Below are 56,428 nucleotides of genomic sequence, written 5' to 3'. Positions count from 1 at the left end.
TGTCTCGACAGCCCGGTCCACGGTACCGGCGCTTGCGACCGGAACCGCGCCCAGCGGCCTCTGGTCGGAAGGACGGGTCAACTCCAGCGCGGCATCATCCGCAACATATTCGCCACCGATGAAATGGGCGCGGCGCAGGTCGAGTGTATCCGGGTCGAAGGACAGGCTCATGGATATTTCCCTGATGTCTTTGGCACGACTCTAGCGGTCCGTGCGCCGCAGATGTCTTCGGCGCGCAGGGGGGCACAGCGGATCTTGCCGTAGCATCCGGGTATCGCGGCATTCTGTGCCGCAGGCTGTCAGGGCGGTCCCAAAGCATCACGCGCGGCAGGAAATTTTGCCCCGGTGGCGCCATACAGCACCACCCGGCATCCGATTTGCCGCAGGATCGCGGCACGCCAACAAGCCGAGTTTCCGATGACGCCCGAAGAAATCCTTGCCGACCTCATCTCATGCGACGATCTGCCGGGACAACCGAACCGTGCCATCGCAGGCTGTGTCGAGGGTCACCTGCGCCGGATGGGGATCGAACCCGTCATCCTGACCGGGCCCGAAGGGGATCGCGTCAATATCCTTGCCACCATCGGTCCGCGCGACCGTTCCGGCGTGATCCTGTCGGGCCACATGGATGTCGTCCCTGTCGCGGGCCAGGACTGGTCCTCGGACCCGTTCCGGCTGACGCGGCGGGATGACAGGCTTTACGGGCGCGGCACTTCGGACATGAAGGGCTTTCTGGCCTGCATGCTGGCGATGGTGCCCGAGTTCCAGGCAGCCACGCTGCAGCGCCCCCTGCATTTGGCCTTTTCCTATGACGAGGAAATCGGCTGCCGCGGGGTCGGACACCTGATTGCCGCCCTGCCGGATCTGGTCGCGGCGCCGATGGCCTGCATCGTCGGCGAGCCCTCGGCCATGCGCCCGGTCCTGTCGCACAAGGGCAAGCGATCGACCTTGCTGCGGATCGCAGGACGGGCGGCGCATTCCTCGCAACCCGATGCCGGGCTGAACGCGATCTATGCGGGGGCGGAGATCCTGCTGGCCATCCGTGCGCTGAACGAACGGCTGGCAGTGCAAGGCCCCTTCGATCACCGCTTCTCGCCACCCCATTCCACGGTCGTTGCCGGGGTGGTCCGCGGCGGCAGTGCCGTCAACATCATCCCCGATCGCTGCGAGATCGAGATGGAGGTGCGATCCGTCCCCGGTGCGGATCCCGCCGAAATCACCGCCGAAATCGTCGCGCTGGCGCAGGCGCTGGTCCCCGAAAAGGCGCTGTCGGTCGAGGCATGCGAGCTCAGTGCCTATCCGGCGCTGCCGCCATCGGGCGACCCGACGCTGGCCGGGCTGATGGCCCGCCTGTCGGGCGGCGCGCCCTTGCAATCGGTCAGCTACGGGACCGAGGCCGGCCTTTATCACGCCGCGGGCATTCCCTCGATCATCTGTGGACCAGGCGAAATTGCGCGCGCCCATCGTCCCGACGAATTCATCCTGCCCGAAGAGCTGGCGCACTGCTGCCAGATGCTGCGCGGATTGGCCGGACATCTCGCGGCCCCCTGAATAACCAGGCGGCGCGCCCCGGAAAGGGCGCGCCGGCAAGGCCTTGCGATCAGCCCGGCAGCACGATGAACAGCAGCCACAGCACGACCGGGGCAACCACCGTCACCAGCGCGCCATAATTCAGCAGCTTCTTGAAGAAGGCCTGCCGGTCCGTGCCACTGGCATTGGCAAGCACCAGCGCGCCATTGGTCGAGAAGGGGCTGACATCGACGATGGTCGAAGCGACGGCCATGGCCGCGATGAAGCCGATGGCGCCCACGCCCGTTCCCGATTGCAGGAACGGAACCGCCAGCGGAATCAACGATCCCAGCACCGCCGTGGACGAGGCGAAGGCCGACACCACCGCGCCGACAAAGCACAGGACCAGCGCCGCCAGCAGCGGCGAAGCAAGGCCCGCGACGCTGCTGCCTACGAAATCGATGGTGCCCATGTGTTCCAGCACGGCGACATAGGTGCTGACGCCGGTGATCAGCATGATCTCGGGCCAGGCAACCTGCGCCATCGCGCGTTTCTGCATGGTCGGGTTCCACAGCGACAGGACAAGACCGATGGTCAGCGAAACGAAACCGATATCCAGCTTGAAGGCCAACACAAGGATTGCCAGTAGCGCCAGCCCGACCAGCGTGACGATCTGGTAAAGCGTGCCGTCGGGCTGGTTGCCTTCCTCGACCTCGGCGACAAGGCGGTTCGACTCGCCACCGCCTTCCTCGCCAATGCGACGGCTCAGCGCCTCGGCCTCGCTGTCGCCAAAGATCTGCGGGCCGGTCGCGGGCTTCGTGATCTGGACATGGGGCACCTTGACCGGCGCGACGGTCGCGGTCTGCGCCTTCATCAGCGCGCGTCCACCCAGGACCATGAACAGCAGCAATGCGACTGCGGCGTTGACACCAAAGCTGGCGGCAAAGGTGGTCATCGGGCTAAGCGGCAGCCCGGCCTTTTCGACGACCCGGTTGGTGATGCCGCCATAGATGCTGATCGGGGAAAAACCGCCCGCCTGCGCGCCATGCACGACCATGAGGCCCATCAGCAGCGGCGAGATCTGGTAGCGGAAGGCAAAGCCAAGTGCGATCGGCGCGACAATGGCCACAGCGCCGGGGCTGACTGCGCCCACTGCCGTCAGCAGCGCCGAAATGACGAACATGATCCACGGAATCGCCGCGATCCGGCCCCGGACCGCGCGTACCGCCATGCGGACCAGCCAGTCGATGGTGCCGTTGTTCTGGGCCAATGCGAACAGCCAGGTGATCCCGACCAGCGTCAGGAACAGGCCACCGGGAAACCCGGCGATGATCTCGTTGGTGGTCTGCCCGGCCAGAAGCGTCCCGACCAGAAACGCGCCGACAAAGGCCAGCACGCCCATGTTGATTGGCCAGATGGTGGCGATGACGAACATCGCCGCCAAGGCATAGATTGAAATCAGATGCGGGGTCACGCGCGGCTCCTCTTCCTTGCAGAACTCCTGAGGCCGACGCGCGCCGACCCCCTCCTGGTCCGTTCGTGGACGGACCTCTCCCGCAGCCGTTATACGTTTCAAATGTGGTGTTGTATATAACAACAGACGTGATGGATAATTCTTCCCCCGGAAGGGTAATCCGTCTCTGATCTTACAAGGGGCGTTAGCCCGCGCGCAATTTCCACACCAGCCGGACCGATCGCCGCAGCGCCGTGAATGCGGCACCCAGCGCAATCAACCACAGACCAACCAGCAGAACCTGGCCATGCCCGCCCCAAAGCGGCTCGGCCAGCGACAGGACTGCCGCCGCAGTGACCAGCGCCATGCGATGCGGCTTCGCCATTGGCCCTGAAAAATCTGCGCCCGCGCCGCAACCGATGCCCAACTGCCGGATATAGGCAGTCAGGAAAGCAAAGCTGACCGCCGCCCAGCCCAGGGCAGGGGCACCCAATCCCAGCGCAATTCCCATCAGGATCAGCATGTCGGCGACGCGGTCGGGAAGTTCGTTCCAGAACCCGCCGTCGGGCGAGGCGCGACCGGCCTCGATCGCGACCATGCCGTCCAGCAGGTTGCAGAGCAGGCGCAGCTGGCAGAAGACCGCAGCCAGCAGCAGCAGGATCGCGCGCGTCCAGCCAAAGCTCTCACCCGCCAGCCAGAAGCACCCGCCCGAAAGGAACGCAGCCCCGATCCCTGCGATCGAGATCTGGTTCGGCGTGATGCTGGTCCCGGCAAGCCAACGGGTGATCTGTGCCGCCCAGCGGGTGTCGCGGCTTGCAAGGGGGCGGCGATTCTCGGTCGAGGCCATGGCTATCCCAGTTTCCAATAGAAGCGGGTGACGTGGAAAAAGATCGGGGCGGCAAACAGGACCGAATCCAGCCGGTCGATGAAGCCGCCATGCCCGGCGATGGAATGGCCCCAGTCCTTGACCCCGCGGTCACGCTTGATCGCGGACATCACCAACCCGCCCGCGAAGCCCATCATCGTGATCAGAAGGCTCATCCCTGCGGCCTGCAGCGGGGTGAAAGGCGTCATCCACCACAGCATCGTTCCGATCAGCGTGGCCGAAAGACTGCCGCCGACAAATCCCTCGACCGTTTTCGAGGGCGACAGCTTCGGCGCGATCTTGCGCCGCCCGATCAGCTTGCCCCAGACATATTGCAGAACGTCGCTAAGCTGCACCACGATGACCAGGAACGCGATCAGCAACACCCCGCGACCCGCGGGCATGTTCAGGTTCAGGATTGCCGGAACATGCGAGACGCAGAACACGCAGATCATCAGCGCCCACTGCATTTCCGCTATGCGGATCAGATAGTTGCGCGTCTCGCCCGCCAAGGCCGAGACGATCGGCAGCAGCAGGAACACATAGACCGGGATGAAGATCGAAAACAGGCCGTACCAGTTGATCCAGATCAGCCAGAACTGGACCGGCAGCACGACGAAGAATGCCGCCGCCAGCGTGTTGTGATCCGCCCGGGTGGCATTCGTCAGTGTCATGAATTCGCGGAGCGCCGCGAATGAACACAGCAGGAACAACAGCGTCACCCCCGCATGCCCGCCCAGGAAGGCCAGCGACAGGGACAGCGCCATGACCCACCAGGCGCGGATGCGGTCGTTCAGGTTCTCGATCGCGGAATTCTCGCCATGCGGGGAATAGCGCCGGGCCAGCAGCCAACCCAGGATCGAGGCAAAGATCAGTATCCCCCCGATCCCGGCAATCACGGTCAACAGGTCAGAACGGGCATCGTCCATCAGGTCGCCTCGGTCTTGGGGCGCAGCGCCAGCAGTGCCGCGCGCGCACGGATCAGGAAATCATCCTTGGCCTCGTCGGGTCCGACCTGCAGCGGCGTGCCGAAGCTGACCTTGCACATCAGCGGCACGGGGATCAGGGCCCCCTTGGGCAGGACGCGGTTCAGGTTCTCGATCCAGACCGGCACCAGCTCTGCCTGCGGCCGCAGCCGCGCGAGGTGAAAAAGACCGCTTTTCAAGGGCAGAAGATCCATGTCGGTCTGGTTGCGGGTGCCTTCGGGAAAGATGATCAGCGACGATCCCTGGTCCAGCGCCTCGGCCATCAGGTCCACGGGACTGACCGGAGCGTCGGCACCAGTGCGTTCGATCAGCAGCGCGTTGAAGACATCCGCGCCGATGAAACTGCGCACCTTGCCCTTGCGCCAATAATCCGCTCCTGCAACGGGCCGTGTCATGCGCTGCTGGCGCGGCGGCAGGACGGTCCAGATCAGGATGAAATCGCCGTGGCTGGCATGGTTCGCGAAATAGACCCGCTGACGCGGATTTCCAGGGTCGATCCCTTGCCACACCGGACGGACGGCGGTGACTGCGCGGGCAAACAGGACAATGGCCCGACCGCTCAGCCAAGCCGCAAATCCTCGCATCCCGCGTTCTGCCATGTCTCCTCCCACGCCCGCGATGCGCTTCGGCGTCTTATGAGGCGATTAAGAACCAGAGAAGACGCGAATGGCAACCCGTTCGGATCGTTGATGTTCAAGGCGGCGTGGAGGGTTCGAATTCATCATTTCACATAATTCTGGTTATAACTATTTTCAGAAACGCGCGAGCTGGTTTTGCGACGCCCAGGCACTTCGTAGAAAGGCAGGGACGAAAACACCTTTCGCGCCTGCCTTTCAAATCCAACCAACAGGCTCAGCATGGTTACAGATCGCGTTCCACTATCGCGGCCGTTTGGTGGATCAGCCATTCGGACGCTTCCGTCCCCAACAGCGGCGCGATGTGGTTGCGCACCTCGGCGTGATAGGCATCGATCCAGGCTTGTTCCCGTGTGCTCAGCGCGGCAAGGTCGAACAGGGACAGGTCGATGGGCACCAGCGTCAGTGGCTTGAAGCCCAGGAAGCCGGGCGAGACCTCGATCAGCTCTACCTGGTTCTCGATGCGGATCCCCCAACGCCCTTCCTCGTAATAGCCCGGCTCGATCGTCATGACATTGCCCGCGACCAGTCCAAAGGGATTGGCAGCCTTTCCAAGACGGTGCGGGTGTTCGTGGACCAGCAGGTTATGCCCGACGTCGTGACCCGTCCCGTGGTCGTAATCCAGCCCCAGCGCCCAAATCGGCGCCCGCGCCAGGGCGTCCAATTGATGCGGGAACGTCCCGACGGGAAACTGCGCCGACGACAGGGCGATGAACCCCTTCAGGACGGCGGTCGCGATCCGGCGCATGTCGTCCGGAACCAGGGCAAAGGCATAGGTCCGCGTGACATCCGTCGTCCCGCAATCGTATTGCCCCCCGGAATCACACAGTAGGATCCTGTCGGGCGACAGGATCGCGCTGTCCGTGGGCGCCGGGGCGTAATGGCAAAGCGCCGCGTTCCCGCCCGAGGCCGCGATCGTCGCAAAGCTGGGTTCTTGATAGCGCGGCGAGGCAGCCCGGAATCGGGCAAGCGTCTCGGACGCCTCCCATTCATCGATGGGCTGGTTGGTGGCGCTGCGCAAGGCCAGCTCGCCTTCAAGCCAATGCCCGAATTTCGCCATGGCCACGGCATCTTCAAGATGGGCGCGCCGAAAGCCCGCCAGTTCCTCGGGGGTCTTTCTGGCCTTTTCCAGTGTAATCACACCGGGGCCCGGCAGCGGGCTTGCGGCACCCTGCCCCAACGCGACCGGAACCGCGTCGGGCGCAAAGGCTGCATCGAAGGCCACGTTGCCCGTCAGCGCCGAAAGCTGAGGCAGGAAATCGGCGATTTCCTGGGTGCAGACCCCTTCTGGCGCGGGAATCGCCAGCTTGTCGGGGTCGATGAACCAGATGGTCGATTGCGGTTGGATGATCGCGAAGGACAGCGGCAACGGGTTCATCGCCACGTCGCCACCGCGACAGTTGAAAAGCCAGGCGATGTTGTCGGGGCGGGTCTCGACCCAGGCATCGGCGCCAAGACGCGCCACTTGGCCGCGCAACCAGTCCAGCTTGTCGGCGCTGGACCGGCCGGCCTCGGAGAGCGGCATCGCGCGGATCGGCGCCTTGGGCATGGGCGGACGGTCGTGCCAGATTGCCGCCAGCGGATCGACCAGCGGAACCAGTTCGGCACCTTTGGCGCGGCTGCGCAGCCCCTCGGCCTGATTGACGGTCCAGGTCATCGGGTCATAGGCGACGCGCTTGCCCCCTGCCCTGCTTGCGACCCATTGCGCCAGTGGGCTGTCATGAAGATGGCCGTGCTGCCACAGGCATCCATCGACCTGTCGCGCCGCCTGGATCGTGTAGCGCCCATCGACCAGAAAGATCGCTTCGTCGCCTGTCACCAACGCATGGGCCAGCGAGCCGGAAAAGCCTGTAAGCCAATGGATGATCCGGTCATGTTCGGGCGCTTCCTCGTTCTGGAAGGCGTCCGAAGTGGTCAGGATCACACCATCAAGGCCCTGCAGCGCCAGTTCCGCGCGCAGCGCGGCCAGACGTTCAGCGTGAATATTGGTTGAAGCCGTCAAGGCCGTCCTCCATGTCGAACAGCCGCTCAAGCACGCGGTTCGAGGCCCGCAGGCCGTTATGTTCGTATTCGTTGGTCAGCCAAAGCCGGACGTTTCCGGTGCCGCGGGCGGTCTGAAGCGACAGATCCTGATCGACATACATGTCGTCGGTATAGACCGCGGCCGTCACCGGAACCTCGTTCGCGGCCAGACGGTCAAGGTCGTAAAGCGGCACGTCCAGCGGCATGCCCGCCAGTGCGTGCGCCGCGGGTGCAAACGGGCGCAGGGCGCGGATTTCGTCGAACATCCACGGATAGATCATCTCTCCGGTGAACAGCAGCGGGCGTTTCGTGGCGGCGAATTCAGGGAATTCCCCCAGCACGCGCTCGGCCGCCCAGTCGGTCGCTTGGCCCTGGGCATAGATCGACTCGTGGATCGCAGCGAACAGCGGGTTCTGGTCGAACGAGGTCGCCTCGCGCATACGGCCAAGGAAGCCGTCGGAAAGCTGGCCGTCATCCGCGATGGCCTCGTCCAGCAGCCAGTGCAGGCTTTCGAACCCGTCGGACATGCCCAGATCCATGCCCAGATATTGCAGCCGCCGCACGCTCAGCCGGTCACCATCGGCCAGGCGGATGTCCTGATTAGCGAGGATGTCCGCGACCCGGTTCAGGACCGCCTGATCCTGAGGATAGCGGCGGAAATACTGGCGGTTCTTGTCGGCGACGCGCGGATAGGTCCTGCGGTAGATCTCGTCGGCGGTCGAGCGGATGCCGGCCATGCCGCCGGTGACATAGCAGCCCAGCAGCGCCTCGGGGGCTTGCGACAGATAGGTCAGCGTCAGGAAGCCGCCATAGCTTTGTCCCAGCGTGAACCACTTCTGGCCTGCAAAGACAGACTTTCGCAGATGCTCGGCATCGCGGACGATGCTGTCGGCGCGCAGGCAGGACAGATAGTGCGCGCCCTCCTCCGCACTCATCGCGGCGAATGCGCGACCCTGTACCGGTGTTGATCGCCCAGTGCCGCGCTGGTCCAGCATCAGGACGCGGAAACGCTTCAACGCGACAGACAACCAGCCGGGCGCACCGCCACCGGGCCGCGGCGCCTTGCCGCCCGGCCCGCCCTGCAGATAGACCAGCAGCGGCCGGTCGTTTCCGTCAGGGGCCGCGATCTCGCGCGCGAAGACCTTGATCGTGGCACCATCCGGCCGCGACCAGTCCAGGGGAACCGTGACCATGTGATCACGAATGAGGGCTCCGGGAATACGATAGTCGTTCATGTCAGTCGTCCGTAGTTCAGCGCATCCGGGGATCAAGCGCCGCGTAAAGAAGGTCCACGATGATATTGCACAGCACGATGAACAGGCCACCCAGCAGCACCACGCCAATGATGATCGGGCGGTCCTGATTGCGTACCGCCTGCACCGCCAATGATCCGACGCCCTGCAGGCCATAGACCTGCTCGATCACGATGACGCCGCCCAACATCAGCCCGATATCCGCGCCAAGCTGCGTCACCAGCGGCATCAGGGTGGAACGCATGCCGTGGCGCAGCACGACCTTGCGTTCGGACAGGCCCTTGGCGCGGGCGGTGCGGATGTAATCCTCGCCCAGTACCTGCAAAAGCTGGCCGCGGGTCAGGCGGGCATAGATCGCCGCCGTTACCAGCGCCAGCGTGGCCCAAGGCAACGCCAGATGCCATGCCCAGACCAGCGGATTGGTCAGGAAGGGCTTGTAGCCGCTGGGCGGGAACAAGGTGAAGCCGGCCTGCTTGGGCAGGAAATACAGCGTATAAAGCGCCAGCATCCCCAGAACGAAGGTCGGAAAGCTGAGCCCCAGCAGAATGAAGACCTGCCCCATCCGATCGCGCCAGCCACCGGGATGGCGTGCCGACATGACACCGATCGGGATGCCGATCGCCAGCCACAGGATCATCCCACCAAAAACAAGCGAGATGGTGACCGGAATCCGGCGCAGGATCAGTTCGCTGACCGGCTGCTGGTTCCGATAGGAAAAGCCCAGATCCCCCTGCACCGCGCGGCCGACGAAATGCAGGTATTGCTGCGTCATCGGCAGGTCGAGACCAAGGTTCTGGCGCACCAGATCCAGCTGCTCGGCACTCGCCTTGTCGCCCGCGACGATCCGCGCCGGATCACCGGGGGCCACAAAGAACAGCAGGAAGACGAACAGGCTGAGGACGAACAGAACCAGTGCCCCAAAGCCAAGCCGCTTGGCGATGAACTTGCCCATGATCAGCCCTCCGTCGCGGGTTTGGCGGACTTGCGGCGGCGCTTTACCCGCCGTCCCTTCGGATCAAGCGCATCGCGCAATCCGTCGCCCAGAATGTTGAAGGCCAGGGTCGAGCCCAGCAGCGCCAGCCCCGGGAACAGCACCAGCCACCACGCGACCAGATAGATCGAGTTCGCGCCCGCCTCGGCCAGCATGCCGCCCCAGCTTGGGGTGGGCGGCGTGATGCCAAGGCCAAGGAAGGACAAGGTCGCCTCGAACACGATCGAGTTCGGGATCATCATCGTCGTATAGATGATGATCGGCACTGACAGGTTCGGCAGGATATCCCGCAGCATGATCGACAGGTTCCCGGCCCCCAGCGCGCGGCTGGCCTGCACGAAATCGCGCCGGGCCAAAGATGCGGTCTCGGCCCGGATGACGCGACCGATGGTGGTCCAGCTGAAAAAGACGATCACGCAAACCGAAAGCCACAGCGACGGCCCGAAGACGGACACAAGCGCAAGCGCGCAAAGCAGGAAGGGCACCGACATCACCAGATCCATGAAGCGGCCCAGCACGATATCCACCCAGCCGCCGAAATAGCCGGCCGTCATGCCGATGCCGACCCCAATGAAGGATGCCGCAAGCGCAGCCGCCACCCCCACCGCCAGCGAGATGCGCGCGCCATAGGCGATGCGGACCAGCACGTCGCGGCCGAGTTGATCTGCCCCCAGCAGGAATTCGTGGTTCGGCCCGACCGGAAGGCCGACCGGCGACAGGGCGGTATCGCGATATTGCTCGATCGCGTCATGGCCGGTCCAGCCTGCGACCCAGGGCGCTCCGATGGCGAAGGCAATCAGAAGCAGGATGAAGACCACGGCCAGCAGGCTTGCCGGATCACGCATCAGGCGGCGGAAGGTCAGGTTGGCCGAGGATCGCTGGACGATCTTCGGGCCTTCGGCTTGGGCTTCGCTCATCATGCGGCTCCCTGTTCCAGTCTTAGAAGTTCACGCGGTGACGCGTGTCCGGGAACGGGCGGAACATGCGAAGCCCCCAGAAGCGTGCGGGTATATTCCTGATGCGGGTGCCGGAAGATCTGCTCGGTCTCGTCCATCTCGATGATCCGGCCCGCGTTCATCACCGCGATCCGGTCGCACATGTGGCGCACGACGCTGAGATCATGCGAGATGAACAGATAGGTCAGGCCCAGTTTCTGTTGCAGATCGCGCATCAGGTTCAGGATCTGTGCCTGGATCGAAACATCAAGCGCCGACACAGGCTCGTCGAAGATGATCAGGTCGGGGTTCAGCGCCAAAGCCCGGGCAATGCCGATCCGCTGGCGCTGCCCGCCCGAAAATTCGGAGGGAAAGCGGTTGTAGTGTTCGGGGTTCAGGCCGACCAGCTCCATCAGGCGGCGCACCTCGTCCTTGCGCGCCTCGCCCGCGGCCAGCCCGTGGATGCGGAACGGCTCTCCGATGATCGCGCCGACCCGTCGCCGCGGATTCAGCGATCCGAACGGGTCCTGAAAAACAAGCTGGACGCGACGGCGCATGTCGCGCCAGACCTTTGGAGTCAGGCTGCCGACATCGATACCGTCGAAGTCCACGCTGCCCTTCGTGGCAGGAACCAGCCCGGCGATCACGCGCGCCAGCGTCGATTTTCCGCAGCCGGATTCCCCGACAAGGCCCAGGGTTTCGCCCCGCGCCACGTCAAGTGAGATGCCTTTCAGCACGTCAAGCTGACGCTTCGCCCCGAAACCCGAAGACATCGAATAGGTCAGGGCGACATTGCGCACCGACAGCAGCCGGTCGGCAGGCGGCTTGCGATCCGGTTGCGCGGCAATGCCGGGCGCATCCTCGATCCGGGGTTCGAAATGGCACAAGGCCTCGGCCCCGTCGGCATAGACGCGGTTCGGCGGTGCCTTGGTCTGACAGACCGGCTGCGCCTGACCGCAGCGCGGCGCAAAGATGCACGCCTTGGGCCGGGCCAGCAGGCTGGGTGGCCGGCCGGGAATCGAGAACAGATCACCGCCCTGCCTTTCGGCCGCAGGGGACGACCTGAGCAGCCCCGAGGTATAGGGATGCGCGGGCGCGTCGAACAAGCCTTTCGCCGGGCCGATCTCCAGCCGCGTGCCGCCATACATGATCATGACCTTGTCCGCGACCGAGGACATCAGCCCCAGATCATGCGTGATCATGATGACTGTGATGCCCAGTTCGCGTCGCATTTCGTCAAGCAGCGCGATGATCTGGGCCTGCACCGTCACGTCCAGCGCGGTCGTCGGCTCATCCGCGATGATCAGCGACGGGCGCAGCACCAGCGCCATCGCGATCATCACGCGCTGGCGCATCCCGCCCGAGAACTGGTGGGGATAATCGTCCAGACGCGCCGCCGCATTCCTGATCCCGACCTTTTCCAGCATTTCGGCAGCGCGCGCCCGCGCCTCGGCAGTGCTGACCTTTTCATGGGCGTGGATCACCTCGGTCACCTGCTGGCCGATGGTGTAATAGGGATGCAGGCTGGACAGCGGGTCCTGGAAGACCATGCCGATCCGTACGCCGCGCAGGGCGCGCAGCTCGGCAGGCGTCATCTTCAGCAGGTCGCGACCCTCGAACAGACATTCGCCCTCGATCTCGGCGCCGGGCAGCAAGCCCATGATCGCCTGCGTCAGGACGGATTTGCCCGAGCCGGATTCACCCGCGATGCCGAACAGGCTGCCCGTCTCGACCGTGAACGAGACGTTGCGGGCAGCATGAAGGACACCGTCCTCGGTCGGGATGCGGATGGTGATGTTTCGCGCTTCAAGAAGGGGCATTCAGTTGTTCCTGCGCCAAGGAAATCGCCCGCACAGATGCGCGGGCGAGAGTGGTATGGCCATCGGTCTGACCGATGGCAGGACCGATCAGCGTTCCAGCCAGAGGTTGCTCCAGTCCCCGTTCGCGCCAAGCGCATAGGGCAGGAAATTCTTCACCGCTTCGCTGTGATAGACGACCACGTTCTGCGAGATGAACGGCACCACCGGCGCATCGACCATGACCAGTTCATCAACCCCGGCCCACAGCTTGCCAGCCTCGTCCGCGCTGACGGCGTTGATGGCCTCGGCGGCTTTCGCATTCGCCGCGTCATTGTTGTAGTCGGTATAGTTGTAGGTCTGGTGGCGTCCGTCGAAGCTGAACTGCGGCTGGAAGACCGAGCGCGCCGCCCCGCCGACCCAGTCCGGCGACCAGCTGACCGGCGCGATGTCCCAAGCGCCCGTCTTGGTGGTTTCCTGGTTCGTCATGTATTTCGAATAGTAATCCGCCGCCGAGACGGGGATCAGTTCCAGCTCGATCCCGGCCTTCTTCATGCTGGCCTGAATAGTCTGCGCGATGGCGGGTTCGTCGTTGATGTTCCGGAAGGGCATCTTCAGCTTGATGCCGTTCGGGAAGCCTGCCTCGGCCAGCAGAGCCTTGGCCTTCTCGGGATCGCCCTTGTGGTCCGCGCTGGGATAGGGATCGAAGTCGTGATAGCCGACCAGGCCCGGGCCAAAGATGCCGGCCTGCGGCGCCGCGACATAGGATCCGCCCATCTGCTGGACGATTGCGGCCTTGTCGATCGCATAGTTCAGCGCCTGGCGAACCTTCAGGTCCTTCAGCGCGCCGTTGTTGTTGTCCGCGACCGTGTTGATGAAGATGAAGCTGGTCCGCCCGACCGAGATCGCGACGAGCTTGTCATCCCCCGTGGCCTGCAGCATCGGCAGCAGCGCGGGCGGGACAAGGATGTCGTAAAGCATGTCCGCATCGCCCGCCTGGATCTGCTGGATCGCAGCATCGGGCTGCAGGCCGAAGGTCAGTTCGATCTCGTCGACATAGGCTTTGCGCAGCGGGTCGCTGTCGGCATTCCATGCCGGGTTGCGCTTCAGCTTCAGCGTGCTGTCGGGGACATAATCCGCAACCGTATAGGGTCCGGAAGCCATGAAGTTCTTCCGGAAATCCGGGCTGTCGGGGATGTAGTCCAGGATTTCGACCGGGGCCGGCGCGGCCGAGGGCAGCGACAGCATATAGATGAAGTCGCCAGCCTTTTCCTTCAGGTGAAACGTGACGGTCTTGTCATCGGGCGTTTCGATGCCGGGGATGTCCGTGCCCTCGACATAGGCCTTCATCGCCTCGGCGGTCGGCGCGATCTTGGCGAAGCCGTCGCAGAATTCGTCCATGCCGACGATCAGCGAGGTGAAATAGGTCAGGAACGAGGAGCCCAGCACCGGGTTGCACATGCGCTTGATGCCGCGCTCGAAATCGGCGGCGACGATGGGGCGCGCGGTTCCGTTGATGTCCCAGGCCGCGCCATCGCGCAGCGTGAAGGTATAGGTCAATCCGTCATCGCCGGGCTGGGGCAACTCGACCGCAAGGTCGGGCTTCGGCACCACGCCTTCGGCCGGATCGGTCGAGCTGTCATAGCCGACCAGCGTCCGCTGCGTCGCACGGATGAAGTTGTTCGAGGTGACGACGCCGACGCTCGCCGCGTCGAAATGGTCGATGTCGCCCGAGCCAAGGATCTTCAACACGCCGCCGCTTTGCCCTTCCTGGGCGACGGCGGGCATGGCCACAAGGGCAAGCAGCATGGCGGTCGTGGCAAGCATGGGCGTCCGGGCAGATCGAAGCAAGCTGGACATTCAACATGTATCCCTGTTGTATTTACTTTGTCGACATAATTCCTTCGCTCGTATGGAAGTCAAGAAAAATGCGAAGCCCGGGCTTGTAAAACCGGCTTCCGACCGCCAAGCACGATCAAGGTTATGGCGGTATATCATGGATTTTGCGGGGAATTTCTGGCGGAGCGGCGACAGGGAACTTTACGTCAATGTCCCCCGCATCGATCAGCGCGGGAACCGAGACCAGCCCCCTGAAAGCCCGTGTTAACACTAGCCCAGCCCTGCGGCTGTTCTCGGTCAAGCCGCTTCATCCGGAGGGACAGGAATCTGGTCGCTGGCCCCCGGTGGCAGAATCCGTGCAGGCGGATTCCGCGGCAAAGGTGTCGCTGAATATTGGAAGTGCTCTCGCAAGAACTGTCGAGGCTTCTTGCGCATTGTCGCTGGCAACTCAGTGACGCAGCAGGACGGTTGCGCTGATGACTTTGCTCAGGCGAGAGTGATGGATTGGATGCGTGTCCCGTACCTCCCTGCGCCCGGCGGGGTCCGCCGGGCGCAGGGCCGGTAAGGTCAGGTCAGAACCACATACTCGGTCAGCTGCCCGATCGATGTTTCGGCCTTGGGAACGTCGAAGACCTTGGTGCCATGGCTCATGATCACGAAGCGGTCGCAAACCTGATAGGCATGGTAAAGGTTGTGGGTCACCAGCACGCTGGAAACATTCTCTGATTTCAGTTTCAGGATCTGGTTCAGCAACGCTTCGGTCTCGCGCACGGAAAGCGCCGACGTCGGCTCGTCAAGCAGCAGGATCCGCCGCTTGAAATAGACCGCGCGGGCAATCGCGACCGCCTGTTTCTGGCCACCCGACAGTTCACCCACCAGCATGTCGGGCGAGTCGATACCCGAGATATGGACGGCACTTTTCAGCACCTCCATCGCGATCTCGCGCATCTGGGCAAGTTTCAGCAACCCGCCCGATGCACATTGTTCCCGGCCCATGAAGATGTTGCGCGTGATCGAGAGCGAATCCACCAATGCCGTGTTCTGATAGATCGTCTCGATTCCGGCCCCTGCGGAATCCGTGCGGCAGGTGAATTCCGTCTGCTTGCCATCGACACTGAGATGACCCGCACTGGGGCGATGGATGCCCGAGATCAGATTCACCGCCGTCGACTTCCCGGCGCCGTTGTCGCCCAGCAGACCGATCACCTCGCCCTCGCCGATGTGAAAGCTCAGGTCGCGCAGCGCTGTCAGCGCGCCGAAGCGCTTCGAGATGTTGTGCAGCTCAAGAATGGGGGTGTCCATCAGCCGCGTCCCTTCCGCTCGATCAGGCTGTTGAAGGCGGCTGCCCCGACGATCAGGACCGCAATGAACATGTCGAGATAGAAGCCAGGCGCGCGCAGCAGCAGCAGCACATTGGTGATGGTGTGGATCAGCATCGCGCCAAGGAAGATGCCAAGGACGGAACCCCGCCCCCCGGTCAGCGACAGGCCACCGATCACGCAGGCGGCAATCGCCTGAAGCTCAAGCCCGGTGCCCTGCCCCGGTTGCACGCTGCCGACGCGAACCGTCGCCAGGATCCCGGCAAATGCCGCCATCCCGCCAGCAAGGGCGAAGGCGATGATCTTGACCCGCCCGACATCGATGCCGATGGCAGTCGCCGCCGCACGGTTGCCCCCGGTCGCAAAGACATGGTTGCCGAAGCGATGCCGGTGCAGCAGGACGAAGAACGCCAGGCTCAGCGCGACGAACCACAGGAAGGCGGCGTTGATGCCAAGGAAGGTGCCGCCGAACAATCCCGAGAAGATCGGGCCGGGATCGAAGCGGACCTGGACCGCGCCATTGTAAAGCAGGACCGCGCCCCGCCAGAACAGCAACCCGCCCAAAGTCACGATGAACGAGGGCAGACCGGCCTTCAAGGTGATGTAGCCGTGCAGCATTCCGATCGCGACGCCGATCAGGATGGCCAGCAAGGCGGCGACAAAGGGGTTCATTCCGCCCGCGACCTGCACCGCCATGACCACCGCCGTCAGGGTGTAGATCGAGCCGACGGAAAGGTCGAACTCGCCCGCGATCATCAGGATGCCCACCCCCAGCGCCATGCAGCCAAGGACGGGGATAGCCTTCATCAGAATGGTCAGGTTCCGCGCACTGAGATAGCGGAAATCATCGGGTGCGATCAGCGCATAGGTGATGCAGGCCAGTTGCAGCAGCAGAAATGCGACGAGGATTGCGCCTGCCGGGGCGCTGATCAATCTCGCCAGGGCGGATTGCCGGCGCAGGCGCGGCGGCGAGGACGTCTCGGGCAGCGTTGGTGACATGGTGGACATCTGGTGTGACCCTAAAGGGCGCCCCTCGACCCACGGTGAGGGGCGCGATAGACAGCAGGCTCAGCGATAGGTGCCGATCATTGGCTTCACCGCGCTGATCCGCTCCTTGTCCAGGAATGCCCCCTGCCCGGTATCGACATCGGTCGGGGTCAGCCCGTATTTCTTCGCCATCGCGATCTGGGCAATGGGATAGTAACCCTGCAGATAGGGCTGCTGGTCCATGGTCGCGAACATGGCGCCAGAGGAAACCGCATCCGCGATCTCGACCGCCAGATCGAAACCTCCGAAGGGCACTTGCAGACCCGCATCCGCGATTGCGCCCGCGCCGACTGTCGAGGTGACCGAGCCGGTTCCGAACACTGCCTTCACGTCCTTGTTGGCAATCAGGAACTGCGCCATGATGTTGCGCGCCTCGGCAAGGTCCAACCCGGCACGCACCGTTTCGACCTTGATGCCCTTTTCAGACATGGCCTTCTCGATCCCGCCGCCGCGCGCGACCGCAAAGCTCGCCTCGGGAATTTCGCGGGGATTGAAGACGACATCGCCTTCCTTCAGGCCGAACTTGTCGATCATGCGGGTTCCCAACTCGTAACCCGATGCGAATTCGTTCATCCCGACATAGGCCTGGCGGCAGTTGCCCTTGGCCCCCTCAAGATCGTCATTGTTGAACCCGATGACGATGATCCCCTCTTTCACCGCGTCGCAGATCGACTTGTCGAACGCGTCGGAGCTGGAGATGGACACCGCGATCCCGTCAACACCGGCAGCAACAGCGGATTCGATCAGGTCATTCTGCCGAACCGGGTCGTTATTGGCATATTGAACGTCCAGATCGACGCCGAACTGCGCGGCGGCGTCTTGTGCGCCCTTGACCACCGGGTTGAAGAACTGGACGCTTGGGTCCAGGTAGATGATCATCGTGGCAGAGATGTCATCCTTGGCTTGCGCCGCTGTCGTCATGAGCAATGCGCCAAGCGCACCGATCATCGCCGTTCCGAGCCTTCCCTTTTTCATTTCCGATCCCTCCCATTGGATCTTCCCGAAAACCGGGCCGTGCGGCTCCTCTCCGACGGCCCGGACCAGTTCCCATGCCTATCCCTCGAACCAGCGTTGCGGTTTGCCCAGGGTGACGTGGATTCCCTTGATCTGCGAATATTCGTCGAAGCCATAGCGGCCCAGCTCGCGGCCCAGGCCGCTTTTCTTGTAGCCGCCCACCGGCAGTTCCGGCGTGCCGTCGATGACGCTGTTGACCCAGCAGCGCCCTGCCCGGACGCGGCGGATGGTCTGCATCGCGCTTTCCAGATTGCTGGACCAGACCGTCGCGGACAGGCCGAATTCGGAATCGTTGGCCAGCGCCACGGCCTCGTCTGCATTGCGGAAGGTCAGCGTGGACAGGACCGGGCCAAAGATCTCTTCGCGCGCGATCGACATCTCGGGGCGAACGCCGCTGAAGACGGTCGGCTGGAAATAGTGCCCCTTGTCGGATTCCGATGCGCCGCCGGTCAGCAGCTCGGCTCCATCGGCCTCACCGGCGCGGACATAGGTCTCGACCTTTTCCAGATGGGCGGGCGAGATCATCGGCCCAAAGCGGGTGCGTTCGTTCAGGGGATCGCCAAAGGGCAGCTTGCGCGAGATATCCAGAACACGCTCCAGCAGGGCGTCTCGCACGTCCTCGTGCACGATCAGGCGGCTGCCCGAAATGCAGCACTGACCGGCATTGTGGAAGACGCCATAGGCCACTCCGTCGGCCGCTGCCTCAAGATCCGCATCGCTGAAGACGATCTGCGGGCCCTTGCCGCCCAGTTCCAGTCCGACGCGCTTGACCTGCCGCGCCGCCAGTTCCGCAAGCCGCGTCCCCACGCGCAGCGAACCCGTGAAGGCGACCATGTCGGTGCGCGGATCTTCCGCCAGAGGCTGCCCGGCAGCATCGCCATACCCCGTGACGACGTTGAACACACCGTCTGGAACACCGGCATCGCGTGCGATCTCGGCCATCATGATCGACGTGCCAGAGGTCAGCTCGGACGGTTTCAGCACCACGGTGCAACCCGCGCCAATCGCCCACGGAACCCGCTCGGACGCGATGATGAAGGGGAAGTTCCAGGGAGTAATGATGCCGACCACGCCGACCGGTTCCCGCAGCACCAGCCCAAGCCGGTTGTCCCCGATATCGTTGTGGCTGTCGCCGTGCATCCCGCGCGCCTGCCCCGCAGCATAGGCCCACAGGTCGGCGCAATAGGCGATCTCTCCCCGCGCCTGCGCAATGGGCTTGCCGACTTCAAGGCTTTCAACCAGCGCAAGTTCGTCGACGCGGGCCAGGATGCCGTCGGCGACGCGGAACATGATGCGCGACCGTTCGGCGCTGGACATGCGCGGCCAGGGTCCGTGATCAAAAGCGCGCCGTGCCGCGCCGATGGCAAGGTCAAGGTCTTCGGCCCCAGCCTCGGGCCAGCTGCCCACCTGCGCGCCGGCATGGCCCGGGCTCAGGCGATGGATATGTCGGCCCGACATCGCCTCGACCGAGCGGCCGTCTATCACCATCCGATAGGAGGGCCTTTGTGCAAGGCGGCTGTCGCCAAGATCTGGGCTCAGGAAATTTGCGGCATGAGGCATGCTGTCGGACCATGAAAAGGAAAATTGCTTCTTCTGTATGGTAGCGTATGGTAGCGTATGGAACCTGTCAATCGTGCAAGAGTGGTCACTGTGAACGTCGATAGCCCCCTGCTTTCCAAGGAACCGGAACCGGCCCTTTCGGCGGCCCTTCATGTCGAACGCGAGCTGCGCGAGGCCATCATCTCGCTTGACCTGCAGCCCGGCTCCCGCCTGTCCGAGCAGGAGATCGCAGACCGTCTGAACGTCTCGCGCCAACCGGTGCGCGAGGCGCTGATCGCGCTGGGACGAGCACATCTGGTCGAGGCAAGGGCAAAGCGCGGGACAATCGTCGTGAAGATCTCGGCCCGCAAGATGACCGAGGCGCGTTTCGTGCGCGAGGCGATCGAGACCGCCGTGGTGCGCCGCGCCTGCGAAAGCTTCGACCCCTGGATGCGCAGCACCATAGACGAGAGCCTGGTCCTGCAGCGTGCGGCCTGCGCCTCGGGCGATTACACCGCCTTTCGCAAGCAGGACGAGCAGTTCCATCTGGCCATCGCCAACGGCGCGGGATGCGGGCTGGCGTGGAGCGTGATCGCCGATCTAAAGGCCCATATCGACCGGGTCTGCAACCTGCAGCTGCGGAAGGCCGATTCAATGCCCGGCTTGATCGCCCAGCATGAACGTATCGTCGCCGCGATCGATCAACGCGACCCCGAGGCCGCCGCCGCCGCGATGAGCCTGCACCTGAACGGTATCCTCATCGACCTTCCAAAGATCGCAGCCAGCCACCCCGACCTGTTCGAATAGCGCCGCTTTTTCGGCATCCCGCACGCAACGCGTGTGCTGATTGATCGGGGAATGGCGCCGCGCAATTCATCGACGGGACCTTAAGCCCCCTTACAGCAGCGTATATTTTCTGAGGATGTCTGCGATCTGCGTATCCTGCCTGGGGTCGGGCAACAATGCGGGCTGCCGGCTGGCGCCGACGGAATTGTCCATCAGGAACAACGCGCGCTTGACCAGCGCCGGCGGGTAGCCAAGGCCGTAAAGGTCCTTGCGGAAATCGCCGAAGATCTGCTGCTGGCGCGCGGCCTCGGCCGCGTCGCCCGCGTTGAAGGCGCGCACGATCTTCGCCAGCACCTCTGGCATGACGTTGCCAAGACCCGAGATGCAGCCCGCCGCACCGTTCTGCAATGACCAGTGGACCAGGTGATCGGGGCCGGAATAGACCGCAAACCCCTCGGTCCCGCGACCCACGGCAAGATAGGCCTCAAGCGTCTCCTGCGCGCCACCCGAATCCTTGATCCCGGCGATGTTGCCATGCGCGGCAAGCTGGCGGGCGGTTTCCGGCTCGATATGGTTCTGGGTCCGCGCGGGAATGTCATAAAGATAGACAGGCGTGCTGACCGCATCCGCCACGGCGGTAAAGTGGCGCACCATCCCGTCCTGGGTGCAGGCGATGAAGAAGGGTGTGATCACGGCAATACCATCGACGCCGATGCGGTCGAATTCGCGCGCAAGCTTCACGGTCTCGAACGTCGCCGGCATCCCCGCGTTGACGATCACCCGTGCCCGGCCCGCGACCTCGTCCACCACCGCCTCGGTCAGCGCTACCTTTTCGTCAAAGGTCAGGGCCGTGAAGTCGCCGTTCGTGCCCGCGCACATGATGTTGTTGCCGGCCTGAACCTGCCGGCGAACCTGCGCGCGGGTGGCGTCATAGTTGATGGTCTCGTCATCGTTGAAGCAGGTGACAAGGGCGACAAAGGCTTCTTTGGTCATTGATAGGCTCCGGTTCGGAATTCGGTCAGGACGCACGGGCAAGGCGGGCATCGCGGCGGGCCGCCTGCACGGCAGGATCGGGATCCAGCCCAGCAGCCAGCAGGCCTTGCGTATAGGGCTGTCGCGGATTTTCGAAGATCTGGCGCACGGTCCCCATCTCGACCACCCGTCCCTTCTGCATGACCATGACATGATCGGCAAAGTCGCGGACCACGGGCAGATCGTGGGCGATGAAGATGAAGGCGATGCCCATCTCTCGGCGCAGCTTGTCCAGCAGGTCGATCACCTGCGCCTGCACCGAAACGTCCAGCGCCGAGACCGCCTCGTCGCAGACGATCAGCTTCGGCTCCAGCGCAAGGGCGCGGGCAATCGCGATGCGCTGCCTTTGCCCGCCCGAGAATTGGTGTGGATAGCGCCCGGCCATTTCGGGCTTCAAACCGACCTGGACAAGCAACTCGGCCACGCGGGCCTTCCATTTCGCACGCGGCAGAATGTCGGGATGGACGATCCACGCTTCCGAGATCAGCTGATAGACCGTCATACGCGGATTCAGCGACTGGGTCGGGTCCTGAAACACCATCTGCAGGTCGCGGCGCAGGGCAAACAGTTCTTTCGGTGGCATGGAAAGCAGGTCACGGCCCTTCCACAGAGCCTGCCCGCCATCCGCCTCGTCCAGCCGCAGCAGGATACGGGCCAGCGTCGACTTGCCCGATCCGGATTCGCCCACGACCGCCATCGTCTCGCCCTGCATCAGGTCAAAGCTGACCCCGTCCAGCGCCTTGAAGGCGCCATAGGTCTTGCGCATGTTCCGGACACTCAGCACCGGCTCGGCCGGCGGCATCGGCGCGTGCATCGCGCCCTTGCCGGGTGCGGCACCGATCAGCTTGCGGGTATAGGGATGGCGGGGATTGGCATAGACCTCGGCAGCGGTCCCGGACTCGACGACCACGCCCGCGTTCATCACCACGACACGATCCGCGATCTCGGCCACGACGCCAAGGTCATGGGTGATGATCAGCACGCCCATCCCGGTTTCCCGCTGCAGCTCCTGCAGAAGCGCCAGGACTTCGGCCTGAACCGTCACGTCCAGCGCGGTCGTCGGTTCATCCGCGATCAGGACATCGGGCTTCATCGCCAGCGCCATAGCAATCATCAGACGCTGGCGCTGCCCGCCCGAAAACTGGTGAGGATACTTGGCCAATGCCGCCTGCGGTTCCGGCAGGCCGACACGCGTGACCAGACGCAGGGCCTCGGCCTGGGCTTGGTCGCGGGGAATGCCATGCGTCGTCATGGTTTCGACGATCTGCCAGCCCACGGTATAAACCGGGTTCAGGTGACTCAGCGGGTCCTGAAAGATCATGGCGATGCGCCGGCCATTGATCTCTCGCCGTGCCCCGTCCGTCATCGTAAGCAGGTCCTTGCCGTCGAAGCGGATCTGCCCGCCGGTGATCCGGCCCGGCGGCATGTCGATCAGATTCATGATCGCCGAGGCCGAGACGGATTTTCCCGATCCGCTTTCGCCAAGGATCGCCAGCGTCTCGCCCCGGTCCAGATGAAAGCTGACATCCTGCACCGCCTTCACGGCACCGATGGCGGTGTGGAACTCGACCGAAAGGTTGCTGACCTCAAGCAGGTGTTCAGTCATGGGTCGCCCCCTTCATTTCCAGGCGCCAGCGCTGCGTGGGGTCCAGCGCGATGCGCAGCCAGTTTGACAGCAGGTTCAACGACAGCGTGGTCAGGATGATCGCCAGCCCCGGCCAGAAGGACAGCCACCAGGCGTTGGTCAGGTATTGCTTGCCCTGCGCGATCATCAGGCCCCAGGTGATCTCGGGTGGCTGGATGCCGATGCCAAGAAACGACAGCGAGCTTTCCGCCAGCATGACGAAGGCGAAATCCAGCGTCGCGATCGTGACCAGCGTCGGCAGGACAACGGGCAGAATGTGGCGAAACAGGATCCGGCGCGACGATGTCCCCATGACGCGGGCCGCCTGCACGAACATCCGCTCGCGGATCTCAAGCACCTCGGCACGGGTGGTGCGCAGATAGACGGGGATGCGCGTGATCGCCAGCACGATGATCAGGTTCGGCACCGAAGGGCCGAAGATGTAAAGCACGACGACCGCGATCAGCAGCGAGGGGAAGGACATGATGATATTAGCCAACTGGATCAGCACCTCGCCCAGGCGCTTGCTGCCGAAGCCCGCGACCAGTCCCAGCGTCGTTCCGATGACCGCCGAGCCAAGGACGCCGCCCGCCGCGACCATCATGGTATTCTGCGCGGCGACCACGATGCGCGCCAGCAGCGGCCGCCCCAGCGCGTCCGCGCCCATGATCCAGACCCAGCCCCGGCTGAGGTCGAACGGGGGCGCGTTGCGGCCGCGCAGGTTCTGCTTGGTCGCAAGCTCTCCCATCAGCATCGGACCGAAAAGGGCCATCAGTAGAACGACCACCAGAAAGATCGCCGCGCATAATGCAAACTTGTCCGCCCACAGCATCCGCGCGAAGCGCCGCAGCGCGCCCGGCTCGTCCATGGGCATGCTCATATCGGTCATAAAGGGGATCCTTCAGTGCCGGATGCGGGGATCGAGCATCGCATAAGCGACATCAATCAGCAGGTTCATAAGGAAGATTGCCAGCGCGGTGACCATGATCGCCGCAAGGATCACGTTGAAATCGCGCTGCAGGATCGAGTCGATCATCAGCTTTCCCACGCCCGGAAAGCCGAAGATGGTCTCGACGATCACCGCGCCGTTCAGCAGCGCCGCCGCCTGGTCGCCGATCACAGTGATGACCGGCAGCATCGCATTGCGCAGCGCGTGAAGGAAAATGATCGGACGGGCGCGCACGCCCTTGGCACGGGCCGTCTTCACATAGGCCGAGGACAGCGCCGAGATCATCGAGCCACGCACGACCTGCACGATCAGACCAAAGGGGCGGATGAACAGGACCGCGATCGGCAGCACCCAGTTCCCAAGGCTTCCGGTGCCCGATGTCGGCAGCCAGCCAAGGCTGACCGAAAAGATCACGATGCCGACGATCGCGATCCAGAAATCAGGTGCTGCCGCGCCGACCAGCGACAGGATCGAGGCGATCCGGTCAAACAGCCCGCCGCGATAGGCGGCCAGCGCGCCGATCACGATGGCCAGCCCCGTCACGATCGACATCGTGACCAAAGCCAGTTGCAGGGTCCAGGCAAAGGCCTCGGTCACGACCTGGATGGCGGGCCGCGCCTTGCGCAGCGATTCACCGAAATCCATTTGCATCAGGTCGCCCAGGTAACGCCAGAATTGCAGGAGCACCGGGTCGTTCAGCCCGTGCATCTCGCGGAACTGGTTGCGCATCTCCTCGGTCGCATCGATCGGCAGGAACAGGACAGCCGGATCGCCGGTCATGCGCGACAGGAAGAATACCAGCACCACAAGCCCGACCAACGAGATCAGGCTGGCGACCGCGCGCTTGCGAAGAAATTTCAGCATGGGAAACCCCTGGGCTTGCCCGACCGGACGCCACGCGGCCGGTCGGGCGACACAGGCTTACTTGAAGCCGATCTGCGACAGTTGCAGTTGCGAGTTGGTCGAGATGGTGGGTTTGAAGTCCAGCCGCTCGGACACGCGGCTATAGCCGACCATGTGGAACAGCGGGGCATCGGCCACCACGTCGTCATGCAGATAGGCGACCAGATCCGACCACAGCTTCGCCCGTTCGTCGCCAGTCGCGGCCGAGGCGGCCGCGATCATCTCATCGACCTTGGGATCGTTGGTGCCCGACTGACGGCCTTCGCTGTCATACTTGAAGAACATCGTGAAGACCGGGTCGCCCTTGTTGTTGTCGTGCATGGCGGCCAGCATGTAGGCACCCTGATCGGTCGGGAACGGCTTCGAGTAGAAGCTTTCGTGCTCCGCGACCTCGTGGAATTCCAGCTTCACGTTGAAGCCTGCCTCGGTCAGCATCTGCTGGATCGCTTCCATCACCTCGGTCACGTTCGGGAAGTTGGCCGTGCGGGCGATCAGCTTGATCTGGGTGTCGACCGGGACGCCATCCGCCTTCGCCTCGGCCAGAAGCTTCTTGGCCCCTTCCAGATCGAAGGGATAGGGCTTCACGTCCGGGTTCGCGCCAGCGGTGGTCGGCGGGAACAGCGCAACCGCCAGTTCGGTCCCCTCCGGCAGTAGCGTGCCCACAAATGCGCTGCGGTCGATGGCCATGTTCAGCGCGCGGCGCACCCGCACGTCGTTCATCGGCGCGACCGAGTGGTCAAGTCGGATATAGACCGTCTCGGAATCCAGATAGGCGAAATCCGTTGCCGGGTTCGTCGCATCGACCTGGCTGATCGAGGGGGCGATATCCGCCTCTCCGGTCTGGACCATAGCGGCGCGCACGGCGGGATCGGTGCGGAACACATAGGTAGCCGAGGTCACCTTGGGCTGTTCGCCCCAGTAATCGTCACGGCGCGTCAGCACGATCTGCTGGCCCGGCGTCCAGTTCGTCACGGCATAGGGGCCGGTTCCGACCGGTTGACGGGTAAATTCGATCGGCGTTTCTTCTGGCACGATCGTCACCAGCGACAGAAGCAGCGGCAGGATCGGCTGGACAGGGTCGGCGCTGAAATCGATGGTATGATCGTCGACGACATTCGCCTTGACGGTCATGCCACCGAAATAGCGCGGCGACTCGCAGCTAATCTTTTCGCTCATCGCGCGGTCGAACGAGTGCTTCACGTCCTTGGCGTCGAAGGTCGTCCCATCCGAGAACTTCACTCCCTGCCGCAGTTTGAAGCGCCAGGAACCGTCCGCCTGCTGTTCCCAGCTTTCCGCCAGGCGCGGCACCAGCCCCTTGCCATTGCGTGGGTCGTATTCGGTCAGTGTCTCGTTGACGTTCTCCAGGATCACACGCCCGATGTTCGAACGGGTCGCCATGCAGGGCTCAAGCAGGTCAAGCTCTTCGCTCAGGACGATCTTGATGTCGGAATCCGCGGCCATCGCGGGTGCGGCCCACGCGCTTGTGGCCGCCGCCAGAACCATCGCGCCAAAAGTCAGTGTCTTCGTCACCATCCGAACCTCCCCACAGGTGATGAATATCGGAACGGCCCGTCCATGCGGGCCGCCTCATTCTGTCGCGGGAAAGGATTTTCGTCCTGCGGCTTCCTCTTGCCACGCCAGTCGCGTCCCTGCCCGATCGCTTCCACAGAATGCTTTCAGTGCATCAAGTTGTCAATATTATCCTGCGCACGAAAGGTCATCGTATCGTTTACTATATATATTATATTGATTTCTCGTTCTTTTTTGTAACTCATGTCTATAATATGCTCTCAAAAGCGAAATCAGCAACTTGACAACTGAAGCATCAGCGGCGATTGTTCGGCCTGTCCCAATATGCTGTGGAAGGAGGGATTCGATGACGCCAGAACAGATCTCCGCACGCATGGATGGCCAGCTGGCGCAGGTTTCATCGGACCGGGCCGAAGCGTTCCTGCCCTCACCCATGATCCAGAACCATGCGGCTTTCCTGCATCTTTTCGATGATGGTGCGCTGGCCTGCGCCTGGTTTGGCGGCACGCTTGAAGGGAAATCGGACATCGCGATCCATGCATCGATCCTGCTGCCGGGAGCCGAGGCCTGGGGGCCGGCCCACGCACTTAGCCACGATCCGCAGCATTCCGAACAGAACCCCGTGATCTTTGCCGCGCCGGACGGGCGGCTGTGGCTGTTCCATACTTCGCAACCAGCCGGCAATCAGGACCAGTGCCGCATCCGCATGGTGCCACTGTCCCGCGATGGCGACCGGCTTTCGACCGCGCAGGGCCGTTTCCTGGACGACCTGCCGCGAGGCTGCTTCGTGCGGGGACAGGTTACGCTGCGCGCGGACGGAGCCTGGCTGCTGCCGATCTTCCGCTGCGTGCCGCGTCCCGGTCAGAAATGGAACGGCAGCCATGACGTGGCTGCGCTTGGCGTGTCCGAAGATGGGGGCAAGTCTTGGCGGCTGGACGAGGTTCCCGGCTCGATCGGCGCGGTTCACATGAGCCCGGTTCCCAAAGCCAATGGTGTGATCCCGGCCTTTTATCGCCGCAGGCAGGCCGACGCGGTGCATCGCAGCCAGTCGGAGGACGGTGGTCGCACCTGGACCGCGCCCGAGGCGACGGACCTGCCCAACAACAACTCCTCCATCGCCGCGATCCGCATTGCGGATGGCCGCGTCGCGGTGATCTGCAACCTGTCATCGGCGGCAACCTCGGCAGATCGGCGCGCCTCGCTTTACGACGAACTGGGAGATGAGGACGACCGTCCCGACGCCGACCCGACCGGTGGTTGCCAGCCGGTCTGGGGCGTGCCGCGCGCGCCCGTCGCCGTGTGCCTGTCCGCAGACGGCGGCCGGACATTCCCTGACCGCATCGTGATCGAGGATGGGCTCGGCACCTGCACGTCGAACGACTCGACCGATGGCCGCAACCGGGAGCTGTCATATCCCTGGCTGCTGGAAGGTCCGGATGGCAGCCTGCATATTGCCTATACCTATCACCGCCGCGCCATCAAATACGTCCGGCTCGCGCCGGGATGGGCCAGCTGAGGAGAGTATTTCATGAGCGACATCATCGGCATCACCATGGGCGACCCGGCTGGCGTCGGGCCGGAAATCAGCGTCAAGGCTCTTGGCGAGATGTCGGCCGCGGATCGCGCACGCACGCTGATCTATGGCAACCGCGCCACGCTTGAGGCGGCAAAGGCCGCGGTCGGCGCGGATGTGGACCTTGAAGGTCGCGTGGTGGATCTGCCCATCGAAGGCGCCCCCCTGCCCTGGGGCCAGCTGTCCCCGGTCGCGGGCGATGCCGCCTATCGGTTCATCGAAAAGGCGGTCCGTGATGCGCAGGCGGGCCGGATCGGCTGCATCGTCACCGCGCCGATCAACAAGGAAGCGCTGAACGCCGCCGGGCACCATTACGACGGCCATACCGGCCTGCTGCGCAGCCTGACCGGGGCCGAGGCCGCCTATATGGTTCTTGCCTCGGACCGGCTGAAGGTCATCCACGTCACCACACATGTTTCGTTGAAGGACGCCATCGGGCGCGCGAGCAAGGACCGCATCCTGGCGACGATCCGCGCGGGTCATGCGCATCTGAGACGCATCGGCTATGACAATCCGCGCATCGCCGTGGCCGGGATCAACCCCCACTGCGGCGAGAACGGTCTGTTCGGGACCGAGGACGATCTTGAGATCGGCCCCGCCGTCGCGGCAGCCCGCGCCGAAGGCATGGACGTTCAGGGCCCGATTTCCGCAGACACCGTCTTTCACCGCGCCTATTCGGGGGCCTTCGATCTGGTCGTCGCGCAATATCACGATCAGGGCCATATTCCGGTTAAGCTTGTCGCCTTCGACACGGCGGTCAACGTCTCGGTCGAATTGCCCATCGACCGCACTTCGGTCGATCATGGCACCGCCTTCGACATCGCCGGCAAGGGCATCGCCGATCATGGCAACATGAATTCGGCCATCGCCTATGCCCGCAAGCTGCTCGCCGGAAAGCGGACCTGAGCAGCATTTTTCAGATCTAAACGGGGGAGGCCCGCATGTCCTTAGCTCGCAACATCACGCTGCATCTGCCGAAACGGCTTGAGATCGGCGCGGGTGCCGTCCGCAAGGTCGGCGAATGGGCGGCCGACGCGCGGCGCGTGTTCGTGCTGACGACACCGCATACCACGGAATTCGTCGCAAGACTGGGACTGGCGGGCGAGGTCCAGGTCTTCGATGCCATTCCCGGCGAACCCGATATTGCCTGCTTCGACGCCGCGCTGTCCGCCGCCCGGTTGGCGCGCCCCGATCTGGTCGTGGGCCTGGGTGGCGGATCGGTCATGGACCTTGCCAAGCTGGTCGCCGCGATGTGGGACGGCACGCAATCGCTGGCCGATGTCGCGGGACCGAACAAGGTGTCGGGCCGGAACACCCGGCTCATGCAGATCGCGACCACTGCCGGAACCGGATCCGAGGCCGGCATTCGCGCACTGATCACCGATCCCGGCAAAGGCAACAAGATCGCCGTCGAAAGCCCGCATCTGCTGGCCGATCTGGCGGTTCTGGACCCCGAACTGACCTTCAGCGTCCCCCCTGCCGTGACTGCGGCGACGGGGATCGACGCGATGGCCCATTGCGTCGAGGCTTTCACGAACAAGAACGCCCATCCGGTGATCGACGGATTTGCCCGCATGGGGATCGACCTTGTCGGCAGGTATCTTGCCCGCGCCGTCCGCGATGGCCAGGATACCGAGGCCCGCGAAGGAATGATGCTCGCGTCTTTCTATGGCGGGATCTGCCTTGGGCCGGTGAATACCGCAGCGGGGCATGCTCTGGCCTATCCCTTGGGAACGCTTCTGCACCTGCCGCACGGGCTGGCCAATGCGATCATCTTTCCGCATGTCCTCGCCTTCAACGAAAGCGCGGTTCCGGAAAAGACCGCCGAGGTCGTCGCGGCGCTTGGGCTGTCGGGCAACCTGCTGCCCGCCGCGCACCGTTTCTGCGAAAACCTGGGTGTCGAGATGCGGCTCTCCGCACATGGTGCGGCCGAGGATCAGCTTGACCGTTTCGCCGCAGATGCCCATGCCATCCGCCGCCTGATGGACAACAACCCGCGCGACATGAGCGTCGCCGAAGTGCGTGCCATCTTCCAGGCGGCTTACTGAAATCGTGCAATAGCTGGCAGAGCCAATGGCTTGCCGGCTATTTCTTATCTTATTTCTCAGCTTGTGGGGCCGGCTTCTTGCGCTCGAACAGGCGGTCGCGAGAGCCGCTCAGGTGGTCGTGCATCAGGCGTTGCGCCTGTTCGGCCTTGCCGTCGCGGATCGCCTCATAGATGCGGTTATGCTCGTCAAAGACCCGGACCAGCCCGCTTGACTCGCGCTTCACCGAAGCGCCGTGCGAACGCATCCCGACGGCGATGTGATCCTTCAGCGCCTCCATCGCGGTCGAGAAATAGGTGTTCTCGCTGGCGACGGCGATTGCAAGGTGGAACTGGAAATCCGCGTCCTCGCGATGCGACTGGCGGTTGGTCGCATCGCGCATCAGTTCAAGCGCCGCGGCAATGGACGAAAGCGTCTGCGGATCGTGGCGCTCCGCCGCACAACCCGCGGCGGCGGGCTCAAGCGTCAGGCGGAATTCATAGCAATTGAGCAGGTCGGCCACATTCTCCAGCGGCCCGAAGCCCAAGGGTTGCTTCAACCCGACCGAGCGCACAAAGCTGCCCGCGCCGCGCCGGGAATAGATCAGGCCCTGTTCGCGCAGCCGGCGCAGCGCCTCGCGCACGATCGGGCGAGAGACCTCGAATTCAGCCGCAAGGTCATGTTCGGTCGGCAGCCGTTCGTCAGGCGCGAAGGCCCCGGACTTGATCGACCTCAGCACCCGGTCGAAGACGACATCGGACAGGCTTTTCCGTGCCCCGCCCTTTTCCAGGCTCATGCTTCTCCTCCGATCATGGCTGCGACCCGTACAAGGCTGTCGCCGCTTCCGAAGCCGCCCGATTTGGTGACAATTGTCAAACCGTCCAGATCGGCGACGACCAGTCCGGGCAGGCATTCGCCTTGCAGGTCAAGCACCCCCGCGCCGCGCTGGCGCAAGAAGGCTTCGGCCGTGGCGCCCCCCGTCAGCAGCGCGGTGCCGAAGCCCGCGACCAGCAACGGCGCGGCGGCGGCGGCCAGCCGGGCCGCGACCAGATCGCCTGCGACAGGCCTGCTTGCGGGCAGTGCCTGCACCACCAGAAGCCGCGCATCGGGAAGGGGGGACGCGACATCGCCGTTCGGCGCGCCCAAATATGACAGGCCGGGCACCGCACGCAGGGCGCTGACCTGCTCCAGCGTGATCGGATCGCGCGAGCCAATCACGAACAGCCCCCGGGGTCCCGGCAGCGCATCCAGCATCTGCATTTCGCGCCCAGTCATCCGCGCGGCCAGCGCATCGGCCAGCCCGCGCGCCCCGATCATCAGGTCGCAATCCGAGGATGCAAGTGCCGCCCGCATCTCGTCCACAGATGACACATCCGGGATCTCCGCGCGCGCGGCATGGATGCCCAGGCGGGCGGCAACCGGGATGGGATCATCGACGCCGAACCCCTGCACCGCGCCAGCCTGAACCACGCGACCGAATTCGGGGATCGCGGGGGCGACCAGTGCGCGCTGAAAGTCCAGCACCGAAAGCTCGGCTTCGATATTGCCCTTCAGCCGGGAATCGACCTTCTTGAACAGGGGTACGGGCGGTAGCGCGCGCATGGTGCGGGCCATCGCATCACGCGCGGCCTCGGCCGGGATGTCGCGGCTTGTGGTGGTGATCGCCACCACCTGCGGATCGCGTGCCAGCGCCGCAGGAACATGGTCGGGCCCAAGCGCAACCGCGACGCGCAGCCCACGCCCGGAAAAGGGGGCGGCTGCGTCCAGGGCACCTGTCAGATCATCGGCAACAATGGCAAGGACTGGGGGCATGTTCAGGAAGTTGTAAAGTTATTCACCCTATAATCAATGCCGCAATTCGCAATGCATGACAACTCCCTTACGACCTCGGACCCCCGGTCATCGTCCCCGCTGTCAAATCAGGCGGGATCGTGACAATCCCGGGCAATTTCACGACGCAAGGGACTTCCTGCCAGTTCGCTGTCCTGCACCGTGAACAGAAACCCCGAGCTTTCGTTCTTCAGCACCTGTGCATGCGCGAACAGGTTCGGCAGGGCAGCGGCCACCCGTCTCAACGCGGCATCGGTGTCTGTGGGCAGCAACCCTTCGACCATCACGACATAAGTGTCGGTCCGGTCATCCCCGGCTGCGGGCGTGCCGAAGACGGCATAGGCCGGGATCACCGGCGCGATACCAAGGTGATAGGTGGTGACGGCATGGTCCCGCAGCAGCCCATCCAGCAACTCCTGCAGGCCGGCGACGGCGGATTCCGCGCCCCGCTCGGCTGTCAGGACCAGTGTCCCGATTGCCCCCGCGCAGCCTTGGCCGCGCGAAGCGAGCGTCAGGCACGGAATACGTTGGAAATTCCGAAAGGCCAGACGCATCCGCTGCGACCATGGCGTCGGGTTGGCCTGCAGATCCAGATATGGCGGCGTTTCCAGCACGGAAAGCGAGTCGATGTCGTAAAGCGTGAAATACCGGCTTTCGGCCCGATTATAGTCGGCATAGCGGCGACCGGCGATGAAGCCGGGCACGCAAACCCGTTCGGGAACATGCTCGAACGTGTGCCACGCCTCGTATTCCTGGACCTGGGCAGGGTCGTGATCGTTCCAGATGCACAGAAACGCGGCCCCTTGCAGGCTCATGACCGGACCTCTTCCTGCAAGATGATGACTTTCGAATCCCGCTTGGCGGCGGCAAGACGAAACCCCTCGTCGGCCCGCGAGATGGGCAGGCGCGCGGTGATCATCTTGCCGACGCGCGCGGCATTCTTCGACAGATAGTCGACAACCTGCGGCCAGGCCTCAACCGGGGCGCGATAGGTACCGCGGATCTGCTTGTGATCGCGAACCAGGGCGGTCAGGTCGATGGTCGCGGGGGCAGCGTGGATCCCCGCGATCACCAGCACCCCGCGCTTGCGCAGCAGCGACAGCGCCTCGGGCACGATCGAGGGGACGCCCGCCGCCTCGATCACCACGTCGAAAAGCCCTGCCCCGGTCCAGGGCGCGACGGCTTCGGTCAGGCTGCGGCCAAGGCTGTCGGCGGTATTTGGAAAACCAAGTTCCCGAACCGTTGCCAGACGCGCGGCGTCATCGTGGCCGACAACCACGATCTCGGCCGCACCCGCGACTTCGGCAAAAAGGGCAATCCCTTGCCCGATGGTGCCGGGCCCGATGACCAGGACACGGTCGCCGGGACGGATGCCGGCGGTTTCGACCGCCTCATGGCACACCGTCATCGGCTCGGTCAGGGCGGCAATCTCGGCCGGCATGGCAAAGGGAACGACCACGCAGTTTTCCCACGGCACCAAGACTTGTGCGGCAAAAGCACCGTTGCGGCCGATGCCCACGCCCTTGCGGCCCGTGCAATGATCGAAGTCCCCGGCGTGACAGGCCGCGCAGTCGTGACACAGAACCGAGGGACGGACCGTCACCCGCTGCCCTGCCGCCTCGACCGGAACATCAGGCCCGGCCTGCAGGACACGGCCGCAAAACTCATGCCCCAGCGTCACGGGCATCGCGCTTTTCATCGAGGCATAGCCGCTGGTCCATGCCGCGATATGCAGGTCGGTGCCGCAGATCCCCGTCGCTTCGACGGCGATCAGGACCTCGCCCGGTCCGGGGGCTGCGGGCGCCGCTACGTCATGCAGCGCGATGCCCGGCTCGGGGCGCAGCTTTTGCAAGGCAAGCATTCCTCAGCCCCTCCAGTTCAGGAAGCGTTTCTCGACAAGGCCGATGACCGTGCTGAGGATCAGGCCCAGCACCGACAGCACCGTCACGCCCGCGAACAGGCGGTTCAGGTCGTAAAGCGAACCTGCTTCAAGGATATAGGCACCGATGCCATATTGCGCGCCCAGCATCTCGGCGGCGACCAGCAGGATGATCCCGATGGCCAGCGACACGCGCAGGCCCGACAGGATGGCCGGGAACGCGCCGGGCAGGACGATCTTGCGCACGATGGCCCACCAGGACAGGCCAAAGCTTTGGCCCATGCGGATCAGCGATCGGTCGACATTGTCGACCGCGCCGAAGGTGGCGACCACCGTCGGGGTGAAGACGCCAAAGGCGATCAGCGCGTATTTCGAGCTTTCGTCGATACCGAACCAGATGACGAACAGAGGCAGCAGCGCGATCTTGGGGATCGGGAACAGCGCCGATACCAGCGGCAGAAGCCCGGCGCGAACCAGCGTGAAAAGCCCGATCAGCGTACCAAGCGTGACCCCCGCCAGCGTGCCGATCAGCCCGCCCACGAACAGCCGCTGCAACGAGGGCAGAAGATGTTTCCACAGAAGCCCGCTGCTGATCAGCCCGCCCAGCGTCTTTGCGACATCGGACGGCCTCGGCATGGTCAGGCCCGAGATGATGCCGGTCCGCGTCCCGACCTCCAGCACCGCGATCAGAACGACGAAGACGATGGGGGCGACGACACGCATCGGGCGCGGATTGAAGCCGCCGCCGCGAAACGGCACGGCACGGGTGACGGGATCAGCCATCGACAAGCTCCTGGTCTGCAGCTTTCGCCTCTTCGCGCATCAGTTCCCACAACTCGGTCTGCTTGGCCTCAAGCCGGGGATCGCCAAGGTGACGTTCGTTCAGCGGCACGTCGATCTGAACCTCCTTGTGGATGCGGCCGGGACGGCGGGACAAAACGACGATGCGATGGCCCAGCCGCACGGCTTCGTTCAGGTTGTGGGTCACATAGACGGCGGTGAACGGCTGCCGCGTCCACAGATCGACCAGATCGTCCATCAGCAACTCACGGGTCTGGCTGTCCAGCGCCGAAAGCGGCTCGTCCATCAGCAGCACATCGGGACGGACGGCCAGCGCGCGGGCGATGGCGACGCGCTGCTTCATGCCGCCGGAAAGCTGTTTGGGCAGTGCCTTGGCGAAATCGGTCAGCCGGGTGCGGGCCAACACATCGCGGATGATCGCGTCGGTTTCGGCACGGCCCAGGCGGTGATCCTCAAGCACCAGGCGGATATTGCCCTCGACCGTCCGCCAAGGCAGCAGGGCGAAGTGCTGGAAGACATAGGTCAGGGGATTCAGCGAACCTTTCGACGGCTCGCCAATCTGAAGCACCTGCCCCTTGGACGGGCGTTCGAGCCCGCCGATAAAGCGCAGGAGCGTGGATTTGCCGCAGCCTGACGGCCCGACAAGGCAGACGATCTGGCCCTGCCTGATGGTCAGGGAAATGTTTCTGAGAACTTCGACAGGGCCATAGAAATGGCTGATGTCGTCAAGCTTGAGGTCCATGATCGGTTCCGCCTTGCGAGCTGCCCCAAAGGGGCGTCAGCTGGTTATCGGGTCGTGACGTAGCTGGGATCGACCAGCATCTCGACCGTGACGTCGTTCGACACGAGGTCGTTCTTCTGCAGGAATTCCAGCTGCTTGGCGACTGAAGTCACCGACAGCGCCAACCCGTCGTTCACACGCATCGAATCCTCGGTCAGCGAGGGGGCGAAGATTTCCACCGGCGTGTCCGTACCGACATACTTGTGGACCATGTCGACCAGCGCATCGACCTCGGGCTTGTCCATCGTCTTGTCGACAAAGGCCGCGTTGTAATCCTTGACGCCACGCGACAGGGCACGCAGGAACGCCTCGGTCTGATCACGCTGGTCCGTGGCGATCTGGGTCGAGGTGAAGACCGCAGTGACCTGATAGTCGGGGTCATAGTCGCGGTAATCCCCGATCTTGACGGCGCCACCATCGGCCAGCAGCTTGTTGGCGATGCTGGGCTGGATCACCCAGGCGTCGACCTGGCCGGTGCTGATCGCACCCACGATCGCGCCGATCTTCTGCAGCGGCTTCAATTGAACGCCATCCAGCGGGAAACCGTCCTTTTCGGCGATTTCGGCCAGCATGTAATGGAAGGACGATCCCGCCGTGGTCGCGCCAAAGCTGTGCCCGGCAATCTTGGCCGGCTCGGTCAGGCCGGCGTCATAGGCCTTTTTCGAGGCCAGGATGACCGCACCGGGGATCTTCGGATCTTCGGACAGCGACCCGGCGATAACCTTGACGACGCCACGTTCGGCCAGGTTGAACAGACTGCCGGTGATCGAGGTCGTGCCATAGTTGACATCGCCACCTGCGACCGCGACCGAAAGCGCGTTTGCGGCCTCGAAGAACTTCAGGTCGACATCCAGTCCCTCGTCCTTGAAATAGCCCTTTTCAAAGGCGATGAAGGTCGGGGCCTGGCTGGCCAGCCGCAGCGCGCCCACGTTGATCTCCGTATCCGCGACGGCGGTACCGGCCGATGCCGCAAAGGCAAGGGCAACAAGGGGCGAAAGCGCCGCAGCGCGAAGTCTGTGAAATCTCATCGGATCTCCTCCCAGGATCTAGGGGCCAAGAATGGGTTTCGTGACATATGCACGCAATGGATAATTCTTACGTTCATCATGCCTTGAGGTTATGGATTGGGGGCCAGCAGGCCGCGCAGCTCATCCGCCAGACGGTCGAGATTGCGCGACGCGGGCCGGCCGCGGTTCCATTGCAGGAACACCTCGAAACGCGGCGGTGCCTGCAGCGGCACGGCCACGAGATCCGGGCCGATCTGGCCCCGGATCGAGAAACTGTCGATCAACGCGATGCCCATGCCCTGACTGGCCAGGGCAATCGCGGTATCGCTGAAACGCACGACCATGCGGGGATTGTCGATCTGGACCACGCCGTCAAGAAAGGCCCGGATGGCGCGCTGATGGGGGCCGTCGGACTGGAAGCAGATGATTTCGTGGCCAACCAGATCCTTGGCCGCAAGGATCGGCCGCTGCGCCAGCGGATGGTGCTGGTTCAGCAGGGCGACCAATACGCCCTCGCCCAATTTCATGCTGGCAAGGGCCGGATGCTTGTCGGGCGCGATGGTGACAAGGCAGTCCCCCGTCCCGGTCAGCAGGTATTGCGCCATCTGGTCGATCGACAGCACGTCAAGGAACAGGTCCAGGCCGGGATGCAGGCGTGAAAGGTTATGGATGGCCTGGGGGACCACCGCGCGCGCGACACTGGCGGTCGCGCCCAGGCGAAAGACCCCGTCGCTGCTGCTGGCAATCCGGGCGATGCGCCGACCAAGCCCGGTCAGCTGGCCCATGATGCCATCGACCTCCTCGAAGATCTGCATCGCCTCTTTCGTGGGAACCAGCCGCTTGCCGTCCTTGGTGAACAGGCGCAGGCGCAGAACATCCTCGATCCGCTTGACGGTGCGGCTGATCGAGGGCTGAGAGACGTTCAGCAGCTTCGCCGCCGCCGTGATCGAACGGGTCGACAGCACGGTATGAAGCGTCTCGATCTGCCGCAGGCTCAACGCCGGCTGATCTGACCTTCCGGCGCCACGCCGGGAAGGTTCGGATTTCTGCTCGGTCTTCATGTCGTTCAGCCTTGGTCGTTCCAGTTCGCTTGCCCCAAGGGGCCAAGTGAAGCGCATCGGCCAGAGGTGGCCGGGGCGCGGCCCTTCATGCACCCTGCCCCGGCCCGGCGGCAAGTCCATAACCGTCGCCTAAGGGCAGGAATTCGCCCGTCCGGCCGTGATCGACGGATTACGCTGCGACGCAGGCCTTGGCCGCTGCCCTCAGGTCGAAGTCATGGGCCTGAAGATCGGCAAGCGGCATTCCGATCAGCTTGCGCGCCGCCATGTGAACGCCCGGCGCGTTGACCGTCTCGACCGCCTGCAACCGCCCCCGCCCGAACAGCAGGACAGCGGGGCCGCCGGGCTCTGCCCGTGTGATCGCGTGATCGGCCCCGTGACCCAAGCCCGCGATCTGCAGCTTGAACTTGCCCTGATCGGACCAGAACCACGGCACCGCAGCATAGGGCGTGGAGTCGCCCCCAACCAATCTGCGCGCGATGTGGCGGGCGTGATCGACGGCTGCCTGAACGGATTCCAGACGCACAGGCGCGCCCAGAGGCCCCGGAAAGACCGCTACGTCGCCAAGCGCCGAAATCGCGGGGTCCGAGGTCGCAAGCCCGTCATCCACGACGATGCCATTGTCGCAGGTCAGCCCGGCTTCGGCCGCAAGCTCGACATTGGGGCGCACCCCGGTCGCAATCAGAACCAGATCGCCCGCGATCTGCTGCCCGTCCGCCAGCGCCACGCCAGCAGCGCGCCCCTGCGCATCGGCCAGAACCCCCGCCGCCATCGCACCCAGCAGCACATGGGTGCCCATCTGGTGATGCAGGTCCAGGAAATGCCCCGACATCTGCGGCGAAAGGGCACGGGCCATCAGGCGGGGCGCGGCTTCGACGACCGTGACCTCGACATCCGCGGCCCGCGCCATCGCGGCGAATTCAAGACCGATGAAGCCGCCCCCAACCACCACGGCATGTCGGGTGGTCGCAAGACGCTGGCGGATCGCCTCGGCATCGGCAAGGGTGCGCAGTTCGGCCGTGCCCGGCGCGTCGATACCCGGCACGGGGGGTCGGAAATTCCGCGCGCCCGTCGCCAGCACCAGATGATCATAGGAATGCCGCGTCCCGCCCTGCGTCACCACCTGTCGCGCCGGGCGGTCGATGCGGACCACGCGGGTCGCGTCGTGCAACGCGATCCCGGACCGTTCATAGAAACTGGAGGGTTTCAGGGTCAGGGCCGCAGCATCACCGTTTGCCATATAGGCCTTGGACAACGGCGGCCGCTGATAAGGCAGGCCCGGCTCGTCCCCGATCATCAGGATCTCGCCCGAAAAGCCCTCCTGGCGCAGGCTGGCCGCCACCTGCTGCCCGCCCTGCCCCGTGCCGATGATGACGATGCGCTGCATCCGCGCCTCCTTACAACTGGGCTTCCGGCAGGTGGATGGTCAGGCCGTCCAACTCGGGCCGCATCTTGATCTGGCAGGACAGCCGGCTGGTCAGTCTGACTTCCGAGGCGGCGCAATCCAGCAGGTCGCTTTCGCCATCCTCCTGTGGGCCGACCGCATCGGCCCAGGCGTCGTCGACATAGCAATGGCAGGTCGCGCACATCATCGAGCCGCCGCATTCGCCGATGATCCCGTCCACGTCGTTCTGGACGGCGGCACGCATGATGCTTTCGCCCGCAGCGACCTCGACGCGGGTTTCGGTGCCGTCGGCGGCGATGAAGGTGATGTTCATGTCAGTCTCTCCTTGCGAATTGCTGGGTCAGCCCAGACGAACGGGCAGATTGATCGGCCCGCGGAAACCGAAACCGCGCCACAGCACGGCTTCGGGGTCGGGCAGGGTCATGTTCGGAAAGCGCTCGAACAGCGCCTCCAGCATGACCGCGCCAACGGTGCGGCGGGCGATATGGGCACCGCCGCAGTGATGAGGACCAGAGCCGAAGGCCTGATGCGGGTTCTTGGCGCGGAAGACGTCGAAGCGCTCGGGGTGGTCGAACAGCTCTTCGTCGTGATTGGCCGAAGCTTGGATCGTCATTACAGTGTCGCCCTTGGGAATGTGGAAGCCGCGGATCTCGACATCCTCCATCACCAGCCGGGACGAGGCCTGGATCGGCGCGACCCAGCGGACGCCCTCTTCGAAGGCGGGGCCCCATTTGGCGGTGCGGCGCACCTCCTCAAGCTGCTCCGGCTCGGTCAGGAAGCCGAAGACGATGGTCGACAGCGCATCACGCGGTTCATTGATACCCCCACCGATCGCGATCTTGATATTGGCGATCATCTGGCTTTCGGGGATCGGATTTTCAGCGTTGACCATGACCGACAGCGCCGAGCGGTCGGGCTCCGCCCGCACCCGCGCGATGGCCTTGGCCAGCATCAGGTCCATTTCCGCATTGGCCCGGTCCGAGACCTCGAACGGCCCCGGCAGCCAGCCGAAATTCCCGGCCCCGTCGATCAGGGCCTGCGACCAGAAGATCATCTGCTCGTCCGTCGCCTCGGGGATGCCAAGTATATGGGCAAGAATGCGCGCGGCGATCGGCGCGGACAGGTCGCGATGCAGGTCCACGACCTCGCCCCTGGGCAGGCGGTCCAGGTATTCATCAGCGAATTGGCGATAAAGCGGGGTCCAGACCTCCTGGATGGTCTTTGGCATCAGCGCCGGGGCCATCGACATGCGCTCGGCCAGGTGCTCCTTGCCGTCCTTGCGCATCAGCGTATGGGCCAGGAACGCGCGCTTCATCGGCGTGTTCGGATCGTCCGAGGAAAAGATCTCGGGCGTGTCCTTGACCCATTTGCAGTCCGACGCCTTGGTCAGGAAGGTGCGTCCCACCGATTTCACGCGCATCACCGGCGCTTCGGCCCGCAGCCGGCGATAGATCGGATAGGGGGCGACCGTCAGCTGGTCGATGGTGATCGCCTCGTCCAGCGGCGCAAGCTGATGATCCAGCATCGTGGAGCTCCTTACGAGATGCGCAGCGGCAGGGCCTTCAGCCCGCGCAGCGTGTTGTTATAGGCGCGGACCGGCTGGCCCGTGATCTCGATCGAGGCGGCATGGCGGGCCAGCGCCTCAAGCAGCACCTCGCCCTCAAGCCGGGCGACAAGCTGGCCCACGCACATGTGGATGCCCGAGCCGAAGCCGACATGCCCGCTGGTCTTGCGCGTGACGTCATAGGCATCGGGCCGGTCCCAGCGCCGCGGGTCGCGATTGGCCGAGGCCAGGAACATCAGCACCTTCGCACCTTCGGGGATGGTGGTGCCTGAAAGTTCAACCTCGCGCGTGGTGGTGCGGAAGAAGGTCTGGACCGGGCTTTCAAAGCGCACCGCCTCCTCAAACGCATTGCGGGCCAGCTTCGGATCGGCCCGCAGCGCCTGAAACTGGTCGGGAAAACGGGCAAGGCAGTAAAGCGCAGCGCCGATGCCATTCACCGTCGTGTCGATCCCCGCGGTCAGCAGCGACCGGACCAGCAGCGTCGCTTCGTCCGGGGTGATCTCACCGGTATCCGCGGCGGCATGGATCCGCGCCCCCAGACTGTCGGGCGCAAGGTTCTCGCGTCGGCACTGCTCCGTCACCCATGCAACATGGGGCATGGCGCGGTCCATCGCCTCGCGCCGCAGCGTGTTGTCCGGGCCGAAGGCGTTGAAGGCGAGACCGCCATAGGGCAGCAGGTGCTCGCGCCCGTCCTGACGCAGGCCGATGCGATCGGGAAAGACCGACAAGGGAAAGGCCTCGGCCAGATCGGCGATGCCGTCGATGTCGCGATTGATGACGCGGCGCACCAGCGCGTCCGCGGCCTCGGCAAAGCCGTCGCGCAGTTCGCGCATGGCGACGGGTGACAGGACACGCGCAAGCACCTTGCGCGCGCGGTCATGTTCGGGCGGATCGGTCTCCAGCACCAGGCTGGGCTGGCGCCAGGGCTTTTCGCGGCTGAAATCCTGCAAGCCCACGCCGCGCGAGGAACAGAAGGTAGCCCAGTCGTTCAGAACCTGATGCACCTCGGCATATCGGGCGACGCCATAGATGCCATAGCGTTCCAGCCAGACCACCGGCCCGGCCTCGCGCAGCCTTTCGTGTTCGGGAAAGGGATCGTCGAAAAAGGCGGTGCTGAACGGGTCCAGATCAGACTGCGGAAGGGTCAGGGTATCAAGGCTCATGCGGCGGCTCCTTTCGCGATCACGCCCAGATGCTGTTCCAGCGGTCCGGGGTCTGCCAGCAGATCGGCGCTTGGCGCCTGGTGGACGATTTCACCGCGATCCAGGATCACGGCGCGGTCGGTGACTTTCAGGATCTTTCGGGCGTGCTGTTCGACGATGATCGTCGCCATCGCCTCGTCGCGGATGATGCGGCGGATCGAGGTCAGCAACTGCTCGACAATGATCGGGGCCAGCCCCTCTGTCGGTTCATCCAGAAGCAGCAGGCGTGGGTTCAGCATCAATGCGCGGCCGACGGCCAGCATCTGCTGTTCGCCGCCCGACAGCTGGCCACCCATGTTGCCGCGCCGCTCCTGCAAACGGGGGAACATCTCATAGACGCGGGCCAGCGACCATTTGCCCGGCAGCGCGGTCGCGGTCAGATTTTCCTCGACCGTCAGCGAGCGGAAGATGTTGCGCTCCTGCGGGACCCAGCCGATGCCCGCGCGCGCCCGCGATTCGGGCGGTAGTGTGGTGATGTCGCGCCCCGCCAGCGACAACTGACCACCAAAGCGGCGCGTGACGCCGATGATGCTGTCCAGAAGCGTGGTCTTGCCGACGCCGTTCCGGCCCAGGACCGCCAGCGCCTCGCCCTCGGCCAGGGTCAGGCTGAGGCCGGGGATGACGACGGCGTCGCCATGGCCAGCGCGAAGGTCGCGGATGCTCAGAAGTTCAGGCATGTTCACTGCTCCCCAGATAGACGGCCTGCACGCGGGGATCGGCCATGATCTCGGCCACCGATCCGCTGGCGAAAAGCGCGCCGTTCACCAGCACGGTGATGCGTTCGGCAAAGGCAAAGACCAGATCCATGTCGTGTTCGATCAGCAGGATCGACACGTCGCGCGGTAATTCGGCCAAGGTCTCAAGCAGTTCTCCGCGCTCGGCCTCGGGGACACCCGCTGCGGGTTCGTCCAGCAGCAGCACCCTTGGCTTCGAGGCCAGCGCCAGCGCAATCTCCAGCAGGCGCTGCTTGCCATAGGGCAGAAGCCGCGTCGGATGGTCCATCACGTCGGTCAGGCGGAACCGTTCGATCAGACCGGTGATCTCGGCCATGATGTCGGCGCGGGTACCGATCCGGCGCCAGAAATCGGCCCCGGCCCCCCTGCGCTCGGACACGGCAAGGCCAAGAGATTCAACCGGAGTCATAGCTCCGAACAACTGGTTGATCTGGAAGGTCCGGCCCATGCCCAGACGGGCGCGCTGGATCTGGTTCTTGCCGGTGACATCCTGTCCGCCCAGCAGGATCTTGCCGCCATTGGCAGGCAGAACCCCGGTCAGAAGGTTGACGAAGGTGGTCTTGCCCGCGCCGTTGGGTCCGATCAGCGCATGGCGCGCGCCCTGCTCCAGCGTCAGCGAGACCTTGTCGGTCGCGACCAGCCCGCCGAAACGCTTCTCAAGTCCGATGGTTTCCAGTGCGGCGGTCATGCCCGACCCTCCCCACGGATGCGGCGCAGAAGGGCGCGGGGGGCGTTGTCGATCCGGTCGCGGCCGATCAGCACCACGATCAGCAGCACGAGTCCCATCCAGAACATCCAGTACTCGGGCGTGATCGCCGAAAACCAGTCCTGCAGCAGCTTGAAGACGATGGCGCCGACCAGCCCGCCGTAAAGATAGCCGACCCCGCCAAGGACCAGCACCAGCAGCACATCCGCCGAACGGTGAAAGGCAAGCACATCCAGTGATACGAACATGGTGGTCTGCGTCAAAAGCCCGCCCGCAAGCCCGGCGATCATCGCCGAAAAGGCATAGATCCCCAGAATGCGCGAGCCGACCGGAATGCCCATGCTGCGCGCGCGCAGCGCATTGTCCCGGATCGCCCGCAAGGACAACCCATAGGGGGAGCTGACCACCCGGCGCGCGACCAGGAAGGTGACGAAGGTCACGACCAGGCAATAGGCATAGGCGGTGGTGCCGAACAGGTCGAACTCGAACCGCCCGAAAAGGGGATCGATCATCACGCCTTGCAGACCGTCCGCGCCGCCGGTCAGCCAGGCCGCGCGGTTCGCTGCCTCAAGCAGCAGCATGGCGATGCCCAACGTGACCATCAGCCGCGTCAGGTCCGACGCCCGCAGCAGCAGAAGCGGTCCGGTCAGAAGCCCCAGCAGTCCCGCGGCCAGCCCGGCAATCGCAAGCCCGGTCAAAGGCTCGCCCGTCAGATGAACCGAGGTCAGCCCCGCGGCATAGGCCCCCAGCCCGAAAAAGGCGCCATGTCCCAGCGAAACGACGCCCGCATAGCCGATGATCAGGTCCAGAGACAGCGCGAAAAGACCAAGGATCACGATCTCGGACAGCAGCAGATGGCGGTCAGGCAGCAGGAAGAAGCTTGCCGCTGCCACTAGCCAGAACAGGATCTCGGCCGGTTTCCAGCGTACGCGTCGCATCAGGTCGCGGCTGGCCCGCCGCTCGGTCTCGGGCGGTGCCGCGCTGCCGGCAGGGATAAGGGTGGTGGTATAGGTCATCGGCATCTCCTCAGCGGGCGGGAGCGATCAGACCCTGCGGACGCAGGACCAGAAGCACGATCATCAGCAGATAGATCAGGAAGGCCCCAAGCTCGGGGACGTAGTATTTCCCGGCGACATCGGCGGTCCCGATGATCAGCGCGGCCAGGAAGGGACCTGTCAGGGTCGCCGTGCCGCCGATGGTGACGACGATCAGTACATAGACCATGATCTTCAGCGGGAATGTCGGGTCGAGGCCCATGATCTCGATCCCCAGCGCCCCGCCCAGACCGGCAAGGCCCGAGCCGACGGCAAAGGTCGCCGCGAAGATGCCGCCGACATTGATCCCCAGCCCGCGCGCGGCGCGTTGGTCATCGACCGCGGCGCGCAGCCTTGCACCAAAGGCGGTGCGCGTCAGCACCAGTTGCAGCCCGATGACCAGCGCCGCGCAAACCACGATCAGAAAGGCGCGGTAGCGCCCGATGTCGACACCCGCGACCTGAAACCGGCCCTGCAACCAGCTTGGCAAGGTGATCAGCATCTGGCTGGAACCCAAGCTCCAATCCGCCGCCGCCACGGCCATGAAGACCAGTGCGATGGAAAACAGCACCTGGTCCAGATGGCTGCGCCGGTAAAGGCGGGCGTAAAGCGTGCGCTCGGCCAGAACGCCAACAAGGGCAGAGATGGCGAAGGCAAGTGGCAGCGCCAGGATGAAGGGCACCCCCAGCCGGTTCATGGCCAGCGCCGTGACATAGCCGCCGATCATGGCGAAGGCACCGTGGGCGAGGTTCACGAAATTCATCAGCCCCAGCGTCACGGCCAGCCCCGAGGCCATGACGAAAAGCAGCATTCCATAGGCGATGCCGTCGATCAGGATGGTCAGCATGGGTGCATTCCCTGGCATGCAGGCCCCCGGTCCCGCGCAGCATGGCCGCGCGGGTCGGGATCCCTGCGATTGGCTTGGGGATCAGGAACCGGACTTGCCGGGGTCCCTCACCGCTTCGAAGGTTTCGAACTCGACGTTCCAAAGCTGGTCGTCCTTGCGCTCGACACGGCGCAAATAGACGTTCTGGACGATGTCGCGGGTTTCAGGATCAAGGCTGACCGGGCCGCGCGGGCTTTCCCAAGCCAGGCCCTTCATCGCATCGATCAGCTTGTCGCCATCGCCGTCGCCGCCTGTCTTTTCCAGCGCGGCATAGATCGCGTGCATGCCGTCATAACCACCCACGGCCATGAAGTTCGGACGCATCCCGGGATTGGCCTTCTGGAACGCCTCGACAAAGGCGCGGTTCGTGTCGCAGTCATGCGCGGCCGAGTAGTGGAAGCCCGTAATCGCCGCCAGCGCCGGGTCGCCCATGCCGTTCAGGATGTCGTCGTCGGTGATGCCGCCATCGGCCAGCAGTTTGACGCCCGACTTGTCCAGGCCCCGCTCGACAAACTGCTTCATGAACTGCGCACCAGCGCCCGAAGGGACGAAGACGAAGATCGCATCAGGCTTGGCATCCACGACCTTCTGCAGGAAGGGCGAAAAGTCGGGGTTCTGCAGCGGCACGCGCAGGGTCTGCGGCACCTCTCCACCCGCCGCGCCGAAGCTGGCGACAAAGGTCTTTTCGGCGTCGATGCCGGGGCCATAGTCGGAAACCACGGTGATCGCGCGCTTGATCCCCTGCTGCGCCGCCCATTCCGCGATCTTCGAGGTGACCTGCGGCGTCGTATAGCTGGTGCGCACGACATAGGGCGAGGCCTCGGTGATCGACGAGGTCGCGGCCGCCATCACCACGGCCGGCACCTTGGCGCGCGTGGCCAGTGGCGCGGTCGCCATCGCCAGCGGAGTCAGGCCGAAACCGGCGATGACGCCGACCTTTTCACGCACGATCAGTTCCTGCGCCACGCGTTTCGTGGTGTCTGCAACCCCGGCATCGTCCTTGACGACCAGCTCGATCTTGCGGCCCGCGACCTCATCGCCATGTTCGGCGATGTAGAGCTTCGCGGCCGCCTCGATCTGCCGCCCGGTCGAGGCGAAGGCCCCGGTCATCGGCAGGATCAGGCCGACCTTGAAGGACTCGCCTCCGGCGGCAAGCGCTGGCATTCCGGCAAGCGCGGTCGAGGCCGCCAGGACTGCGCCCAGCAGCAGGCTTCGTCTTTGCATCGGTAAATTCCTCCCTATGGTTGCGGCAGCCCCCTCTGCTGCCGTTGACTTGGTGGGTCGGTCAGCCGGCTTGGTCCCCCGGCTGACGGATCAGGCTTGCGCCGCGGATCTGGTCCAGCAGGCGGCTGGATTCGACGGCGCGCGTCAGATTGCGCAGCGACAGCCGCGCATGTTCCCGCATGATCGCCTCGGCCCGCGCGCCTTGGCGCGCGGCGATGGCTTCGACCACGGTGCGGTGATGGTCCTGGCCGATGCGCAAATGCTGGCGCGCGGCGCGGTCGCTTTCATACATCCCAACCAGCGCGCTGGCCGAGGCAAAGGGCCGGTTGTTCGCCCGTTCGATTTCCTGGATCATCAGCGCCGAGCCGGTGCCTTCGACCAGGCTGCGGTGAAAGCGGGCGTTCAGCCTTTCGTAATTCGGCAGATGGCCGCGGTCGAAGCTTTCGTCGTTCAGCAGCGCGTCCAGTTCCGCCAATATCTTGCGAAGCTGGTCCAGCACATCGGGCGCGGCGCCACGTTCAGCCAGAAGGCGGGCGCAAAGCCCCTCCAGCGTGCCGCGAAGCTCGATGGTCTCGGCGATCTCGACCGGGGAAAGCTGGCGGATCAGATATCCCCCGGTGGCCTGCTGAGTCAGCAACCCCTCATCGGTCATGCGCTGAAGCGCGGCGCGGATCGGGGTGCGCGACATCGACAGCATCTCGGCCAGTTGCGTTTCGGTATATCGCTGGTCGGGCTGCAGCTTGCCGCCGATAATCATGTCGCGCAGCGTCATGGCCGCGCGCACGGTCTGGTTCTGCCCCGCCCTGATCTGCTCTGCACGATCCATCGGCAATCCTCTCCCTTGGGCTCGTCTGTATACAACGATACAGTTCTAAAGAAGCAAAACCGCCATAGGCTGCGACTTAAGTTGTAGTTGTACCGGCATATGATCATCTCGTGTATACAATCAATTGCTTGATGGCGGAGCAACCTGCGGGAGAGCGGAACTGAAAAGGCCCCGCCGGAGCGGGGCCTTGATGCTTGAATCGACGGGTGTTTGTCCGTGCGGCCTACTTCTGGGCCGCTTTCTCGACGAAAGCGTTGGTATAGGTCTTGGTCACGTCGACATTCGCCGCCGCGATCTCGGGCGAGTTGAAGTTCATGACCTTCAGCACCGCCTCAGCCGCTGCCGGGTCCATTTTGCCGTCTTCCGAAATCATCTCGAGGCTGTTTTTCAGCGACTCGGCATAGATCACGGGATCGCCGATCAGATCCTGCGGCATCTTTGCGGCGATCTCTTCCGGGGACGACTCGTGGATGTAATGCAGCGTGTCGACGATGGCCGCGGCCAGCGCCTGCGTCTGTTCGGGGTGGCTGTCGATCCACTCCTGGCGCGTATACAGCGCGCCGCCGGAATAATCGGCACCGAACAGCTTCACGGCATCCGCCTCTTTGCGGGTATCTACCAGCAGCTTCAGGTCGTCATGGCGCTGCTTCAGCTGCGAGATCGCCGGGTCCAGCGTGACCACCGCGTCGATCTGGCCCTGCTCAAGCGCGGCGACCGCCGTGGCGCCCACGCCCACGCCGACCACCGAGGCGGCGTTCGGATCAAGCCCTTCGCGCGACAGCATGTATTTCAGGAAGAAATCGGTCGACGAACCCGGCGCGGTGACCCCGACCGTCTTGCCGGCGAGATCCGCGATGGTGTTGATCTTGTCGTTCTCGTCCGGGGCGACGACCAGCGCGATACCCGGTAGGCGATCCATGACCACGAAGGATGCCAGCTGCTGCTTCTTGGCGGCCAGGCTGATCGTGTGTTCGTAATAGCCCGACACGACATCGGCGCTGCCCCCGACCACAGCCTTCAGCGCGGCCGAGCCGCCCTTGAAGTCGATCAACTCGACATCGACGCCGTGCTTTTCGTAATTGCCCAGCTGCTCGGCCAGAACGGTCGGCAGATAGCAGATGCAGCTGGACCCGCCGATGGCGATCTTGATGGTCTCGGCCGCGGCGGGAAGGACGCTTGCCGATGCGATCAGCCCGGCGATAATCGTGGTGCGAAGTTTCATGTTTCCTCCCTGGGACATGTCAGTGTTGCTGGTCGCTGTCGGGACGCCAGACCAGAAGCCTGCGCTCGGCCAACGTCACCAGCCAGTCGATGATGAGAACAAATGCCGACAGCACGAACATCCCGGCAAAGACGCCCGCGATGTCGAACATGCCTTCGGCCTGCGCGATCAGATAGCCAAGACCCGCCGAGGCACCCAGGTATTCCCCGACCACCGCGCCGACCACCGCAAAGCCGATCGAGATGTGCAGCGACGAGAACACCCAGCTGAGCGCCGATGGCAGATAGACGTGGCGCAGCAGCTGCCTTTCGTTCATCCCCAGCATCCGCGCGTTCTGCAACACGGTGCGGTTCACCTCTTTCACGCCCTGATAGACGTTGAAGAAGACGATGAAGAAGACCAGCGTGAACCCCAGCGCGACCTTGGACCAGATGCCAAGCCCGAACCACAGCGTGAAGATCGGGGCCAGGACGACCCTCGGCAACGCGTTCGCGGCCTTGATATAGGGGTCGAACACCGCCGCCAGCTTGGGACGGCGCGCCAGCCAGAAGCCCAGCACCAGCGCCGCGACCGAACCGATGACAAAGGCCAGCGCGGCCTCGATCAGGGTGATCCACAAGTGGTACCAGATCTGCCCGGTCGAAAACCAGACGATGACCTGTTTCACCACATCCATCGGGGTCGAGAAGAAGAACTGGATCCGCGACGGATCACCGAACAGCGGAGTCTGGGTCAGCACCCACCAGAAGCCAACGGCCACGACCGCGACCAAAGCCTGCAGGCTGAGAAGAACGAGTTTGGACATCACGCTTTCATCCCCGTGCCGTGGCCATATGCTTTCAGGACCTGTTCTTTCAGGATGTGCCAGATATCGCGATGCAGGCTTTGGAATTCCGGCGTCAGCTTGATTTCCGAGACATCGCGCGGACGGTCCAGCGTGATCGGGAAGTCGCCGATGATGCGCGCATCCGGTCCCGTCGACAGGATCACCACCCGGTCCGACAACGAGATCGCCTCTTCAAGGTCATGGGTGACGAACATCACCGCCTTGCGGTCCTGCTGCCACAGGTCCAGCAGCAGGTCGCCCATGATCAGCCGCGTCTGCGCGTCCAGCGGACCGAAAGGTTCGTCCATCAGCAGGATCGCCGGGTCGCGGATCAGCACCTGTGCCATCGCGACGCGTTTGCGCTGGCCGCCCGACAGCATATGCGGATAACGATCGCCGAAACCGCGCAGGCCCACGCGAGTTAGCCACTGATCGGCCCGCGCCAACGCCTCGCGCCGGGGCGTTCCGGCGATTTCCAGCGGGATCGCGACATTGTCACGCGACGTCTTCCACGGCATCAGCGCATCGGCCTGAAACAGGTATCCGGCATCGCGGTTCAGCCCCTCAAGCGGCTTCCCGTGGATTTCGACCGTCCCGCCCGAAGGCTTCAGAAGCCCGGCGGCAGCGTTGAGCAGGGTGGACTTTCCCGAACCGGTCGGGCCGACAATGGCGACGAATTCGCCCTTTTCAACGCGCAGATCCGCACCTGCGACCGCGCGAAAGGGCGCCTTTCCGCTGACATTGAAGCTGATGTCCACAGCCTTTAACGAAATGGCTGACTCCATGCAGCTCCCCCTTAAAAATTCCCGCATTCGACTTCCGCCTTGCGACCCAACCCCGCCGCGAAACGCGCGGCGCACCTTAACGCGCGAGTAGAAGGCGCTTCAAGCTCAGTCGCGCAACTTCGCCGAAGCCCGGCGGATGCCCCAGGGGAAGCCCGAAGGTCAAGGGGAAGGCGGCATGACGAAACGTGAAATGGTGATGAATGCCGCTTTGATTTCAAGCCGTCAGCGCGGGAACCTCGGTACGAACTTCCGACCAACTCACATACGGCGCCTCGGCGCGGCCGCGACCGGGTCGGGCGAACCCGAGAGGGAACGCTAACGCCCGCTCAGCTCGCGCACGAAAACCGCGCGATCAAGATCGTTGCCTTCAGCCGCGAAGATCGACGCATCAAGCCGTCGCAGCGGCGCGGGATCGACAGCGCGCCCAAATCGCTTTTCATGCCCGGCATATTCCAGCGCCACGCGGCGCAACTCCAGCAGATCACCTTCCGCGGCGGCTTTGCGCAGCGCGCCGGAATGCGGGTTCGGCAACCAGCGGCGCCAGTCCGGTACCCGCAATCCTTGTCCGCGCAGCGCCAGCCCTAGCGCCAGCGCCGCCCCTGCTGCGACCACGCCAATCAGCGACCAGCGCGATACCGGGCCCGTGCTGCCCCCAATATTCGCGCCAAGCTGGCCATAACCAAAGATGACCGGCTGCGTGATGGAGCCCCGCATCTCGCGCTTGGCAAGGTCGAACCACGAAAACCGGATCGGAGGCAGCGTTCCCTGTTCACCGGTGATCGGTCGCAGGCTCCATTCCCATTCCACGAAGGCCAGCGGTCCCTTTTCGGTCAGCCGCGTCTCGCGCTTTTCGGGCGAAGTGAAACTGATCAGCCATTTCTCGCGCAGGTCGGGGCGCGGGGGCAGCAGGTGCGCCATGGTGTTTTCGGCGGTGATGGTGATGCGACGATGAATGGTCTGGTCGTCGCGGATATGTGCAGGGTCATCCGACAGCTCATCCGTGACCTTCAGGTTGCGCGCCACCAGCGGCAATCCCGGCGCGGGATAGGGGCCGATCGCGATCGTGACCGGCGGCGCCTCGACCACCATTTCGCGCCGCGTCGCGCCCTCGGCCTTGGTCAGGTGATGCGAGACTGGCCCGATCACCAGATTGCCCGGCTTGCGCGGGAAAATGGCGATCTGGCGTTCGAACACGCGGCGCTGGACGCCGTTCACGCGCTCATCCCGCCAATCGTCGGGCAGAAGCTGCATCCAGTCATAGGCGGCCGAGTCGGGAAAGGTCATGTCCTCCAGCGCGATGAAGCCGTCATATTCGCCGCGAACGGTCAGGCGGATCATCTCTCCCACAACGGGCCGCCCCTCGGGCAGGACGAGGCGCAGGCTGTCCTCGGCCCGCGCAGGAGCGGCCAGCAGCAGAAGCAGGATCAGCAACCGGATCACCATGGCTCCCCCTCGGCCGGGCGGATCAGGCCAAGGGCGGCGCGCCGTTCATATTCCGCGCGCAGCCGAAGGCGCAGGAATTCGCCCGGGTCATCGGACAGCGTCTCAAGCCATTCGTCGCTGGCGGACAGCCCCCGCGCCTCGACATCGCGCTTCCAGTGGATCATCAGGACGCCCGAAGTCGCATTCTGGGTCGTATCCGCTGGTCCCAGCCCCCCGGCTGCGGCAATCCGCCCCGGCACGATGCTGTCCCCCTGCTCGGGCGGGATCATGGCGTTGACCAGTTCGCGGTTGGCACGCGCCTCGGCATCGGCGGGGTTGGCAAACAGCACGGCATCGAAATAGGCCCGCGACAGGGAATACTGCCCGGTCCCGGCCAGGCTGAGGCCGCGATTATAGGTCTGGGTGCGCCCCGCCTCGGCGAAGGCGGCGTCGGCCCCGGCATAGTCGCCCGTGCGAAACAGTGCCACGCCCCGCTCGGACGGGTCTGGCAAGAGATGAGAGGCGAGCGCCGGCACCCCCGCCCACAACGCGACCCGCCCCAGCGCCTGAGGCCCCGAGATGGCCAGCGCCAGCACGGCAAGGACCAGCAGATACCTCATGCCTGCCTCCGGAATTGCCAGAGCAGAGGGATCAGCGCCAACAGGGCAAACAGGGGACCCAGATCCCGATATTGCAGCGCCACCATGGCCGGATCGCGTTCGATGGTCGAACGGGACAGGGCCGCGACAACCGGTCCCGGCTGGGTCGCGGGCACCACCCGTTCGGCGATGTGCGCGAGCGCGGTGGCATCGGCGACGGGATTGCCCGTGACGCTGAGCGCCTGGACCCGGACCCCGGCTTCACGCAGGCGCTGTGCCTCGGCCTCGGCGGCGGTGTCGATGCCGCCCCCGTCCGAAATGACGACCAGATCGGCATGGGCAAGACCCGCCAGCATCTTGCCCGCCAAGGCCAGTGCTGCCGAGGGGCTGCTGCTTTTGTCGGGCATCGTTTCCGCATCAAGGACCGAAAGCAGGCTTTCCAGCACCCGTGGATCGGCGGTGGGGGCACTGGCGCCATAGGCCTCGCCCGCGTAAAGGATCAGCCCCACGGGACGACCGGGCAGGCTGGCCATGATCTGGGCAGCGCCCGCCTGCGCATCCGCAAGCCCCCCGCGCGTGACCGATCCAGACATGTCCAGCGCGATGACCACCGCATCGCTTTGCGCAAAGACCGGCGCATCGCCGCGTGGCAGCGCTGGACCGGACAGGCCGACCGCCAGCGCCGCCGCGCCCAGAAAGGGCAGCAGTCTCAGCCAGCCGGGCGCGGCGCGGACCTGACCCAAGGCCGCCAGGCCGGCCAGCATCTGCGGCGACAGGACCGACTGCCAGCCCCCGGCATCCGGGCCACGCCGCCACATCACCCAGGCCGCCAAACCCAGCAGAGGAACGGCAAGCAGCCACCAGGGACGCAGCAGGATCATCCGCGCCTCCATCCCGCCAGCAGCAGCAGGACCAGCGCAAGCGCCCCCGGCCATGCCCATAGCGATTGCCAGAAGCGAAGCGGCGGGCGTTCGCCGGGGTTTGGCTCCAGCTCGTCCAGCGTGGCGGCCATCGCCTCAAGATCGGCCATGCCGCGCACGCGGAACGTGGTTCCCCCAGAGGCCTCGGCCACGTCGCGCAAGGTCTTTGCGTCAACGGCATCGCGGGACTTCGGCTGTGTCTCCAGGTCGTCGGGGCCAAGCGCAATGGTATGGACGCGGATGCCGTGTTCGGCAGCCAGCCGGGCCGCGTCGACGGAACCGACCTTACCTGACGTATCGACCCCGTCCGACAGCAAGACCACGACCCGGGTCGGTGCGTCGCTGACCGCGAGCCGCCGCATGGCCAGTCCCAACCCATCCGAAATCGCGGTCGCCCTCCCGGAGATGCCGATCTGCACCTCGTCGATGGCGCGCGCCACGGCGGCGACGTCAAAGGTCACGGGCTGTGCGAAATAGGCTCGGTCGCCGAAGACCACCAGCCCGATCCGGTCGCCCTTGCGCGCCGCGACAAAGGCCGAAGCCACCCGCTTCACCGCGTTGAGGCGCGAGATCGGCTGCCCATCCAAGGCAAAATCCTGTTTCTCCATGCTGCCGGACAGGTCCAGAGCCAGCACGATGTCCCGTCCAGACGCGGGCAGCAGCGACGATTGCCTGTCCATCTGCGGCCCGGCCAGCGCCACGATCAGCAGCACCCAGGCCAGCGCCGACAGCCACCAACCACCCCGCCGTGCATTGGCAACCAGCCCGCCAAAGACCTGCGGGGGCACGATCAGCCCGCCCCGCGCAGCAGCCGCGGGCAAAAGCCGTACAAGAAACGGCAGGGGCAGCAGAAGAAAGGCAAGCGGAAAGGCAAATCCCATCAGCGCGCGCGCCTTGTAATCCGCTCGATCTCGGGCGGGGGCGGTGGCGGCGCGGCGCCATAAGCGGCGGGGCGCAGGGCTTCGGGCAAGCGTCCAAGGATGCGCGCAATCGCCAGAAGCCGCTCTTGCGGCGGCAGGTCGCGGGTCCCGCGGATGCGCTCGGCGCGCGAAACGCGGCGGCGCAGCAGCGGCGACAGGGCCGCCGCCAGCAGCACGCCCGCCAGCAGGCCCAGCCCGAACAGCGCCAGAAATTCCGGCCAACCCGCCCCCTGCATCGTCGGCGGCAGGCGCGAAGGCGCAAGCTGGGCCATCAGTTCATCGCCCGTCATCGGCACCCACCAGATCGGGATGCGCACCAAGCCGGCGCAGATGGGCCAGCAAGGGCTGTGGATCAAAGGGCGACAGCCGACCATGCCTGCTATGCGCACCGTCGCTGACCGCCAGCGTCGCGGCCGGGGGGGCAGCCTCTGCCGGGTCAAGGATCACATGCACCTCGAACCGGCGTCCCTGCGCCAGGCGCGTCAAGGCAGCATCGGCGTCGGCCAACCCCTCTGGCCCGGTCGCCAGGTGGACACGCCCGCCGGGGGGGACCATGCGCATGGCGCGCGCCAGCGCCGGGACAAGCGTCACCGCCCCCGCCCGACGCGTCAGCGCCGCATCATGCCCCCGCGCAAGGGCGGACGCGATCTCCTGCATCTGCGAGACACCGGCAGCGGGGTTCACGACCAGCGGCGCGTCGTCGCCCACGACCAGTAACCCGACCGAGCCGCCACGCCCGACCGCGCGCCAGCCCAGCATGGCAAGATGCCGTGCCGCGCGGACCGAACGCAGCGCTGTCCCCGTGCCCCAAAGCATGGGATGGCGGAAATCGGCGACCAGCAGGGTGCTGTCGTCGCGGTCCTCGTGAAAGCTGCGGACATGAAGCTGGCCGGTCCGGGCGGTCGCGGCGGGGTCGATCCGGCGCAGATCGTCGCCATCGGCAAAGGCCCGGATCTCGCGCAGGTCCATTCCCTGCCCGGCGACGCGGGCAGGGATCGCCCCCGCGCGGCGGCTGGCGGGGCGCTGGCGCTGCATGCGGTCAGGTGGACGCAGGGTCATCAACTCGGCCATGGTCAGGCGCAGGCCGGGATGATCCAGCGCTGCCGGAATTGTCACCACGGGCGCACCTCGCGCAGGGCCTGCGCGATCAGGCTGCGCCCGGTCCGCCCTTCGCCCTGTGCTTGCCAACTTGGGATCAGGCGATGGGCCAGCGCATCCTCGGCCAGTTCCTCGACATCCTCGGGGATGCCATAGTCGCGCCCGGCCATCCATGCCCGCGCCCGGGCCGCCGCGGCAAGCGCCAGCGTGCCGCGGGGCGACACGGGATGCTCGACCCATTCATGCACCGCGCCGCCCTGACGCGTCGCCATGACCAGCCGGACGATGAAATCCTTCAACGCCGGGGCCAGGTGCACGGCGGCGACCTGGTGCTTGGCGGCATGGATCTGCGCCTCGGAGATCAGGCCGGCCACTGCGGGCGGCGGAGCCAGCGTCTCGGCCTCGACAAGGTCAAGGATGCCACGCTCGGCCTCGGCATCCGGCAGGTCCAGGCTGAGATGCAGCAGGAACCGGTCCATTTGCGCTTCGGGCAGGGGGAAGGTACCCTCATGCTCGATCGGGTTCTGGGTCGCGACGACCATGAAGGGGTCGGGCAGTGCCCGGGTGGTGCCGCCGGTGGTCACCTGGTTCTCGGCCATCGCCTCCAGCAGAGCCGACTGCACCTTGGGCGGCGCCCGGTTGATTTCGTCGACCAGCACCAGCGAATGGAAGATCGGCCCCGGCACGAAGTCGAAACCACCGCTTTCGGCGCGGAAGACCTGCGTCCCGGTCAGATCCGAGGGCAGCAGGTCCGGCGTCGACTGAATGCGCGCGTGGCTGCCCGACAGGCTGGCGGCAAGGCGCTTGACGGCACGGGTCTTGGCGATGCCGGGGGGGCCCTCCAGCAGGACGTGCCCGCCCACCAGCAATGCGATCACCAGCCGTTCGGCAAGCCGTTCATGACCGATCAGACCATTGGCGACGCCTTCGGCCAGACGCGCGACAGCCTGCGCGTCAACATGTTCCAGATGCGACATTTTCCTTCTCCCTGGCCCGACGCTGGCCCGAGATGGCGAATTCGCCAAGCCGAATAGCCGCTTCTACGACGAAGGGCTGAGGGGTCCGCCACGGGCAAGCGCGTCCAGGATCATGTCCGCGCGATGCAGAAGTTCATCCCGCCCCGGGGGCAGGTCAAGCTCTCCGATACGCTGCTGCCAATCGGTCGTGGCGCTGGCAAGGCCATTTGGCAGGCCAAGCTCGGCCAGCGTCACCGCCACTTCGCGCATCTCGGCGGCGCGACGGCGGCCATGGACCAACATCCGCTCAAGATTATAAGCCGCCTGCCGAGACCATTCGATGGCAGGATTGGATGCCTTGAGCGAGGCCAGAACCTGTTCCTCGACCCCCGCGCGGCGTGCGGCCAGCAGGCATTCCGCGGTCAGTGCCTCCATACCCTTGACCATGACCGAGCGGATCATCTTGATCGAGGACGCATCGCCGACCGCCGGTCCCGCGATCTCGGCCTGCATCCCCAACCCTGAGAGCGGCAGCCTGGCCGAGTTCACATGGGGACCGGCGATCAGCAGCGGCGTAAGGTGCAGACGCGGATGAACCGGCGCCATGATCGCGACATCGACATAGCGGGCCCCCACCCCTTCGACGATCTCTGCCGCCTTTCGCTTTGCCCCCGGCGAACAGCTGTTCCCATCCAGCCAGAAGGCGCCGGGCGCAAGATACGCCGCCGATTGCGCGGCCGCCTCGACCGCGCGATCGGCGGTGACAAGGCAAAAGACCGCCTGTGCGCCCTTCAGCGCCGACGCCCGGTCGGGGGAAAGCAGCACGCCGCAGCGCGCGGCCCGCGCCCGGGGCAACTCTGCCAAGGCGGGATCTTCGGATTTCAGGTCATAGGCCCGCACCCGCCGGGCAGCCTCCGCGCCCCAACCGGTGGCAAATGCCTCAGCCGCCTCGCCAAAGCCGATGAATGCAAGTCGGGGGGCGTCGTCTTGGGTCATCCCAATCCTCCATCTCCCGACAGGACTAGCGGCGTCGGGGCGCAGGACAAGGGATCATAGCGCCAGCTTATGGACCCGCACGCGCTTCGGAATAGCCGCGCATCGTGACAGCACAATGCCGGC

General features: G+C 64.7%; 54 protein-coding genes (1 of these 54 only partly in view). 5 read left to right on the top strand and 49 right to left on the bottom strand.

What is annotated here, in order from left to right; genetic code table 11:
• Positions 1-171: the beginning of an aldehyde dehydrogenase family protein gene (locus ACO2Q4_RS06865; protein WP_423318258.1), read on the bottom strand. The gene continues 1,293 nt to the left of window position 1, outside the view; only the first 171 of its 1,464 coding nucleotides appear in the window; it begins with the start codon at positions 169-171; its stop codon lies off the left edge, out of view.
• A gap of 246 nt (positions 172-417) precedes the next feature.
• Here ACO2Q4_RS06865 and argE point away from each other — a divergent pair, with 246 nt between their 5' ends.
• Positions 418-1,551 carry an acetylornithine deacetylase gene (gene argE, locus ACO2Q4_RS06860; protein ID WP_423318257.1) on the top strand — a complete coding sequence of 378 codons (1,134 nt, stop codon included), beginning with the start codon at positions 418-420 and terminating at the stop codon, positions 1,549-1,551.
• 49 nt (positions 1,552-1,600) lie between these two features.
• On the opposite strand, the gene ACO2Q4_RS06855 is transcribed toward argE, so the two are convergent.
• The 14 genes from ACO2Q4_RS06855 to ACO2Q4_RS06790 all read right to left on the bottom strand — a co-directional run bounded on the left by ACO2Q4_RS06855 (position 1,601) and on the right by ACO2Q4_RS06790 (position 19,224).
• On the bottom strand, positions 1,601-2,983 hold the full coding sequence (locus tag ACO2Q4_RS06855) for an SLC13 family permease (RefSeq protein ID WP_423318255.1): 1,383 nt from the start codon (positions 2,981-2,983) through the stop codon (positions 1,601-1,603).
• A gap of 184 nt (positions 2,984-3,167) precedes the next feature.
• Complete coding sequence (locus ACO2Q4_RS06850) at positions 3,168-3,809, bottom strand: CDP-alcohol phosphatidyltransferase family protein (protein ID WP_423318251.1); 642 nt, start codon at positions 3,807-3,809, stop codon at positions 3,168-3,170.
• Positions 3,810-3,811: 2 nt separating this feature from the next.
• Positions 3,812-4,756 (bottom strand): phosphatidate cytidylyltransferase, encoded by a 945-nt coding sequence (locus ACO2Q4_RS06845; protein ID WP_311757940.1) that lies wholly within the window; start codon positions 4,754-4,756, stop codon positions 3,812-3,814.
• Complete coding sequence (locus ACO2Q4_RS06840) at positions 4,756-5,412, bottom strand: lysophospholipid acyltransferase family protein (RefSeq protein WP_423318249.1); 657 nt, start codon at positions 5,410-5,412, stop codon at positions 4,756-4,758. Before ACO2Q4_RS06840 ends, ACO2Q4_RS06845 begins: the two co-directional genes overlap by 1 nt.
• A 262-nt stretch (positions 5,413-5,674) precedes the next feature.
• The gene (locus ACO2Q4_RS06835) at positions 5,675-7,450 is read right to left on the bottom strand and encodes an aminopeptidase P family protein (protein WP_423318248.1); all 1,776 of its coding nucleotides are present in this window, start codon (positions 7,448-7,450) and stop codon (positions 5,675-5,677) included.
• Entirely contained in the window at positions 7,422-8,705 is a 1,284-nt protein-coding gene (locus ACO2Q4_RS06830) for an alpha/beta fold hydrolase (RefSeq protein ID WP_311757937.1), read from the bottom strand. The genes ACO2Q4_RS06835 and ACO2Q4_RS06830 overlap by 29 nt, the downstream gene beginning before the upstream one ends.
• A gap of 16 nt (positions 8,706-8,721) precedes the next feature.
• Positions 8,722-9,675, bottom strand: coding sequence for an ABC transporter permease (locus ACO2Q4_RS06825; protein ID WP_423318245.1), 954 nt, complete (start codon positions 9,673-9,675; stop codon positions 8,722-8,724).
• A gap of 2 nt (positions 9,676-9,677) precedes the next feature.
• A complete protein-coding gene (locus ACO2Q4_RS06820; protein ID WP_311757935.1) occupies positions 9,678-10,631 on the bottom strand; it encodes an ABC transporter permease in 954 nt (317 codons plus the stop codon).
• Positions 10,631-12,469, bottom strand: coding sequence for a dipeptide ABC transporter ATP-binding protein (locus ACO2Q4_RS06815; RefSeq protein WP_423318243.1), 1,839 nt, complete (start codon positions 12,467-12,469; stop codon positions 10,631-10,633). The genes ACO2Q4_RS06820 and ACO2Q4_RS06815 overlap by 1 nt, the downstream gene beginning before the upstream one ends.
• Before the next feature lie 87 nt (positions 12,470-12,556).
• A complete protein-coding gene (locus ACO2Q4_RS06810) occupies positions 12,557-14,305 on the bottom strand; it encodes an ABC transporter substrate-binding protein (protein WP_423318242.1) in 1,749 nt (582 codons plus the stop codon).
• A gap of 546 nt (positions 14,306-14,851) precedes the next feature.
• Positions 14,852-15,586, bottom strand: coding sequence for an ATP-binding cassette domain-containing protein (locus ACO2Q4_RS06805; protein WP_395134755.1), 735 nt, complete (start codon positions 15,584-15,586; stop codon positions 14,852-14,854).
• Positions 15,586-16,602, bottom strand: a complete 1,017-nt coding sequence (locus ACO2Q4_RS06800; RefSeq protein WP_311757931.1) for an ABC transporter permease — start codon at positions 16,600-16,602, stop codon at positions 15,586-15,588. Before ACO2Q4_RS06800 ends, ACO2Q4_RS06805 begins: the two co-directional genes overlap by 1 nt.
• Positions 16,603-16,671: 69 nt before the next feature.
• Entirely contained in the window at positions 16,672-17,625 is a 954-nt protein-coding gene (locus ACO2Q4_RS06795) for a substrate-binding domain-containing protein (protein WP_311757930.1), read from the bottom strand.
• A gap of 78 nt (positions 17,626-17,703) precedes the next feature.
• Entirely contained in the window at positions 17,704-19,224 is a 1,521-nt protein-coding gene (locus tag ACO2Q4_RS06790; RefSeq protein WP_311757929.1) for an aldehyde dehydrogenase family protein, read from the bottom strand.
• Positions 19,225-19,314: 90 nt separating this feature from the next.
• Between ACO2Q4_RS06790 and ACO2Q4_RS06785 the strand changes: the two genes are divergently transcribed.
• Positions 19,315-20,010, top strand: coding sequence for a GntR family transcriptional regulator (locus tag ACO2Q4_RS06785; RefSeq protein WP_311757928.1), 696 nt, complete (start codon positions 19,315-19,317; stop codon positions 20,008-20,010).
• A gap of 90 nt (positions 20,011-20,100) precedes the next feature.
• Here the strand turns inward: ACO2Q4_RS06785 and ACO2Q4_RS06780 are convergent, their stop codons facing one another.
• Genes ACO2Q4_RS06780 through ACO2Q4_RS06760 form a run of 5 tightly spaced genes read right to left on the bottom strand, consistent with a single transcriptional unit; the run spans position 20,101 to position 26,030 of the window.
• Positions 20,101-20,982 (bottom strand): dihydrodipicolinate synthase family protein, encoded by an 882-nt coding sequence (locus ACO2Q4_RS06780; RefSeq protein WP_423318238.1) that lies wholly within the window; start codon positions 20,980-20,982, stop codon positions 20,101-20,103.
• A 25-nt stretch (positions 20,983-21,007) separates the two neighbouring features.
• Positions 21,008-22,627: an ABC transporter ATP-binding protein gene (locus ACO2Q4_RS06775; protein ID WP_423318236.1), complete on the bottom strand. Its 1,620-nt coding sequence runs from the start codon at positions 22,625-22,627 to the stop codon at positions 21,008-21,010.
• Complete coding sequence (locus ACO2Q4_RS06770; RefSeq protein WP_423318234.1) at positions 22,620-23,534, bottom strand: ABC transporter permease; 915 nt, start codon at positions 23,532-23,534, stop codon at positions 22,620-22,622. Before ACO2Q4_RS06770 ends, ACO2Q4_RS06775 begins: the two co-directional genes overlap by 8 nt.
• Positions 23,535-23,546: 12 nt before the next feature.
• The gene (locus ACO2Q4_RS06765; RefSeq protein WP_423318232.1) at positions 23,547-24,458 is read right to left on the bottom strand and encodes an ABC transporter permease; all 912 of its coding nucleotides are present in this window, start codon (positions 24,456-24,458) and stop codon (positions 23,547-23,549) included.
• Positions 24,459-24,515: 57 nt separating this feature from the next.
• Entirely contained in the window at positions 24,516-26,030 is a 1,515-nt protein-coding gene (locus tag ACO2Q4_RS06760; protein WP_423318230.1) for an ABC transporter substrate-binding protein, read from the bottom strand.
• A gap of 343 nt (positions 26,031-26,373) precedes the next feature.
• Here ACO2Q4_RS06760 and ACO2Q4_RS06755 point away from each other — a divergent pair, with 343 nt between their 5' ends.
• The 3 genes from ACO2Q4_RS06755 to ACO2Q4_RS06745 are packed head-to-tail and all read left to right on the top strand — an operon-like array spanning position 26,374 to position 29,648.
• Entirely contained in the window at positions 26,374-27,543 is a 1,170-nt protein-coding gene (locus ACO2Q4_RS06755) for a sialidase family protein (RefSeq protein WP_423318228.1), read from the top strand.
• 12 nt (positions 27,544-27,555) lie between these two features.
• Positions 27,556-28,506, top strand: a complete 951-nt coding sequence (gene pdxA, locus ACO2Q4_RS06750; RefSeq protein ID WP_423318226.1) for a 4-hydroxythreonine-4-phosphate dehydrogenase PdxA — start codon at positions 27,556-27,558, stop codon at positions 28,504-28,506.
• A 35-nt stretch (positions 28,507-28,541) separates the two neighbouring features.
• The gene (locus tag ACO2Q4_RS06745; RefSeq protein WP_311757920.1) at positions 28,542-29,648 is read left to right on the top strand and encodes an iron-containing alcohol dehydrogenase; all 1,107 of its coding nucleotides are present in this window, start codon (positions 28,542-28,544) and stop codon (positions 29,646-29,648) included.
• Positions 29,649-29,697: 49 nt separating this feature from the next.
• Here ACO2Q4_RS06745 and ACO2Q4_RS06740 read toward each other — a convergent pair whose 3' ends face one another.
• The 29 genes from ACO2Q4_RS06740 to ACO2Q4_RS06600 form a co-directional block, all read right to left on the bottom strand.
• A complete protein-coding gene (locus tag ACO2Q4_RS06740) occupies positions 29,698-30,420 on the bottom strand; it encodes a FadR/GntR family transcriptional regulator (RefSeq protein WP_423318224.1) in 723 nt (240 codons plus the stop codon).
• Complete coding sequence (locus ACO2Q4_RS06735; protein WP_395134744.1) at positions 30,417-31,436, bottom strand: four-carbon acid sugar kinase family protein; 1,020 nt, start codon at positions 31,434-31,436, stop codon at positions 30,417-30,419. The genes ACO2Q4_RS06740 and ACO2Q4_RS06735 overlap by 4 nt, the downstream gene beginning before the upstream one ends.
• A gap of 107 nt (positions 31,437-31,543) precedes the next feature.
• Positions 31,544-32,269: a hypothetical protein gene (locus ACO2Q4_RS06730; protein WP_423318222.1), complete on the bottom strand. Its 726-nt coding sequence runs from the start codon at positions 32,267-32,269 to the stop codon at positions 31,544-31,546.
• A complete protein-coding gene (locus ACO2Q4_RS06725) occupies positions 32,266-33,315 on the bottom strand; it encodes a zinc-dependent alcohol dehydrogenase (protein WP_423318220.1) in 1,050 nt (349 codons plus the stop codon). Before ACO2Q4_RS06725 ends, ACO2Q4_RS06730 begins: the two co-directional genes overlap by 4 nt.
• A gap of 3 nt (positions 33,316-33,318) precedes the next feature.
• Positions 33,319-34,116: an ABC transporter permease gene (locus ACO2Q4_RS06720; protein ID WP_423318218.1), complete on the bottom strand. Its 798-nt coding sequence runs from the start codon at positions 34,114-34,116 to the stop codon at positions 33,319-33,321.
• Positions 34,109-34,876, bottom strand: coding sequence for an ABC transporter ATP-binding protein (locus tag ACO2Q4_RS06715; protein ID WP_311757914.1), 768 nt, complete (start codon positions 34,874-34,876; stop codon positions 34,109-34,111). The genes ACO2Q4_RS06720 and ACO2Q4_RS06715 overlap by 8 nt, the downstream gene beginning before the upstream one ends.
• Before the next feature lie 44 nt (positions 34,877-34,920).
• Positions 34,921-35,943: an ABC transporter substrate-binding protein gene (locus tag ACO2Q4_RS06710; RefSeq protein WP_423318216.1), complete on the bottom strand. Its 1,023-nt coding sequence runs from the start codon at positions 35,941-35,943 to the stop codon at positions 34,921-34,923.
• Positions 35,944-36,032: 89 nt separating this feature from the next.
• Complete coding sequence (locus tag ACO2Q4_RS06705) at positions 36,033-36,983, bottom strand: LysR family transcriptional regulator (protein WP_423318214.1); 951 nt, start codon at positions 36,981-36,983, stop codon at positions 36,033-36,035.
• 169 nt (positions 36,984-37,152) lie between these two features.
• A complete protein-coding gene (locus ACO2Q4_RS06700) occupies positions 37,153-38,367 on the bottom strand; it encodes an NAD(P)/FAD-dependent oxidoreductase (RefSeq protein ID WP_423318212.1) in 1,215 nt (404 codons plus the stop codon).
• 10 nt (positions 38,368-38,377) lie between these two features.
• A complete protein-coding gene (locus ACO2Q4_RS06695; RefSeq protein WP_311757910.1) occupies positions 38,378-38,698 on the bottom strand; it encodes a 2Fe-2S iron-sulfur cluster-binding protein in 321 nt (106 codons plus the stop codon).
• A 27-nt stretch (positions 38,699-38,725) separates the two neighbouring features.
• On the bottom strand, positions 38,726-39,910 hold the full coding sequence (locus ACO2Q4_RS06690; protein ID WP_423318210.1) for a cytochrome P450: 1,185 nt from the start codon (positions 39,908-39,910) through the stop codon (positions 38,726-38,728).
• Between the two features lie 11 nt (positions 39,911-39,921).
• Positions 39,922-41,112, bottom strand: coding sequence for a cytochrome P450 (locus ACO2Q4_RS06685; protein WP_423318209.1), 1,191 nt, complete (start codon positions 41,110-41,112; stop codon positions 39,922-39,924).
• Positions 41,109-41,828 (bottom strand): ABC transporter ATP-binding protein, encoded by a 720-nt coding sequence (locus tag ACO2Q4_RS06680; protein ID WP_423318208.1) that lies wholly within the window; start codon positions 41,826-41,828, stop codon positions 41,109-41,111. The genes ACO2Q4_RS06685 and ACO2Q4_RS06680 overlap by 4 nt, the downstream gene beginning before the upstream one ends.
• Positions 41,821-42,573 carry an ABC transporter ATP-binding protein gene (locus ACO2Q4_RS06675; protein ID WP_311757906.1) on the bottom strand — a complete coding sequence of 251 codons (753 nt, stop codon included), beginning with the start codon at positions 42,571-42,573 and terminating at the stop codon, positions 41,821-41,823. The genes ACO2Q4_RS06680 and ACO2Q4_RS06675 overlap by 8 nt, the downstream gene beginning before the upstream one ends.
• On the bottom strand, positions 42,570-43,607 hold the full coding sequence (locus ACO2Q4_RS06670) for a branched-chain amino acid ABC transporter permease (protein ID WP_311757905.1): 1,038 nt from the start codon (positions 43,605-43,607) through the stop codon (positions 42,570-42,572). Before ACO2Q4_RS06670 ends, ACO2Q4_RS06675 begins: the two co-directional genes overlap by 4 nt.
• A 10-nt stretch (positions 43,608-43,617) precedes the next feature.
• Complete coding sequence (locus ACO2Q4_RS06665; protein ID WP_423318205.1) at positions 43,618-44,472, bottom strand: branched-chain amino acid ABC transporter permease; 855 nt, start codon at positions 44,470-44,472, stop codon at positions 43,618-43,620.
• A gap of 81 nt (positions 44,473-44,553) precedes the next feature.
• The gene (locus ACO2Q4_RS06660) at positions 44,554-45,735 is read right to left on the bottom strand and encodes an ABC transporter substrate-binding protein (RefSeq protein ID WP_423318203.1); all 1,182 of its coding nucleotides are present in this window, start codon (positions 45,733-45,735) and stop codon (positions 44,554-44,556) included.
• A gap of 61 nt (positions 45,736-45,796) precedes the next feature.
• Positions 45,797-46,561: a GntR family transcriptional regulator gene (locus tag ACO2Q4_RS06655; RefSeq protein WP_423318201.1), complete on the bottom strand. Its 765-nt coding sequence runs from the start codon at positions 46,559-46,561 to the stop codon at positions 45,797-45,799.
• Between the two features lie 223 nt (positions 46,562-46,784).
• A complete protein-coding gene (locus ACO2Q4_RS06650; RefSeq protein WP_311757901.1) occupies positions 46,785-47,783 on the bottom strand; it encodes an ABC transporter substrate-binding protein in 999 nt (332 codons plus the stop codon).
• Between the two features lie 19 nt (positions 47,784-47,802).
• Positions 47,803-48,588 carry an ABC transporter permease gene (locus ACO2Q4_RS06645; RefSeq protein WP_311757900.1) on the bottom strand — a complete coding sequence of 262 codons (786 nt, stop codon included), beginning with the start codon at positions 48,586-48,588 and terminating at the stop codon, positions 47,803-47,805.
• Positions 48,588-49,394 carry an ABC transporter ATP-binding protein gene (locus ACO2Q4_RS06640; RefSeq protein WP_311757899.1) on the bottom strand — a complete coding sequence of 269 codons (807 nt, stop codon included), beginning with the start codon at positions 49,392-49,394 and terminating at the stop codon, positions 48,588-48,590. Before ACO2Q4_RS06640 ends, ACO2Q4_RS06645 begins: the two co-directional genes overlap by 1 nt.
• 315 nt (positions 49,395-49,709) lie before the next feature.
• Positions 49,710-50,837 carry a hypothetical protein gene (locus tag ACO2Q4_RS06635; RefSeq protein ID WP_423318199.1) on the bottom strand — a complete coding sequence of 376 codons (1,128 nt, stop codon included), beginning with the start codon at positions 50,835-50,837 and terminating at the stop codon, positions 49,710-49,712.
• Complete coding sequence (locus ACO2Q4_RS06630) at positions 50,831-51,436, bottom strand: hypothetical protein (RefSeq protein ID WP_423318197.1); 606 nt, start codon at positions 51,434-51,436, stop codon at positions 50,831-50,833. The genes ACO2Q4_RS06635 and ACO2Q4_RS06630 overlap by 7 nt, the downstream gene beginning before the upstream one ends.
• Entirely contained in the window at positions 51,433-52,296 is an 864-nt protein-coding gene (locus ACO2Q4_RS06625) for a vWA domain-containing protein (protein WP_423318195.1), read from the bottom strand. Before ACO2Q4_RS06625 ends, ACO2Q4_RS06630 begins: the two co-directional genes overlap by 4 nt.
• The gene (locus ACO2Q4_RS06620) at positions 52,293-53,216 is read right to left on the bottom strand and encodes a VWA domain-containing protein (RefSeq protein WP_423318193.1); all 924 of its coding nucleotides are present in this window, start codon (positions 53,214-53,216) and stop codon (positions 52,293-52,295) included. Before ACO2Q4_RS06620 ends, ACO2Q4_RS06625 begins: the two co-directional genes overlap by 4 nt.
• Positions 53,216-53,545 (bottom strand): hypothetical protein, encoded by a 330-nt coding sequence (locus ACO2Q4_RS06615; protein WP_423318191.1) that lies wholly within the window; start codon positions 53,543-53,545, stop codon positions 53,216-53,218. The genes ACO2Q4_RS06620 and ACO2Q4_RS06615 overlap by 1 nt, the downstream gene beginning before the upstream one ends.
• A complete protein-coding gene (locus ACO2Q4_RS06610; RefSeq protein WP_423318189.1) occupies positions 53,532-54,371 on the bottom strand; it encodes a DUF58 domain-containing protein in 840 nt (279 codons plus the stop codon). Before ACO2Q4_RS06610 ends, ACO2Q4_RS06615 begins: the two co-directional genes overlap by 14 nt.
• A complete protein-coding gene (locus ACO2Q4_RS06605) occupies positions 54,368-55,330 on the bottom strand; it encodes an AAA family ATPase (protein ID WP_395134725.1) in 963 nt (320 codons plus the stop codon). Before ACO2Q4_RS06605 ends, ACO2Q4_RS06610 begins: the two co-directional genes overlap by 4 nt.
• A 63-nt stretch (positions 55,331-55,393) precedes the next feature.
• Positions 55,394-56,305 (bottom strand): DUF1932 domain-containing protein, encoded by a 912-nt coding sequence (locus tag ACO2Q4_RS06600; RefSeq protein WP_423318187.1) that lies wholly within the window; start codon positions 56,303-56,305, stop codon positions 55,394-55,396.
• Positions 56,306-56,428 lie beyond the last annotated feature (123 nt).

The organism is Paracoccus sp. KR1-242 (assembly GCF_049446195.1).
Classification (GTDB): Bacteria; Pseudomonadota; Alphaproteobacteria; order Rhodobacterales; family Rhodobacteraceae; genus Paracoccus; species Paracoccus broussonetiae.
Note: the sequence above shows the minus strand (reverse complement) of the source record. Positions and strands in the feature narration are given on the sequence as shown.

Excerpts from the sequence above, each read along its gene's own strand:
- argE (WP_423318257.1), top strand. The coding sequence starts at position 418 with ATGACGCCCGAAGAAATCCTTGCCGACCTCATCTCATGCGACGATCTG.
- ACO2Q4_RS06850 (WP_423318251.1), bottom strand. The coding sequence starts at position 3,809 with ATGGCCTCGACCGAGAATCGCCGCCCCCTTGCAAGCCGCGACACCCGC.
- ACO2Q4_RS06845 (WP_311757940.1), bottom strand. The coding sequence starts at position 4,756 with ATGGACGATGCCCGTTCTGACCTGTTGACCGTGATTGCCGGGATCGGG.
- ACO2Q4_RS06840 (WP_423318249.1), bottom strand. The coding sequence starts at position 5,412 with ATGGCAGAACGCGGGATGCGAGGATTTGCGGCTTGGCTGAGCGGTCGG.
- ACO2Q4_RS06830 (WP_311757937.1), bottom strand. The coding sequence starts at position 8,705 with ATGAACGACTATCGTATTCCCGGAGCCCTCATTCGTGATCACATGGTC.
- ACO2Q4_RS06825 (WP_423318245.1), bottom strand. The coding sequence starts at position 9,675 with ATGGGCAAGTTCATCGCCAAGCGGCTTGGCTTTGGGGCACTGGTTCTG.
- ACO2Q4_RS06820 (WP_311757935.1), bottom strand. The coding sequence starts at position 10,631 with ATGAGCGAAGCCCAAGCCGAAGGCCCGAAGATCGTCCAGCGATCCTCG.
- ACO2Q4_RS06815 (WP_423318243.1), bottom strand. The coding sequence starts at position 12,469 with ATGCCCCTTCTTGAAGCGCGAAACATCACCATCCGCATCCCGACCGAG.
- ACO2Q4_RS06810 (WP_423318242.1), bottom strand. The coding sequence starts at position 14,305 with ATGTCCAGCTTGCTTCGATCTGCCCGGACGCCCATGCTTGCCACGACC.
- ACO2Q4_RS06805 (WP_395134755.1), bottom strand. The coding sequence starts at position 15,586 with ATGGACACCCCCATTCTTGAGCTGCACAACATCTCGAAGCGCTTCGGC.
- ACO2Q4_RS06800 (WP_311757931.1), bottom strand. The coding sequence starts at position 16,602 with ATGTCACCAACGCTGCCCGAGACGTCCTCGCCGCCGCGCCTGCGCCGG.
- ACO2Q4_RS06795 (WP_311757930.1), bottom strand. The coding sequence starts at position 17,625 with ATGAAAAAGGGAAGGCTCGGAACGGCGATGATCGGTGCGCTTGGCGCA.
- ACO2Q4_RS06790 (WP_311757929.1), bottom strand. The coding sequence starts at position 19,224 with ATGCCTCATGCCGCAAATTTCCTGAGCCCAGATCTTGGCGACAGCCGC.
- ACO2Q4_RS06780 (WP_423318238.1), bottom strand. The coding sequence starts at position 20,982 with ATGACCAAAGAAGCCTTTGTCGCCCTTGTCACCTGCTTCAACGATGAC.
- ACO2Q4_RS06775 (WP_423318236.1), bottom strand. The coding sequence starts at position 22,627 with ATGACTGAACACCTGCTTGAGGTCAGCAACCTTTCGGTCGAGTTCCAC.
- ACO2Q4_RS06770 (WP_423318234.1), bottom strand. The coding sequence starts at position 23,534 with ATGACCGATATGAGCATGCCCATGGACGAGCCGGGCGCGCTGCGGCGC.
- ACO2Q4_RS06765 (WP_423318232.1), bottom strand. The coding sequence starts at position 24,458 with ATGCTGAAATTTCTTCGCAAGCGCGCGGTCGCCAGCCTGATCTCGTTG.
- ACO2Q4_RS06760 (WP_423318230.1), bottom strand. The coding sequence starts at position 26,030 with ATGGTGACGAAGACACTGACTTTTGGCGCGATGGTTCTGGCGGCGGCC.
- ACO2Q4_RS06755 (WP_423318228.1), top strand. The coding sequence starts at position 26,374 with ATGACGCCAGAACAGATCTCCGCACGCATGGATGGCCAGCTGGCGCAG.
- pdxA (WP_423318226.1), top strand. The coding sequence starts at position 27,556 with ATGAGCGACATCATCGGCATCACCATGGGCGACCCGGCTGGCGTCGGG.
- ACO2Q4_RS06745 (WP_311757920.1), top strand. The coding sequence starts at position 28,542 with ATGTCCTTAGCTCGCAACATCACGCTGCATCTGCCGAAACGGCTTGAG.
- ACO2Q4_RS06740 (WP_423318224.1), bottom strand. The coding sequence starts at position 30,420 with ATGAGCCTGGAAAAGGGCGGGGCACGGAAAAGCCTGTCCGATGTCGTC.
- ACO2Q4_RS06735 (WP_395134744.1), bottom strand. The coding sequence starts at position 31,436 with ATGCCCCCAGTCCTTGCCATTGTTGCCGATGATCTGACAGGTGCCCTG.
- ACO2Q4_RS06730 (WP_423318222.1), bottom strand. The coding sequence starts at position 32,269 with ATGAGCCTGCAAGGGGCCGCGTTTCTGTGCATCTGGAACGATCACGAC.
- ACO2Q4_RS06725 (WP_423318220.1), bottom strand. The coding sequence starts at position 33,315 with ATGCTTGCCTTGCAAAAGCTGCGCCCCGAGCCGGGCATCGCGCTGCAT.
- ACO2Q4_RS06720 (WP_423318218.1), bottom strand. The coding sequence starts at position 34,116 with ATGGCTGATCCCGTCACCCGTGCCGTGCCGTTTCGCGGCGGCGGCTTC.
- ACO2Q4_RS06715 (WP_311757914.1), bottom strand. The coding sequence starts at position 34,876 with ATGGACCTCAAGCTTGACGACATCAGCCATTTCTATGGCCCTGTCGAA.
- ACO2Q4_RS06710 (WP_423318216.1), bottom strand. The coding sequence starts at position 35,943 with ATGAGATTTCACAGACTTCGCGCTGCGGCGCTTTCGCCCCTTGTTGCC.
- ACO2Q4_RS06705 (WP_423318214.1), bottom strand. The coding sequence starts at position 36,983 with ATGAAGACCGAGCAGAAATCCGAACCTTCCCGGCGTGGCGCCGGAAGG.
- ACO2Q4_RS06700 (WP_423318212.1), bottom strand. The coding sequence starts at position 38,367 with ATGCAGCGCATCGTCATCATCGGCACGGGGCAGGGCGGGCAGCAGGTG.
- ACO2Q4_RS06695 (WP_311757910.1), bottom strand. The coding sequence starts at position 38,698 with ATGAACATCACCTTCATCGCCGCCGACGGCACCGAAACCCGCGTCGAG.
- ACO2Q4_RS06690 (WP_423318210.1), bottom strand. The coding sequence starts at position 39,910 with ATGCTGGATCATCAGCTTGCGCCGCTGGACGAGGCGATCACCATCGAC.
- ACO2Q4_RS06685 (WP_423318209.1), bottom strand. The coding sequence starts at position 41,112 with ATGAGCCTTGATACCCTGACCCTTCCGCAGTCTGATCTGGACCCGTTC.
- ACO2Q4_RS06680 (WP_423318208.1), bottom strand. The coding sequence starts at position 41,828 with ATGCCTGAACTTCTGAGCATCCGCGACCTTCGCGCTGGCCATGGCGAC.
- ACO2Q4_RS06675 (WP_311757906.1), bottom strand. The coding sequence starts at position 42,573 with ATGACCGCCGCACTGGAAACCATCGGACTTGAGAAGCGTTTCGGCGGG.
- ACO2Q4_RS06670 (WP_311757905.1), bottom strand. The coding sequence starts at position 43,607 with ATGACCTATACCACCACCCTTATCCCTGCCGGCAGCGCGGCACCGCCC.
- ACO2Q4_RS06665 (WP_423318205.1), bottom strand. The coding sequence starts at position 44,472 with ATGCTGACCATCCTGATCGACGGCATCGCCTATGGAATGCTGCTTTTC.
- ACO2Q4_RS06660 (WP_423318203.1), bottom strand. The coding sequence starts at position 45,735 with ATGCAAAGACGAAGCCTGCTGCTGGGCGCAGTCCTGGCGGCCTCGACC.
- ACO2Q4_RS06655 (WP_423318201.1), bottom strand. The coding sequence starts at position 46,561 with ATGGATCGTGCAGAGCAGATCAGGGCGGGGCAGAACCAGACCGTGCGC.
- ACO2Q4_RS06650 (WP_311757901.1), bottom strand. The coding sequence starts at position 47,783 with ATGAAACTTCGCACCACGATTATCGCCGGGCTGATCGCATCGGCAAGC.
- ACO2Q4_RS06645 (WP_311757900.1), bottom strand. The coding sequence starts at position 48,588 with ATGTCCAAACTCGTTCTTCTCAGCCTGCAGGCTTTGGTCGCGGTCGTG.
- ACO2Q4_RS06640 (WP_311757899.1), bottom strand. The coding sequence starts at position 49,394 with ATGGAGTCAGCCATTTCGTTAAAGGCTGTGGACATCAGCTTCAATGTC.
- ACO2Q4_RS06635 (WP_423318199.1), bottom strand. The coding sequence starts at position 50,837 with ATGGTGATCCGGTTGCTGATCCTGCTTCTGCTGCTGGCCGCTCCTGCG.
- ACO2Q4_RS06630 (WP_423318197.1), bottom strand. The coding sequence starts at position 51,436 with ATGAGGTATCTGCTGGTCCTTGCCGTGCTGGCGCTGGCCATCTCGGGG.
- ACO2Q4_RS06625 (WP_423318195.1), bottom strand. The coding sequence starts at position 52,296 with ATGATCCTGCTGCGTCCCTGGTGGCTGCTTGCCGTTCCTCTGCTGGGT.
- ACO2Q4_RS06620 (WP_423318193.1), bottom strand. The coding sequence starts at position 53,216 with ATGGGATTTGCCTTTCCGCTTGCCTTTCTTCTGCTGCCCCTGCCGTTT.
- ACO2Q4_RS06615 (WP_423318191.1), bottom strand. The coding sequence starts at position 53,545 with ATGACGGGCGATGAACTGATGGCCCAGCTTGCGCCTTCGCGCCTGCCG.
- ACO2Q4_RS06605 (WP_395134725.1), bottom strand. The coding sequence starts at position 55,330 with ATGTCGCATCTGGAACATGTTGACGCGCAGGCTGTCGCGCGTCTGGCC.
- ACO2Q4_RS06600 (WP_423318187.1), bottom strand. The coding sequence starts at position 56,305 with ATGACCCAAGACGACGCCCCCCGACTTGCATTCATCGGCTTTGGCGAG.